This window comes from Parabacteroides sp. CAG:2 (assembly GCF_000436315.1).
Lineage (GTDB): Bacteria > Bacteroidota > Bacteroidia > Bacteroidales > Tannerellaceae > Parabacteroides > Parabacteroides distasonis.
The window spans coordinates 1-50939 of the sequence record NZ_FR885276.1; the positions used below are offsets into that span (position 1 = coordinate 1).

At 46.8% G+C, this 50939-nt stretch carries 42 protein-coding genes and 1 pseudogene; 27 read left to right on the plus strand and 16 right to left on the minus strand.

Going from position 1 to position 50939, the window contains the following annotated elements:
- On the plus strand, positions 1-256 hold a 256-nt coding region (locus QVP94_RS05805; RefSeq protein ID WP_288213184.1), incomplete at its 5' end, for a DUF6261 family protein.
- A 108-nt stretch (positions 257-364) separates the two neighbouring features.
- Here QVP94_RS05805 and QVP94_RS05810 read toward each other — a convergent pair.
- The 5 genes from QVP94_RS05810 to QVP94_RS05830 all read right to left on the minus strand — a co-directional run bounded on the left by QVP94_RS05810 (position 365) and on the right by QVP94_RS05830 (position 6271).
- A complete protein-coding gene (locus QVP94_RS05810) occupies positions 365-1003 on the minus strand; it encodes a hypothetical protein (RefSeq protein ID WP_022192189.1) in 639 nt (212 codons plus the stop codon).
- A gap of 22 nt (positions 1004-1025) precedes the next feature.
- The gene (gene xylE, locus QVP94_RS05815; protein ID WP_022192190.1) at positions 1026-2573 is read right to left on the minus strand and encodes a D-xylose transporter XylE; all 1548 of its coding nucleotides are present in this window, start codon (positions 2571-2573) and stop codon (positions 1026-1028) included.
- A 96-nt stretch (positions 2574-2669) separates the two neighbouring features.
- Positions 2670-3998, minus strand: coding sequence for a xylose isomerase (xylA, locus tag QVP94_RS05820; protein WP_005862810.1), 1329 nt, complete (start codon positions 3996-3998; stop codon positions 2670-2672).
- Positions 3999-4033: 35 nt separating this feature from the next.
- Positions 4034-5518, minus strand: a complete 1485-nt coding sequence (locus tag QVP94_RS05825) for a xylulokinase (RefSeq protein WP_005862812.1) — start codon at positions 5516-5518, stop codon at positions 4034-4036.
- A 12-nt stretch (positions 5519-5530) separates the two neighbouring features.
- Positions 5531-6271, minus strand: a complete 741-nt coding sequence (locus tag QVP94_RS05830; protein ID WP_008779752.1) for an NUDIX hydrolase — start codon at positions 6269-6271, stop codon at positions 5531-5533.
- Between the two features lie 240 nt (positions 6272-6511).
- Here QVP94_RS05830 and QVP94_RS05835 point away from each other — a divergent pair, with 240 nt between their 5' ends.
- Together QVP94_RS05835 and QVP94_RS05840 are read left to right on the plus strand one after the other, a co-directional pair.
- Complete coding sequence (locus tag QVP94_RS05835; RefSeq protein ID WP_005857461.1) at positions 6512-8332, plus strand: TrkH family potassium uptake protein; 1821 nt, start codon at positions 6512-6514, stop codon at positions 8330-8332.
- 12 nt (positions 8333-8344) lie between these two features.
- Complete coding sequence (locus QVP94_RS05840) at positions 8345-9031, plus strand: potassium channel family protein (RefSeq protein WP_008772362.1); 687 nt, start codon at positions 8345-8347, stop codon at positions 9029-9031.
- Between the two features lie 69 nt (positions 9032-9100).
- Here QVP94_RS05840 and QVP94_RS05845 read toward each other — a convergent pair whose 3' ends face one another.
- The gene (locus QVP94_RS05845) at positions 9101-9982 is read right to left on the minus strand and encodes an aldose 1-epimerase family protein (protein ID WP_022192191.1); all 882 of its coding nucleotides are present in this window, start codon (positions 9980-9982) and stop codon (positions 9101-9103) included.
- A 3-nt stretch (positions 9983-9985) separates the two neighbouring features.
- A complete protein-coding gene (locus tag QVP94_RS05850; RefSeq protein ID WP_022192192.1) occupies positions 9986-10765 on the minus strand; it encodes a hypothetical protein in 780 nt (259 codons plus the stop codon).
- Positions 10766-11002: 237 nt separating this feature from the next.
- Here QVP94_RS05850 and QVP94_RS05855 point away from each other — a divergent pair, with 237 nt between their 5' ends.
- From QVP94_RS05855 to QVP94_RS05870, 4 genes are read left to right on the plus strand one after another with little or no spacing between them, the layout of a single operon-like run.
- A complete protein-coding gene (locus QVP94_RS05855) occupies positions 11003-11935 on the plus strand; it encodes a DUF362 domain-containing protein (protein WP_005862822.1) in 933 nt (310 codons plus the stop codon).
- Positions 11936-11941: 6 nt separating this feature from the next.
- The gene (locus QVP94_RS05860) at positions 11942-13579 is read left to right on the plus strand and encodes a 4Fe-4S dicluster domain-containing protein (RefSeq protein WP_022192193.1); all 1638 of its coding nucleotides are present in this window, start codon (positions 11942-11944) and stop codon (positions 13577-13579) included.
- A 36-nt stretch (positions 13580-13615) separates the two neighbouring features.
- Complete coding sequence (tgt, locus tag QVP94_RS05865) at positions 13616-14746, plus strand: tRNA guanosine(34) transglycosylase Tgt (protein WP_005862826.1); 1131 nt, start codon at positions 13616-13618, stop codon at positions 14744-14746.
- 12 nt (positions 14747-14758) lie between these two features.
- Positions 14759-15844: an LptF/LptG family permease gene (locus QVP94_RS05870; RefSeq protein WP_022192194.1), complete on the plus strand. Its 1086-nt coding sequence runs from the start codon at positions 14759-14761 to the stop codon at positions 15842-15844.
- 91 nt (positions 15845-15935) lie between these two features.
- On the opposite strand, the gene QVP94_RS05875 is transcribed toward QVP94_RS05870, so the two are convergent.
- Positions 15936-16940 (minus strand): DUF4925 domain-containing protein, encoded by a 1005-nt coding sequence (locus tag QVP94_RS05875; protein WP_022192195.1) that lies wholly within the window; start codon positions 16938-16940, stop codon positions 15936-15938.
- A gap of 163 nt (positions 16941-17103) precedes the next feature.
- On the opposite strand from QVP94_RS05875, the gene QVP94_RS05880 reads away from it, so the two are divergent.
- Complete coding sequence (locus QVP94_RS05880) at positions 17104-17493, plus strand: putative quinol monooxygenase (RefSeq protein ID WP_005857478.1); 390 nt, start codon at positions 17104-17106, stop codon at positions 17491-17493.
- A 74-nt stretch (positions 17494-17567) separates the two neighbouring features.
- Here the strand turns inward: QVP94_RS05880 and QVP94_RS05885 are convergent, their stop codons facing one another.
- On the minus strand, positions 17568-18893 hold the full coding sequence (locus tag QVP94_RS05885; RefSeq protein ID WP_005857480.1) for a PhoH family protein: 1326 nt from the start codon (positions 18891-18893) through the stop codon (positions 17568-17570).
- A gap of 168 nt (positions 18894-19061) precedes the next feature.
- Here QVP94_RS05885 and QVP94_RS05890 point away from each other — a divergent pair, with 168 nt between their 5' ends.
- On the plus strand, positions 19062-19673 hold the full coding sequence (locus QVP94_RS05890) for a MarC family protein (RefSeq protein WP_005862832.1): 612 nt from the start codon (positions 19062-19064) through the stop codon (positions 19671-19673).
- A 76-nt stretch (positions 19674-19749) separates the two neighbouring features.
- Here the strand turns inward: QVP94_RS05890 and QVP94_RS05895 are convergent, their stop codons facing one another.
- Complete coding sequence (locus QVP94_RS05895; protein WP_022192196.1) at positions 19750-22116, minus strand: outer membrane beta-barrel family protein; 2367 nt, start codon at positions 22114-22116, stop codon at positions 19750-19752.
- 183 nt (positions 22117-22299) lie between these two features.
- Here QVP94_RS05895 and QVP94_RS19305 point away from each other — a divergent pair.
- The 6 genes and pseudogenes from QVP94_RS19305 to QVP94_RS05920 form a co-directional block, all read left to right on the plus strand.
- Positions 22300-22380, plus strand: a pseudogene (locus QVP94_RS19305) (cysteine hydrolase); the annotation flags it as partial.
- An 84-nt stretch (positions 22381-22464) separates the two neighbouring features.
- The gene (locus QVP94_RS05900) at positions 22465-23451 is read left to right on the plus strand and encodes a linear amide C-N hydrolase (protein WP_005857563.1); all 987 of its coding nucleotides are present in this window, start codon (positions 22465-22467) and stop codon (positions 23449-23451) included.
- 99 nt (positions 23452-23550) lie between these two features.
- A complete protein-coding gene (locus QVP94_RS05905; RefSeq protein ID WP_005857566.1) occupies positions 23551-24432 on the plus strand; it encodes a helix-turn-helix domain-containing protein in 882 nt (293 codons plus the stop codon).
- Positions 24433-24527: 95 nt separating this feature from the next.
- Positions 24528-26909, plus strand: a complete 2382-nt coding sequence (locus QVP94_RS05910; protein WP_005857568.1) for a hybrid sensor histidine kinase/response regulator — start codon at positions 24528-24530, stop codon at positions 26907-26909.
- 83 nt (positions 26910-26992) lie between these two features.
- Positions 26993-28513 (plus strand): sensor histidine kinase, encoded by a 1521-nt coding sequence (locus QVP94_RS05915; protein ID WP_008779740.1) that lies wholly within the window; start codon positions 26993-26995, stop codon positions 28511-28513.
- 24 nt (positions 28514-28537) lie between these two features.
- Entirely contained in the window at positions 28538-29221 is a 684-nt protein-coding gene (locus QVP94_RS05920) for a response regulator transcription factor (protein ID WP_022192197.1), read from the plus strand.
- On the opposite strand, the gene QVP94_RS05925 is transcribed toward QVP94_RS05920, so the two are convergent.
- On the minus strand, positions 29211-29468 hold the full coding sequence (locus tag QVP94_RS05925) for a TIGR03905 family TSCPD domain-containing protein (protein WP_005857574.1): 258 nt from the start codon (positions 29466-29468) through the stop codon (positions 29211-29213). The genes QVP94_RS05920 and QVP94_RS05925 overlap by 11 nt on opposite strands.
- Positions 29469-29551: 83 nt before the next feature.
- Between QVP94_RS05925 and QVP94_RS05930 the strand changes: the two genes are divergently transcribed.
- Positions 29552-30871, plus strand: coding sequence for a bifunctional folylpolyglutamate synthase/dihydrofolate synthase (locus QVP94_RS05930; RefSeq protein ID WP_005857576.1), 1320 nt, complete (start codon positions 29552-29554; stop codon positions 30869-30871).
- Positions 30872-30894: 23 nt separating this feature from the next.
- Positions 30895-32310 carry an MFS transporter gene (locus QVP94_RS05935; protein ID WP_005857578.1) on the plus strand — a complete coding sequence of 472 codons (1416 nt, stop codon included), beginning with the start codon at positions 30895-30897 and terminating at the stop codon, positions 32308-32310.
- 410 nt (positions 32311-32720) lie between these two features.
- On the opposite strand, the gene QVP94_RS05940 is transcribed toward QVP94_RS05935, so the two are convergent.
- Positions 32721-33038, minus strand: coding sequence for a hypothetical protein (locus QVP94_RS05940; protein ID WP_172606882.1), 318 nt, complete (start codon positions 33036-33038; stop codon positions 32721-32723).
- A 127-nt stretch (positions 33039-33165) separates the two neighbouring features.
- Between QVP94_RS05940 and QVP94_RS05945 the strand changes: the two genes are divergently transcribed.
- From QVP94_RS05945 to QVP94_RS05970, 6 genes are all read left to right on the plus strand, one after another.
- On the plus strand, positions 33166-33552 hold the full coding sequence (locus QVP94_RS05945; protein WP_005857583.1) for a helix-turn-helix domain-containing protein: 387 nt from the start codon (positions 33166-33168) through the stop codon (positions 33550-33552).
- A gap of 633 nt (positions 33553-34185) precedes the next feature.
- Complete coding sequence (locus QVP94_RS19310) at positions 34186-35439, plus strand: DIP1984 family protein (protein WP_022192199.1); 1254 nt, start codon at positions 34186-34188, stop codon at positions 35437-35439.
- Between the two features lie 388 nt (positions 35440-35827).
- Positions 35828-36643, plus strand: coding sequence for a 4-(cytidine 5'-diphospho)-2-C-methyl-D-erythritol kinase (gene ispE / locus QVP94_RS05955; protein ID WP_005857585.1), 816 nt, complete (start codon positions 35828-35830; stop codon positions 36641-36643).
- Entirely contained in the window at positions 36640-37221 is a 582-nt protein-coding gene (locus tag QVP94_RS05960) for a class I SAM-dependent methyltransferase (RefSeq protein WP_005857587.1), read from the plus strand. Before ispE ends, QVP94_RS05960 begins: the two co-directional genes overlap by 4 nt.
- Before the next feature lie 11 nt (positions 37222-37232).
- Positions 37233-39725: a S9 family peptidase gene (locus QVP94_RS05965; RefSeq protein ID WP_009017272.1), complete on the plus strand. Its 2493-nt coding sequence runs from the start codon at positions 37233-37235 to the stop codon at positions 39723-39725.
- Between the two features lie 198 nt (positions 39726-39923).
- The gene (locus tag QVP94_RS05970; protein WP_022192200.1) at positions 39924-41078 is read left to right on the plus strand and encodes a carboxymuconolactone decarboxylase family protein; all 1155 of its coding nucleotides are present in this window, start codon (positions 39924-39926) and stop codon (positions 41076-41078) included.
- Positions 41079-41162: 84 nt separating this feature from the next.
- Here QVP94_RS05970 and QVP94_RS05975 read toward each other — a convergent pair whose 3' ends face one another.
- Positions 41163-42164, minus strand: a complete 1002-nt coding sequence (locus tag QVP94_RS05975; protein WP_005857595.1) for a malate dehydrogenase — start codon at positions 42162-42164, stop codon at positions 41163-41165.
- A 154-nt stretch (positions 42165-42318) separates the two neighbouring features.
- On the opposite strand from QVP94_RS05975, the gene QVP94_RS05980 reads away from it, so the two are divergent.
- Entirely contained in the window at positions 42319-44169 is a 1851-nt protein-coding gene (locus QVP94_RS05980) for a YgiQ family radical SAM protein (RefSeq protein ID WP_009017270.1), read from the plus strand.
- Between the two features lie 126 nt (positions 44170-44295).
- Here QVP94_RS05980 and QVP94_RS05985 read toward each other — a convergent pair whose 3' ends face one another.
- The 3 genes from QVP94_RS05985 to QVP94_RS05995 are packed head-to-tail and all read right to left on the minus strand — an operon-like array spanning position 44296 to position 46090.
- Positions 44296-44676 carry a RidA family protein gene (locus QVP94_RS05985; RefSeq protein WP_005862903.1) on the minus strand — a complete coding sequence of 127 codons (381 nt, stop codon included), beginning with the start codon at positions 44674-44676 and terminating at the stop codon, positions 44296-44298.
- Between the two features lie 27 nt (positions 44677-44703).
- On the minus strand, positions 44704-45450 hold the full coding sequence (gene rlmB / locus QVP94_RS05990) for a 23S rRNA (guanosine(2251)-2'-O)-methyltransferase RlmB (protein WP_008779732.1): 747 nt from the start codon (positions 45448-45450) through the stop codon (positions 44704-44706).
- 49 nt (positions 45451-45499) lie between these two features.
- A complete protein-coding gene (locus QVP94_RS05995) occupies positions 45500-46090 on the minus strand; it encodes a thymidine kinase (protein WP_009275066.1) in 591 nt (196 codons plus the stop codon).
- 326 nt (positions 46091-46416) lie between these two features.
- Between QVP94_RS05995 and QVP94_RS06000 the strand changes: the two genes are divergently transcribed.
- The 3 genes from QVP94_RS06000 to QVP94_RS06010 form a co-directional block, all read left to right on the plus strand.
- Positions 46417-47457: an efflux RND transporter periplasmic adaptor subunit gene (locus QVP94_RS06000; RefSeq protein WP_009017268.1), complete on the plus strand. Its 1041-nt coding sequence runs from the start codon at positions 46417-46419 to the stop codon at positions 47455-47457.
- Between the two features lie 5 nt (positions 47458-47462).
- Complete coding sequence (locus tag QVP94_RS06005; RefSeq protein ID WP_009017267.1) at positions 47463-50504, plus strand: efflux RND transporter permease subunit; 3042 nt, start codon at positions 47463-47465, stop codon at positions 50502-50504.
- Between the two features lie 9 nt (positions 50505-50513).
- On the plus strand, positions 50514-50939 hold a 426-nt coding region (locus tag QVP94_RS06010), incomplete at its 3' end, for a TolC family protein (protein ID WP_288213185.1).

The following is a 50939-nucleotide window of genomic DNA, read 5'->3' on the forward strand; positions in this document are numbered from 1 at the left end:
CGAGCGTAACGCGCAAAACGCCACGATAGTGACCGGCGCCACCAAGGCCGCCCGCCTAGCCGCCGACAACGCGTACCGTGCCGCCGTGAAACGCCTCAACGCGCTCGCCGAGGTAAATGGCGACACCGATTACATCGACGTGATCAACGCCATGAATACCCTCATCGACCGGCAGACTGCCATCCTCAAGGCACGTGCCACGAAGAGCGCCAACAAGCGGAAGGAAGAGGAGACGAACGGGCAACCGGAGGCGTAACCACTTACAAGATATTTTTTTTTCACAAGCATATTATTTGTAATAAAAGAGGGGAGGCTGTCGCGAGACACCCTCCCCTCATCTTTATCATTCCCCCTATCCTCTCATCTAGGAGATATTGATCTGGAAGTTATCGCCAGGCGGCTCTCCCCGCCGCTTACGCTCGCGGTTCGCGCACTTGAGGCAAATCTCATGATACGCGGTCTCGAAGCGGAGGAAATCATGCCGGACAGCCACGGAATCGATCGGCACGGCTTTCATGGTCCGCAAGTCTACATCCAAGATATTCCGTCGCATCTCTTGCCAGTCGATGTCGCCCATCGCGAAAGTCAAGAAAGCTTCCAAGGCAATCCGCAGACGGGTGGCATGGGTTACATCCACGTGAAGATTATGATGCAGATACCGATTGAAGCCATCGTGGATCGGCCGCATCGTATCGCCCAATTGCTTGTCGCACATCTGCTCCAGCTCCGTGTAATGATCCAGCAGCTTGTTCGCGTCCTCGTTCTCGTCGCGGATGAACTTCTCGGGAGCGACCTTGATGCCCATGTGACGTTCTAACGTGTCGGCCAAACGCTCAGCCTCCTCGTAGGTGAATTTCCGGGTCTTCATCGATCGCTTGAGCATATCGATCGAGACGAAATGCTCGTAACCTAGCATCAACAAGTGCATCAATAACGCCCGGCGACAAATCTCACGCTCCATGAGGGCGAGAACCAGTTTGGGGTCTATATTTTCCTTTTCCATAATCACTATCAATTATACCGAATTAACGCCGCCAATAGTCTTCCATTTCCTCCAGCGTCCTCCCTTTCGTCTCCGGTACGAACTTCCAGATGAACAACGCCGCCAATATACCCATCACGCCATAGATCCAATAGGCCATACCGTGATTGAACGTATCGGTCAAGTATTGATTCTTATCCAGCATTGGGAATGTCCATGATACCAAGAAGTTGGCAATCCACTGCGCCGCTACGGCGATACTCATCACCGTGGAGCGGATCGAGTTCGGGAAGATCTCGGCCAGCAGCACCCAGCAGACCGGGCCCCACGACATAGCGAATCCCGCCGTATAAACCAGCATGCAGACCAATGATCCCATACCCACCGAACGCGTATAGAAAGTAGTTCCCAAGATCAACATAGATACCGCCATGACGAGCGCCCCGATAATCATCAACGGACGGCGTCCGAACTTATCCACCGTGAAAATAGCCAATACGGTAAACGACAGGTTCACCGCCCCTACCACGATCTGTTGCAAAAGGGCGGCGTCCGTGGCCGCTCCCATCGTCTTGAAGATCTCCGGGGCATAGTAAAGCACCACGTTGATCCCCACGAATTGCTGGAAACCGGAGAGCAACACGCCCACCAAGATGATCAGCACGCCAAACGACCGGATCGGGAACAGCAAGGCGATACAGAAACTAGCCAACAAGGCGATCTCCAACGCATTCGTATTACCTGCCCACGACAACAACCCGTAGCCGGCCAAGAACAGCGCCAGCCAAGTCCCCATAAACCGGAAGTAAGGCTTCATCGACGGAGCTTTCTCCTTGAAACTATTCCGTATATCCTCCAGCTCACGGCCAGCGTCCGCCTGATCCATCAAATGGCTCAAGACGCCCAACGCCTTCTCCGTACGCCCACGCATCACGAGATAACGAGGCGTCTCCGGCACGAACATCAAGAACGAGAGGAACAATACCGCCGGAATAATCTCGGAAGCGAACATCCAACGCCAGCCGATCGTATTCAGCCAAGCGGCATCTCCTTGAAGGGCGATCGTATAATTCACGAAATATACCACCAGCATACCAAAGATAATGGCAAACTGGTTCCATGCCACCAGATTCCCCCGGCGATCGGCCGGAGCCACCTCGGCGATATACATCGGCGATACCATGGAGGCCAGCCCCACACCGATACCTCCCAGAATACGATAAGCCACGAACGCATACATAAACGTATGATCGCCACTTCCGGGCATGCCGATAAACAGCTCCGGCCAAGCCGAGCCGATAGCGGAAAGCAAGAAAAGGATAGCGGCCAGTATCAACGTAGGCTTCCTGCCGTAACGCTGGCTGATCCACCCGGCGAACGAGGCGCCGAGGATACATCCGATCAACGCACTACTTACCACGAAGCCCTCCAAAGCGTTCGCCTGATCCAACGGAAATCCTTGCGGCTCGATGAAAAACTTACGCAAAGATTCCACCGTACCGGAGATCACCGCCGTGTCATACCCGAACAGTAAACCTCCCAAGGTAGCAACCAAGGTTAGAGCGAAAATATAAGTGTTGTTATTTTTCATGGAATAGATTTATAAGTGAAAAACCGAGAATTGAGAGCTGAAAACTAGGGCTTACGCACGATAATTTTCAATTTTCAATTCTCAATTTTCAATTATTTAGATGTGCAGATTTACAATCATCTCGTATAACTCCTGCTTACCGCTGATCTGTTTCGGCTCGCCGTCACGCAAAGCGATCGTACGAAGATCTTCCAGCGTAAGCTTGCCATCCTCGAATGCCTTGCCCTCACCGGCATCGAAACTAGCGTAGCGCTCGGCACGCATCTTGCGGTAATCTGAGTGCTCAAGGATATCGGCGGCGATCATCAAGGCACGGGCGAAAGCGTCCATACCACCGATATGAGCGATGAAGATATCCTCCAAGTCCGTAGAATTACGGCGGGTCTTGGCGTCGAAGTTCGTACCTCCGGTAGTCAAGCCACCTCCCTCAAGGATGACCAGCCAAGCCTGTGCCAGCTCATAGATATCCATCGGGAATTGATCCGTATCCCAACCATTCTGGTAATCGCCACGGTTCGCGTCAATACTGCACAACATGCCGGCATCGGCGGCGGCTTGCAACTCATGCTCGAATGTATGTCCGGCCAAGGTAGCGTGGTTTACCTCGATATTCAAGGCGAAATCCTTGTCCAATCCATAATGGCGAAGGAAACCGATCACGGTCTCCGAATCCACGTCATATTGATGTTTCGTCGGTTCCATCGGTTTCGGCTCGATCAGGAACGTACCCTTGAAACCGTTCTTACGGCCATAATCACGGGCCATCGTCAACATCATGGCTAAATGATCCTTCTCTCGTTTCATGTTCGTGTTCAATAGGCTCATATAACCCTCACGGCCGCCCCAGAACACGTAGTTCTCGCCCCCTAAAGCGATACAAGCGTCGATAGCGTTCTTGATCTGCGTGCCGGCGCATGCCACGGTCGGGAAATAAGGGTTCGTAGCGGCGCCGTTCATATAACGCTTATTGCTGAAGACGTTTGCGGTAGACCATAGAAGCTTCTTTCCGGTAGCGGCTTGATGCTCCTTGGCATGTTCCACCATCGTCTGCAAACGTTTCTCGAACTCGCCCAGCGTAGGAGCCTCGTCCACTACGTCCACGTCGTGGAAGCAATAGTAAGGAATATTACATTTGGTCATAAACTCGAAAGCGGCGTCCATCTTGTACTTCGCACGGGTGATAGCGTCCGCACTGTCATTCCAAGGGAATGATTTTGTTCCACCACCAAACTGATCACCTCCCTCAGCACATAAGGTATGCCAATAAGCCATAGCGAAGCGCAAATGATCCTTTAGTGTTTTACCCATAACTACCTTATCCGCGTCATAATAATGAAATGCCAACGGATTTTTTGACTCACGTCCCTCAAACTGAATCTGTCCGATTCCCGGGAAAAATTCTTTCTCTCCTTTAAAGTAACTCATAATAATATATATTAAAAATGTAAATAATTCAGCCGTTAAATAGATTGTTCCAAGCGTTCTTTCCACGTCTCGAACGCCCCGCAATAAGCATTCGCCTTGAAACCGTCCGGCTCGATCACGTTGATCTTCTTCAAGGAAGCGAACGCTTCTTCTGCGTTCTTGTAGATACCGGCGCCAATACCGGCCCCCTTGGCCGCGCCTACCGCACCATTCGTATCATACAGTTCGATCACCGTACCCGTCACGCCCGCCAAGGCATCCCGGAAGATCGGGCTTAAGAACAAGTTCGCGTTCCCCGCACGGATTACCTGAATATCGATCCCCATCTCATTCATGATATCCATACCGTATTTAAAGGCGAACACGATACCTTCTTGCGCCGCCCTAGCCATATGGGCCTTGGTATGTATGTTGAAGTTCAATCCATGAACCGAGCAATCGATCTGCTTATTCTGCAACATACGCTCCGCCCCGTTTCCGAACGGCAAGATCGAAAGGCCGTCGCAGCCGATAGGAACCGTAGCCGCCAAATCATTCAACTCATTATAGTTGATACCTTCCGGCGCTATATTCCGTTTGATCCAAGAATTAAGGATACCGACCCCGTTGATGCACAACAAGACACCCAAGCGGGTCTGCTCCGTCGTATGGTTCACGTGGGCGAACGTATTCACACGGGAAAGCGTATCGTAATTCACCTTGCCGTTCACACCATACACCACTCCGGAAGTCCCGCCGGTAGCCGCTATCTCGCCCGGATTCAATACATTCAATGATAATGCGTTATTCGGTTGGTCGCCCGCACGATAGGTAACCGGCGTACCTTTCTTCAGTCCCAACTCGGCCGCGACCGAGGCGGTAACCTCGCCCTGCAAACCGAACGTCGGACGGATATCGGCAATCAGATCCTTACTGAATCCATAATAATTCATCAAATCCTCCGATAAGGCATTATTCTTGAAGTCCCAGAAAATCCCCTCCGACAAACCGGAAACCGTAGTCACGATATCCCCCGTCAGGCGCATAGCTATGAAATCTCCCGGCAACATGATCTTATGAATACGGTCGTAAATATCCGGCTCGTACTCCTTGATCCAAGCCAGCTTGGAAGCGGTAAAATTACCCGGCGAGTTCAATAGGTGGGAAAGGCATCGCTTCTCGCCTATATTCTTAAACGCACGCTCGCCATAAGGAACGGCACGGCTATCGCACCAGATAATAGATGGACGAAGCACCTCCATCTTCTTGTCCACCACCACCAAGCCATGCATCTGGTACGAGATACCGATCGCCTTGATATCCTCGCCTTTCACCTTCGCCTTGCTCATGGCACCTTTCATGGCGATCTTCACGTACGACCACCAATCCTCCGGATTTTGCTCCGCCCACCCCGGGCGCAACGCCTTGATCGGGGCCTCTTCTTTGGGATAAAAATCCGCACCTATTGTTAACCCGGTCTCCTCATCGACGATAGAGACCTTGATGGAAGAACTTCCAATGTCACATCCTAACAGACACATAATCGTATGGTTTTATATCTTATTAAACTTCGAACGTTGTTGATTATATTTCACCTTATCAAACCGATAATACCGGGCGGCACGATGGGCGACCCCATCTTGCATATCCTCCGTGGGTACCACGTAATCCAAGGAATTCATCTTCTTATGAAAATTGCGCACGTCCATCTCACGGTTATAGATCACCTCGTACGTGCGCCTAAGCTGGAACGCCGTGAACTTCATCGGCATATAGTCGAAAATGATGGCGGGCTCCTTCTCTACCCAATTACGGATCTCCTGTATGGCAGCCTCGATAATCTCTTTATGATCGAATGGCAAGCGAGGAAGCTCGTCGATAGGGCACCAACGGATCGACTCGGATTTATCGGCCGGACACGTCTTCCTGCTATTCTTGCACAAGGCGAGATAAGCGACCGTGATCAACCGTCCGATCTTCACCTTGGAAGTCGCCTCCAGCCACATCACGTCCAACCGGTTCGAGGTACGGGCGGGGGAACCGAAACAACGGAATTGTTTCAATTGGACACGCTTCAAGCCGGTCGAATCATTCAGTATCCGATAGGCGGCGTCATCTAAATCCTCGTTCTCATAGATCAAGCTGCCGGGTAATTTATAGCCAATCAACTCGCCTTCCTCACTTTTTCGCTCCGCCAACAGCACGGTGAGCTTGTCATCATTGATGCCGAGAAGAACACAGTCTACGGAAACATAAGGGGACAGCATCTCTCTATTCTCGTTTTGTGTATCCATGATATCAGTAATTAGATTTGCACAAATATAAGTATTTTTCTAAACAAAGCAATTACAAAAGGTCTTTTTTGCATCTCCTAATTGATTATTTTTCTGATATTTCAGTATCGTACATCATACAATATGTTATACAACACATAATGTAAGTAAAACAATTAGTATGAGAACAAATAATGAAGGCGCTTTCACGTACCTCTAACTTTTATTTCCTACATTTGTTATATTTATAAAACATCGGACATGAATCTAAAAAACATATACTTCTCTTGGCTGATTTATTGGGGTAAAATGAAGGGATTATTGAACGGGATAGCGGAAGCGATTATCCTACTCGCCTCCTTAGCCTCTTTCTTCGTATTGATCTACCAATTCGGCTTTGTACAGACACCCGATTCCGTCCATATCCTAGAGCGCTCCCGCCCATTCATCCTGCTAGCTTTTTTCACGGGCATAACACTCCGGTACGTGGTGAGGTTCCAAGAAATCATACAGGAGAAAATGTTGTATCTCGATATCAGCATCTATTTCCTTTTATTCGCCGTATTATCCAGCAAGATATTTTTCAAGGATGCCATAGCGCACTCTTTGCCTTATTTGTCTTTCCTTACGAAACCTCTCTTCGTATATGTCTTATTATTGCTGCTTAGCACGATTCACTTATCCCGGCAGACGTTCACGCTGATGCAGACACGGATCAAGCCCTCGTTGCTTTTCTTGCTCAGTTTCGTGTTCGTGATATTGGTCGGGGCCGGGTTGCTATCGTTGCCGAACGCCACTACGCACCGGATTCCGTTTATCGACGCTTTGTTTATCTCCACGACCTCGGTATGCGTAACCGGACTAACCACCGTCGACGTAGCCACTAGTTTCACGCATATCGGGCATATTATCATCATGATTTTAATACAGATCGGCGGTATCGGGGTCATGACATTTACCTCTTTCTTCGCCCTCTCCTTCATGGGAAAATCCTCTTTTACGAGCAAGATGATGCTGAAAGATATGTTGAACGAGGATCGGACGGGAGGGTTGTTCCGGGTCATCTTAAACATTCTTTTCGTGACCTTGTTTATCGAGGGGATCGGCGCCTATTTTATTTATATGGACGTACGGGGAAGCCTGCCGGGAGGTACGCAGCAGGAATTATTCTACGCAATGTTTCATGCCGTGTCCGCTTTTTGTAACGCAGGGATCTCTACCTTGAGCGGCAATATGTACGATCCGTTAGTGGCGGATAAGTACAACCTCCATTTCTGGATAGCCATGCTGATTATATTCGGAGGCTTGGGCTTCCCGATCGTCTTCAATTACCTGAAACTCTTGCATCACTTGCTGATGAATGGTATCAAGATATTGATCGGTAAGCAAAAGCATTATATCCATACGCCCCGTATTATTAATGTACATACGTACATTGTTGTTATATCTACCTTGATCCTGTTAATTACCGGAACGGCTTTCTACCTCTTTTTCGAGTATGACAATACCTTGGGCGACCTTCCCCTGCGGGGGAAACTGGCAAATGCGTTCTTAGGCGCCGTCACGCCTAGAACGGCAGGATTCAACGTAGCGGATATGGCTACATTGGCCCCTCCGACCTTAATGCTGACGTTGATCCTTATGGTAATCGGAGCCGCCCCTATGTCCACCGGCGGCGGATTGAAAGTGACCACCGTTTTCGTAGCTCTGGTTACGACCTTGAACGCCGCACGTGAGAAAGATAAAGTGGAAGTGAGAAAACGGGAGATCGCCCCATTCGCCATCCGCCGGGCATTCGCTATCATCATGATGTACTTCATGTGGGTGGCGATCGCTACGTGGGTATTATCCTATACGGAAAAAGGGGCGCCGCTGTTCTCCCTATTGTTCGAGGTTGTTTCCGCCTTGAGTACCGTAGGCTTGAGTATCGATTATACCCCTCACCTCACCCCTATCGGGAAAATCATCATTATCAGCACGATGCTGGTCGGACGTATCGGGGTATTGGCCTTCCTCGTAAGTTTCTGCAAGGAATACACGAAAAAGGACTATACATATCCACAAGAAAATATATTAATGTAAAAATAAGATAGCATGAAATATTTAGTAATCGGATTAGGGAATTTAGGACGTGCGATAGCGAAGGACTTGACACGTGTCGGCAATGAGGTGATCGGCGTAGACATGGATCTGCATCGTGTCGATATGCTAAAGAACGACATAGCGGGGGCGATCGCCTTGGACTCCACGGACAAAGAGGCATTGAGCACCCTGCCATTGAGCGAGATGGATGCCATTATCGTAACATTCGGTAAGGATTTCGGGACTTCCGTTCAGACCGTCGCTTTATTGAAGAGTCTGGATGCGGGCAAACTGATCGTGCGGGCGATCTCATCGATCCATGAGACTGTGATCCGTGCGATCGGGGTAAGCGAGATTATCACACCGGAAGAGGATTTCTCTACGATGTATACCTCCCAAGCGTCTTTAGGCGGCCTGTTCCGGCATTGGTATAAAGTAACCGATACGGAACATCTCTATAAGATCAAGACACCGGCCACTCTTGTCGGGCAAACCATCAAGAACATCGATTTCGAGGAGAATTTCGGTATCCATCTGATAGCGATCGAACGCCCTTACGAGAAAAAGAACCTGATCGGGCTCACACAGACAGAATACAAGGTTATCAGCCGCATCACCGAGGAATTGGTGATCGAGGCGGATGATCTACTGATCTTATTCGGGAAGATGGAGCTATTAAATAAAATAGCCAACATCTAAAACAAAACATAGGCAGACGATCACGATATAATCAGCGTCGTCTGCCTACGGCAAATATCAACGAAGCGATCAAGCCCCCGCTATCTCTATCGTATAGGAGGCATCGAAGACCTCTCCCGGTTCCAAATGCCATACCCAATCCCGGTCTTTATACTCACCCGTATAATCCACCCGGTCGCAACGCCCATACCAAGGTTCGATACAGACAAACGGAGCGTTTCTCGTAGGCGGAGACCATAAGCCTACCACCGGAGCCGTAAAGGTGAGCGAAAGGTACGGACGTTTCTCCACATCCAATAAGTCCACCCGCTTAATCTGGCTGTCCTCCAAGATAAACGTATCGATATCGAACGTATGGATATTCAACGGTAGCAAGCCGTCCACATCCAAAGGTACCGGACGAACCACGTCCCCTACGCACCCTTTTTCCACCAGCGCACGGTATACGAGATCTTTTTTCACATCGAAAGCAAAATACCCCCGATCCGGTTGATCCACCTCATAATTCGGGTACAGGAAAGCCGGATGAGCGCCAATCTGGAAATGCATCGTCTGATCTCCCGTATTCTTCACACGCCAAAGCACCTCCACCTTATTGCCCTCCAAACGATACCCGATCTCCAAAAGGAAAGGGAACGGATAGGCTCTCAGCGTGTCCGGGGTACTTTCCAGCGCGAAACGCAACTCGTTCTCCGCCTCATCGATCAACGTAAAATCCATATCCCGTGCAAAGCCGTGCTGCGACAGCGGATACACGGTTCCCTCGTTCCGATACTCGGCCTTCCATACGCTCCCGACGATCGGGAACAATACTGGGGAATGACGTTTCCAGAAAGCGGGGTCCGCTTGCCAAAGATACTCCTTTCCCGTAGCGTTCGCTACGATACTACTCAACTCCGCTCCATGTTCGGAGACACGGATCGTTAGTTCTTGATTTGATACTGTCTTCATTCCTTATGATAAGTTTAGTAATTGTTCGGCGGGAAGTCCCTTGCTTTTCAAGAAACCGTTCAAAGTCCCGAATAATAAGGGCTCTCGCCGGAAATCTTCCAGATAAACCCGTTTCAGGCAGTCTACCGGCATCGATATCGGAACGTATGGGATCAAGTTTCCATGCTCATAACGATAGAGCACCTCATCCGTAGCTTGCAGCGAGGCCAACCGCCATTCCTTATCCCCCACCGAGGAAGGCTGCTTCACCTCCAGACAGGCGTTACACAGCATCGAGAAAAAGCGGGAATCAGGCGTAAAGCCCGTGTGCTCCTCATCAAAAAAGAAGGTATCGTATTCCTTTTCCAATTGTGCCGTAAAATGGTTCAAGATAGGCTCCCTCTCATATTTACAAGACAACAGGGAATAATTCTCGAACAGGCAAAGCTCGCCCAACGACTGATAGTCCAGCTCAAGGAGCAGAGAAGGCTCGGCAGACCGGGCCGGCTCACCGGGTTTCTCATACAAAGGGATCACGTACATGCCTATCTCCGGCCCCACCAGCATCCGGCTGTCCTGTCTGAAAAAGGGCATCGCTTTCTTGCTCTTTTCCACAGGTATCCCTTTGCGTTCCTCATACAAGCCGATAGACTCCCTAAGCAAGGAAAGCCCATACTCGATCTCCTCTTGCGGCACGATATGCATCAACCCCTTCGCCGGAAGCGTGAAAAAGGAATCAGGCCCCGAGGTAGTCCGAAAGCTTTCGACAAAAGCGTTCAATGATACTCTACAATATAAAACCATACAATCTGTTTTTTGCCTCGCAAGGTAGAAAAATATTATCAGAACCGATATGCCTTCCGACAAGAATTTATCTTATTACGCAAGATCACTGCAACCCGGGTTGCAGTAAAAAGCAGTTCTACTTTGTAAAAGGAGTTGACTCGCATATCAAAATAATCATTATCTTTGTTCGGAATAACAAGCGAGTAAAAAAAGACCGTACCGTAAATCAAGTATAAACCAATATAGTATACAATTATGAAACGTCGTGATTTTTTAAAGACCAGTGTCATCGCTAGCGCGGCTCTATCCTTAAATTTTGAAGGTCTGCAAGCGGCCCTTTCCACGAACACCGTAGCCGTAGAGAAGGCTCCCGATATGGTAGCCGTTATGGGTGGAGAGCCGGAGGTGATGCTAGATAAAGCCTTGGAAGCCCTTGGCGGTATCGGAAACTTCGTAAAGAAAGGACAAAAGATCGTGATCAAGCCGAATATCGGTTGGGACCGCTCTCCTGAATTGGCCGGTAATACGAACCCCAAATTAGTGAAAGCCTTGGTCAAGAAATGCTTGGAGGCCGGCGCCTCTAAAGTGACCGTATTCGACCACACCTGCGATAACTGGCAGAAATGCTATGAGACGAGCGGGATCGCAGAGGCCGTAAAAGAGGCCGGAGGTATCATCATGCCTGCCAACGATGAGAAATATTTCAAGGAAGTATCCATCCCGGGTGGCGTGAACCTGAAAAGCGCTAAGATCCATGAGGCCCTGATCGAGGCTGACGCATGGATCAACGTCCCCGTATTGAAGAACCATGGTGGGGCGAAGATGACTTGCGCCATGAAGAACTATATGGGAATCGTATGGGATCGCCGTTTCTTCCATCAAAATGATTTGCAACAATGCATCGCCGATATTTGCACTTGGCAAAAGAAACCGGTATTGAACATCGTGGACGCTTATCGTATCATGCACCAAAACGGCCCGCAAGGAAAGAGCGCAGCCGATGTGGCTACCTTGAAATCCTTGATCGCCTCCACCAATATCGTCGCTATCGACACCGCTGCCCTTCGCCTGTTCAACCAAGTGAAGAAGCTGGATATGGCCGCCGTAGGTCATATCGGTAAAGGCGAGGCTTTAAAGCTGGGTACGACGAATCTGGATAATGTCACGATCAAACGTATTAAGATATAATCGAGGATGAAGAAGCCTAATTACCTAAAAGGATTGCGGGTCGTACTCGCGATCCTCATTTTCGCACCCATACTTTTATTCTTCGTTGATTTCGCCGATGTATTGCCGGACAACCTGCACACGTTGTTGCATCTCCAGATCATGCCCGCTATTTTAGGGGGAATGGCGGGGTTGGTGGTCTTCCAATTCGTATTGGCTTTATTGTTCGGCCGGATCTATTGCTCGGTCATTTGCCCGGCGGGCGTATTGCAAGATATTATCAACCGGGTTTTCTGTATCGGAAAGAAGAAAAAGAAAGGAGTACGCAGGTTCAGCTATCATAAGCCTATGAATATCTTACGGTACTCTATTCTCGGGCTTACATTCGTATTGGCTGTTTTCGGGATGATCGAATTATGTACGTTGCTAGATCCGTACAGTAACTTCGGCCGTATCGCGAGCAACTTGTTCCGTCCGGCCGTCATGTGGGTCAATAACCTGCTGGCCGACGGATTGGCACAGATGGATAACTATACGCTTTATCACGTCACGATCAGCAACGTGACGGTATTCGGCGTGATATCTGCTTTGGTTGCGCTACTCGTATTCATCCTCATGGTCGTATTCCGGGGAAGGTTGTTCTGCAATACGCTTTGCCCGGTAGGAACGCTGTTGAGCCTGATCTCCCGGTATTCGTTTTTCCGGATCTCCTTTGACAAAGAAGCTTGTACGCATTGTGGTAATTGCGAGCATACTTGTAAGGCGGAGGCAATCGACAGCAAGAACCTCACCGTAGATACCTCCCGTTGCGTAGATTGCTTCAACTGCGTATCCTCGTGCGCTAAAGGAGGATTGCAATACCGTTTCAAGCCTTCCTTCAAGAAAGAAGCCGAAACAGCTCGCGTACAAACAGACGTGATCCAACAGGCTACCGCTCCGAACAGCCGCCGTACGTTCCTCACGGCAGGAGCTACCGTAGCGGTCTCCCTCCCGATCGTATCCACCATTGCCCAAGGAATTGAAAAAGGGCATGGCAAAGGGCAACATTCATGCGAGGGGCAAGACGGACACTGTAAAGGACAGCACGGGCAAGATAAGCACGGCAAGAAATGGCTCCCTATCATACCGCCGGGAGCGATCAGCATAGAGCGTTTCAAGGATGTATGTACCGGATGCCAGATTTGCGTGACCCAATGCCCGAGTCATGTACTACGTCCCACGGGATTAGAGTATGGCTTTGATTATATGTTGAAACCCCGTATCGCTTACATCGACAGTTATTGCAATTACGAATGCACGGTCTGCTCGGAGGTTTGCCCCACGCACGCTATAAAGCCGCTTACCAAGGAAGAGAAAGCTACTACGCAAGTGGGCATCGCCACCTTCTTCATCAACCGCTGTATCGTAAAGACGGAGGGGACGGACTGCGGGGCCTGCTCGGAGCACTGCCCTACCCAAGCCGTGCATATGGTTCCTTACGAGGGCACGCTTACCATCCCGCAAGTAAACCCCGATCTTTGCATCGGTTGTGGCGGCTGCGAATCGATCTGTCCCGTACGCCCGATGAGAGCGATCATCATCAAGGCAAACGAAGTACACAAGTTCGTGGAGAAGCCTAAAGAGGAAGAGGTGAAAAAGGTAGAAATAGATGACTTCGGATTCTAAGAGAAAAATGCTACCTTTGTCACAAATTTTTGATACATGACATTTGAATTACAGTATAACGATACGAAATCGAACGCTAGGGCGGGCTTGATTACCACCGATCACGGGGTAATCGAGACGCCTATTTTTATGCCCGTGGGTACGCAAGGTACGGTAAAGGGTGTACATATGACCGAGCTAAAGGAAGATACCAAAGCACAAATCATCTTGGGGAATACGTACCATCTGTATCTTCGTCCCGGTATCCAGATCTTGGAGCAGGCCGGAGGCTTGCATAAGTTTAATACATGGGATCGCCCGATATTGACCGATAGCGGGGGGTTTCAGGTATTCTCCCTTTCCGACAATCGTAAGCTGCATGAAGAGGGAGCCGAGTTCCGCTCGCATCTCGACGGCTCCAAGCATATGTTCACGCCGGAGAAGGTGATGGATATCGAACGCTCTATCGGTGCGGATATCATCATGGCCTTCGATGAGTGTTGCCCGGGAGATGCCGACTACAATTACGCCAAGCAATCACTGGGCCTGACCGAGCGTTGGCTGGATCGTTGTTTCGCCCGCTTCAACAGCACGGAGCCGAAATACGGCTACCGGCAAAGTCTCTTCCCGATCGTACAGGGATGCGTCTATACGGACTTGCGGCAGAGGGCGGCGGAGAACGTGGCCCGAAAAGGCGCCGATGGAAACGCTATCGGGGGACTGGCCGTTGGCGAGCCTACCGATAAGATGTATGAGATGATCGAGGTCGTAAACGAGATCTTGCCGAAAGATAAGCCTCGTTACTTGATGGGCGTAGGTACCCCGATCAATTTACTGGAAGGGATCGAACGAGGCATCGATATGTTCGACTGTATCATGCCGACCCGTAACGGACGCAACGGCCAACTCTTCACCCGCTTCGGTACTATCAATATGCGTAACAAGAAATGGGAGAACGATTTCTCGCCAGTCGATCCGGACGGACATTCCTACGTGGATACCTTATATAGCAAGGCTTATCTGCACCACTTGATCAAGGCGAAAGAAATGCTTGGCTTACAGATCGCTTCTATCCATAACCTCGCTTTCTACCTATGGTTGGTGAAAGAAGCGAGGGCACATATCATCGCTGGCGATTTTACTACATGGAAAAGTGGTATGGTCCGTCAATTAGCGAACCGGTTATAAAAAACGAGACAGATGAAATTTAAACTAAAACGGATCGATTGGTATATCATCAAGCAGTTTCTGGGCACGTACGTGTTCGCTATCGCCTTGATTATCTCTATCTCCGTCGTTTTCGATATAAACGAGAAGATCGATAAGTTCTTGAATCCGGATGTCCCCTTAAAAGCGATCATCGTGGATTATTACTTGAACTTTATCCCCTACTTCGCCAATTTGTTCAGTCCGTTGTTCACATTTATCGCCGTGATCTTCTTCACGTCGAAGCTAGCGGATCGTTCGGAGATCATAGCGATGCTTGCCAGCGGTATGAGTTTCCGTAGGTTAATGCTTCCTTACGCAGTCTCGGCTACGATTATCGCTATCGTGACGTTTATCCTAAACGCTTACATCATTCCCCCGGCGAATGAGACTCGTATCGATTTCCAGAACAAGTATATCCGCAACAAGAAGGTGGACTACGTAAAGAACGCCCAATTGGAGATCGAGCCGGGTATTATCGCTTATTTCGATAGCTATGACGCTCGCTCGAACATGGGATACCGTTTCTCTCTGGAGCATTTCGAGGATAAGAAATTGATCTCCCGTCTGACCGCCAAGTCAATCAAATACGACTCGCTTTATCAATGGACCGTTATCGATTATATGATCCGTGATTTCGATGGCATGCGGGAACATATTTCCCAAGGCTCCCGTAAGGATACGACCTTGACCATCGTGCCCTCGGACTTCCTGATTTCCGTGAATGATTGCGAGACGATGACAACGCCCGAGCTAAATACGTATATCAACCGACAGAAAAAAAGAGGTATCGGGAATATACAGACCTTCCAGATCGAGTATCATAAGCGCTTCGCCACGATCATGGCGGCGTTTATCTTGACTTCTATCGGAGCGTCGTTGTCTTCCCGGAAAATAAAGGGAGGTATGGGTATGAATATTGGTATCGGATTGGCGTTGAGTTTTTCTTACATCCTGTTTATGACGGTTACTTCCACCTTCGCTATTAATGGTTATGTGAGTCCTGCCGTAGCGGCCTGGATACCGAATATAGTTTATACATTTATAGCGATATTCTTATATCAGAAAGCACCAAGGTAATTGATTAACTCCTATATTGGTATAACTCTGCCAAATTTCATCCAGTTGTAGAGACGGGGTGTGCCCCGTCTCTACAACCTAGGATTTTCAATTATTTCGTGAAATTAAGTCCAAACTCTAACGTTTTTGCGTTCGGAAGTAGTTGCAATACCATATCTACCATTTGCTGATAATTCTCCGGAACCATCGGTTTCAAGATAGGAGCTATCATGGTCAAAACCGGTACGATTAAATCCTTATCCGCATAAAAAGTAGCCTCACTTCCATCCACCTTCATGTTAAGAGGTAGACCATAATAACCTCCTAAATCAACCAAAAGCTTCATGATCTCGTCAATAGAGATACCAGCGGCCTCCAATTTGTCACCAGCAGCCTGTTGTAATAAAGTAGTCAAGACTGTCACATAATTTTTATCCACAGCCACCATAAATTTCCCGTCTACCACACAATATTGGATACTTGCCATTTTCGTGATCTCACCGATTCCTTTATCCTCAGAAGCCCCTATAGGTCTCCAAGAAACATCGAAGATTCCATCTTCCGGTAAGTTAACATTTACAACGCTTACTTTGCCCCAAATCAAGTTACCGATAGCAGGTTTTATCATAGGCACGAGATTATCGATCGTAGAATTCCCGGTAACTATATTCGCATAAATAGCTCCCGCACCCGCTTTCAAGCTCCAATTACCTACGATAGAAGAAGTTAATTTACGAGTATAAACAACAGAAGCTACGCCCCCTTTCACCGTACCATTTACCGATACCACGCAATCGCCAACCGTACTCTCGCCGGTAAACGTATAAGTGCCGTCCGCTTCCTTCAACGCAGCATCGATAGCGACCGACTTATTTTCGGGGATGATATTGTTCAAGGTTACGGATGCCTTCTCCGCAGAGGAAGCGGCAATCACGACCGATTTACCGTCAACAGGGATTGTCACTTCACCCATTACCAGATTAACGCTCTTACCCTCGTACGTTTTCGACAGATCTTGCCAGTTACCGGAAGAACTTGAATCGTCATCATCACCACATGCCGTAAAAAAACCCATCGTGCAAATCACGGCAAATACATACAACAAACTCTTTCTCATGACTCTTGTTTTAAATTTAACATAAATAGCTATTAATATTATCACAAATATATCCATTCCAACTTCCACTAACAACAATAATTTAATATCAGATGTTCGATTCCTGTGTTTAGATCAAAAATTCACTACTTTTGTCGTATCAAATACTTAAAAACAATCTATCATGAAGAAAGTGTTTATCTCAATGGCCTGCGTATTAATCGCTCTATCCGGTTGCACGAATGGAGGAAGCAATAAAGAATCCATGGAAGTCGTACTGAATATCAAACGGAAAGTAAAACCCGAATGTGTCTCCGCCTTAAAGGAATCATTCTTGAAATGCAAGGAAAGCACGTTGCTAGAACCGGGATGTATCGACTACGGCATGTACCAGTCCCTCACCGATAGCACCGAATTCTTTATCGCCGAAACTTGGAAAAACGACGGGGAATTACAAAAGCACGGCGAAACCGCCCATCTTAAACAACATCTGAATGAGATCAAAGATATGGGAGACCCTTCCTATAAAGGTAGTTTCCGGAAGATTTATGTCTGCCCGAGTGTAAATGACTAATCATTAAGAATTGAAGATTAAAAATCAAGCTTCACATAAGCGTTTATTTTCAATCTTCAATTCCCTATATTTAATTACAAAAGATCTGACGCTAACTCAGATAACTCGCTTCGCTCGCCTTTTATCAAGTTGATATGGGCGAACAAGTCCTGTCCTTTCATCTTGTCGATCATATAGGCCAAGCCATTACTTTGGGCGTCTAGATATGGGGAGTCAATCTGTTGGATATCTCCCGTGAAGACCATCTTCGTTCCCTCTCCCGCACGGGTGATAATCGTCTTGATCTCATGCGGCGTGAGGTTCTGGGCCTCATCGATGATACAATAAGTCTCGGACAAGCTACGACCCCGGATAAAGGCCAACGCCTCGATCACCAACTGGTTGTTCTTCTGCATATCGTCGATCTTACGGACATCGGGATTACCCGGGGCAAACTGAGTCTTGATCACGTTCAGGTTATCGAATAGAGGTTGCATATAAGGAGCGACCTTTTGCTTCTCGTCACCCGGAAGGAAACCGAGATCCTTATTCGCCAAAGCGACGATCGGACGGGCCAAAAGTATCTGTTTATACGTGCCGGCTTGTTTCAAGGCAGAGGCCAACGCCAACAACGTCTTTCCGGTACCGGCCTTTCCGGTCAGCCCCACCAGCTTGATATTCGGATCGTTCAACACCTCGAAAGCGAAACTCTGCTCGGCATTACGGGGCTGGATACCAAAGTTCGTGCCTTTATCCACCTTCTTGATCTTATCCGTAAACGGATTGTAGCGAGCCAATACACTATTACGTACGCTTTTCAAGATAAAGCATTCGTTCGGGTCGAGCTTAGACTTGATATCCAACGAATCTGCGTCCACGCCTTCCGGAGAGCTGTAGATCTTGTCGATCAAATCGGGGTCTATATTCTCATAGGTCTCTTGCGCACGCTCGAAAATATCTACATTCACGACCTTATCCGTGATATAATCCTCAACGGGAATACCCAAAGAACGAGCCTTCATACGAAGGTTCACATCCTTGCTGACCAAGGTTGTCTTGATCTTCGGATTCTTCTCGGCAATCGTCAACGCACAAGACAAGATACGGTGATCTGGCGTTTTATCCGGAAAAGAATGCGCTATTTTCTCCTGGTACTTATCACCGGTCACGATATAAAGTGTACCTTTTCCCGGTCCTAGTGAGGCGCCTTTCAAGAACAGGTCATTACTGGTCAATAAGTCTAGCTCCCGAACAAACTCACGGGCATTATAATTGATCTGCTCACTCCCCTTCTTGAACTTGTCCAACTCTTCTAATACCACGATGGGTAGATAGATATCATTTTCCTGAAAGTTCTCGATGCACTTATAGTCATGTAATATGACATTCGTGTCCAACACAAAATTCTTCTTTGCTCCCATGGCCTTTCGATTTAATGATTATTGCTTCTAATATAAGAACAATTCTGACACGTTGATAGTTCAGGCCTGCTAAAATTAGTTACACACACCAATAATTTCGTCATATTGACCAATTCAAGGAAAAATATGTATCTTTACGAGGATTAAAAAATAGAGGAGGATAACGTCATGTTCACAAATTTCAATTTCCAACAAATACTTAGCGCATTCATCGTATTATTCGCTGTTATCGATATAATCGGAGCTATTCCCATCATCATAGACCTAAAGGATAAAGGCAAGGATGTCAATGCGTTGAAGGCAACCCTAATCTCCTTTCTATTGTTATTAGGGTTCTTCTACGCCGGGGATATATTACTCAGGCTTTTCCATGTGGACATCGAGTCGTTTGCCGTGGCCGGCGCTTTTGTGATCTTCCTCCTATCTTTAGAGATGATTCTCGACATAGAGATTTTCAAGAATCAAGGGCCAATCAAGGAGGCTACGTTGGTGCCGCTGGTATTCCCGTTGCTAGCCGGAGCAGGATCATTCACCACTTTGTTGTCGCTCCGTGCGGAATATGCCAGCGTGAATATTATCGTAGCCTTGGTACTGAATATGCTATGGGTCTACTTTGTTGTCCGCATGACACGCAAGGTAGAGAAAGTCTTGGGGAAAGGCGGCATATACCTGATCCGTAAATTCTTCGGTATCATCCTGCTGGCGATCTCCGTCAAGCTATTCATGAGCAATATCACCCTGCTAATGGAACAGATAGAAGCGAGTACGAAAGCAATATAGGATTTCCTTTAGAAGAGCATCCAGTTTCATCCTATTGAAACAAAGAGTTCATTAGGATGAAACTACAAGGCATCTATTATTTTCCGAAACGGGATGTGTCTATCGAATCATGTTCCCTCTCCTTGTAACCACCAAACTTCCAGACAAAAGATAATTTCAGACATCTCTCATCATTCAATTTCCTCATCCGGCTCCATTGATTGCCTTGGTTTATCTTGATGGTACGTGGAATGCTGCTGGCGAAAATATCGTCTCCTTTAAGTGTCAAGCTGGCACGGTCATTCAAGAAAGTCCATTTTAATCCAGCGGATATCTCATACATGGAACCCAAGTCGTATATACCTTGGATGGCACCGGGAGTCACGTATTGGCCGTCTATCGTCATTTTTAAATTCGGTTTATCACATAGGTTAAATGTGTTACTCATATGCGCTAATCCTAGATAAGCCTCACGGTTATATGAGATGCCGTGGAAGTTATCATTCTTTTCTTGCATCCTCCAACCTCGCAGTGTGATGCGGCTATTCCAAAAACGACCCACATTAAAAGGAATGATCACCGCCAATCCCGTTTCCAGACTATAATCCATATTCTCGAAACGAAAAACGGTCTTCAGTTCCGTATCGCTTTGATAAGGAAGTTGGGCGAAATAATCCGGCGTGTATTCACAGAACGCTACCAGCATATACTTTTGGCGGAAGATATAGACCATCTGCCCCTCATACGTGCGATAAGGTTTCAACAAGGGATTTCCCGCCACCTCCGAGTAAGAGTTTAGAGGCGTTACTTGCGGGGAGACTTGCCAATAACCGGGGTAGGTCTTATCGCTACTTATATCGAACTGTAAAATATGGCGGGGAGAAAACGTATAGCTCAGGGATACGGTAGGAAACAACGCCCCCTCATTCCATAGGTTCATATTTTCCCGGCTAGAGGTGTAGTCAGACTTAAAATACTCCCCTTTCAGCCCAACCGTAGCAGAGAAACGCTCTCCGAAGCTTTTCGATACCTCTGCGAAAATATCAGCGATGTATTCCTTTTGTGTATTATCCTCCAACGCTTCCTCGTCCATCTCATAGCCAGCACCTTGCTCATATAAATACTCCGAATAGTTTTTCGACGAGGCGTAACCTCCATGCACGCCGTAATTCAATCCCCACCCGGAAGCGAAACTATGTGTCTTATTTAGGAATACGGACCAGCGGGATACATCCTGTCTCGTATTATTTATCATATCAGTCCGGGAACCATTCGTATTCGTATCATGGTAATCAAGTACCGAGGGCGAATGATAACGAGTAAAATCCGCTCCTGCCGATATCCCGGCATGTCCGTCATACTGTAAACGTATATTATGGATAGCGGAGTGCCCGTCGTCACGGACCAAGCTCGTACTCTCACTTTTATTTTCCGGCTTCGACAGATCCAGATATGAGGTAAAGGCATCACGGTCCGATAAGACTTTATCTCCCTTCAGATAATATGCCAAAGAGAGTTTATCCTCATTCGCGAACGTATAATCCATTCCCAGACGAACCGTTCCTCTATTTACATGGACAAGGGCCCGATTATGTTGGCTTATTTCCGTCATACCACTATTTAATGTATGGCGGGCCAACATATCCTCCCCCATCACATCCCGTCTCTTATTACCATTCAACAGGAAATCTAAGCTAAAGCCCTTATTCGTATAAAGTAAATTCACATGCGCATCTCCCCCCGCATGGCGATATTGGGTGTAATCCACACCCGTTTCACCTTGCCAAGAAGGAGTCTCGGACTCATTCTTACTTAATACGACATTGAGTAACGCCCCCTTGACATTATATTTAGCTGGAGCGTTATACATCACCTCAGCCTTTTCGACCCTTGAGGCTGGCATAGTTTTCAGTAACTGGATTAATTGATCTGCCGACATTGTCGTCAACTGCCCATTCAAGATTATATTCAAACGACTGGCCCCTACCAGTTCCAGATTATCATTCCGCTCGATAAGCCCCGGTAAGTCCTTGATGATCTCAAAAGCGTTCGTGGCAGTCTTATCCTTCATCAGTTGAGGGATATCATAGGTCAGCTTGCCTCCCTCCAGTTTCACTTGCGGGCGTTCTCCCTTTACGGTAATCTCGGCTAACTGATAATCTTTCTCCTCCAGCACCACCGTACCTACGTTGGCGGTAGTTATCTTTTTCCCTATCGTATTATATAAGATGTGCTGGAAAATAAGTCGATACGACTGGTCTAGCGGATGATTCAATCGAAAATCCCCAAGCGTATCGGTAACCACGGCATCCACATATACAGAGTCAAGGGTCTGTAAAATCACCGCCACTCCATCTATCGGTTGTTCCTTGCCATCCATCACTTTTCCGGAAATACCTTGTGCCATAATCTCACCGAGACTCATCAGCAAGCATAAAATCATGTAGTAAATAGTACGTTTCATATCGGTTTGTTTTTATCATTTTTCGTTCATACAAAAGAAACGTATTCTTAAAAGAAACTATGTTACCACTCACTTACGAAGTCTTACCTTGTCTTATCAGGAATGTTATTTAGTCTTATCGCCAATTATCAAACCCAACAAAGAGGAACAAGATAATCTGGAAAACACCTTCAGAAAAGTAGTATGAATGGTATCCTTTGTGCTAAATCTCACCTAAGGGAATTGCAGGAAAAAGGTTTCGAGGCCGCCGTACTCTTTGATGCGAAAACGTAAACTGAACATTAAGAGGTTCTAACTGTTGATATATCAATCAAATATTTGAAGATAACCTATTAAAAGTTGAAAATCATGTGTACAAGAGTAGTTTATTCGGGAACAAACGGGATGGTAGCGACTGGTCGCACGATGGACTGGAAGACCGATATGCATAGTAACCTATGGGTGTTTCCTAGGGGGATGGAGAGAAACGGGGAGACAGGAAAGGATTCTTTAAAGTGGAAATCCAAATACGGCAGCATCATCACCTCCGCTTTCGAGATAGCCAGTACGGACGGAATGAACGAGAAAGGTTTGGTAGCTAATTTGCTCTGGTTACCCGAAGCCCAATATCCGGCCAGAGATAAGAATAAGCCGGGCCTTGCCATAACGATATGGGTACAATATATGTTGGATAATTTCGCTACGGTGGAAGAAGCGGTCTCTTTTATCAACGAAGATACGTTTCAAGTAGTATCGGATAAGATGCCGGACGGTTCCCGCTTGGCGACCTTACATTTATCGATTTCCGACGCAACCGGTGATTGCGCTATCTTCGAATACATAGGAGGTAAACTGACCGTTTATCACAGTAAGGAATACAAGGTGATGACTAACTCCCCTACTTATAATAAACAGTTGGCTCTTTGTGAATATTGGAAATCGATCGGAGGGCTGAGTTTCCTTCCGGGTACCAACCGTGCATCCGACCGTTTTGCCAGAGCTAGTTTTTATATAGATGCCGTACTTAAGACGGACGATGAGAAGATAGCTATCGCCTGTGTATTCAGCGTGATCCGTAACGCCTCTGTCCCTTATGGCATATCGACTCCCGAGAGTCCGGAGATATCCACCACGCAATGGAGAACGGTATCCGAAAGCAAGAACCTGATTTATTTCTTTGAGTCGAGCCTGACCCCGAACACTTTCTGGGTACGACTGAGAGACATGGACTTATCGGAGGGTGCGCCGGTACTTAAACTATCCATCGCCAACGGTGAGACCTATCATGGCAACACTTCAAAAGACTTTAAGCCGGCGCAACCATTCAAGTTTATGGGTGTAAAGGATCTTATTTAGTCTTGGCTAACTATTTTTTGGGATAATATGTTCCATATTTCCTTTTACAACATTTGAGTTTCAATTAATATTTATATTTGACGTCAAAAATCTTACAATATGGATAAACAGTTCCTCTGCCTTGATTCACCTACAGACTTTATGGTTGGTAAATACATATCCGCCGATGAACTCAAGGAGTTTATAAATATTCCTTGTAAGATAAAAGCCGGGGTCTTTATCCTTTGCATGGAAGGGCAAATACGCTCAACTATCAATATGTCAGAATTGACCACCTCGAAACTCAATGTTGTAACGCTATTGCCCAATAGTCGCATACAAATACATGAGATATCCCCCGACATCTTGATCTATTTCATAGCGTTCTCTTTCGATTTTATGTGTTACGCAAATTTTATCAAGAGCACGATGGGTTATCTACTTATGATTTACAGGTATCCGATTATAAAAATATCCCAAAACAGGGCCAACCTGATCACGAACTTCTACGAGCTTCTCTATCAATATGCCGTATATCCCGATATCTTGAACAATAAAGAGATGATAAAGGCCATTTTCATGATGTGTAGTCAAGGTATCGCAGAAATATACAGTAAAAATTACCCATTAGAGAAACAGGAACTTACACGTCCGTTACAAATCTATCAAGAGTTCCTAAATATGGTATTAAGATACTATACAAAAGAGCATAACGTATCGTTTTATGCCGAGAAGTTGGGCCTCACGTTCTCCTATTTCTCGACATCCATCAAAAAAGCGATCGGCGAGACTCCCCAAGAGATCCTCACGCAAACAATAATCATAGACGCTAAGACACAGTTAAAAGGGACTAACCAAGAAATCAAAAACATAGCGATGGACCTCGGCTTTAATAATCTATCGTTCTTTAATAAGTTCTTCCGTCGAAATGTAGGCATGACTCCACAAGAATACAGGGGTAAATCGTATACCTATTCTTGTTACCAGAAAACATCCGACTAGCCGAAAGCAAAAACGGAACATATTATCAAAAAGAAGAATTTCAAGGGTACCTTTTATAATTTTTACTTTTGTAGAATAATATAAAAAGACATACGATGGAAGGGCGAGAGACGGATCTAGAATACAACTTATTGATGGGGCTTACGGGAGCTAGCGTCAGCAAACATTTATTGGATGAGCATTTCACACTTTTATGGGCAAATGACTTCTATTACGATATGATAGGTTACCCCAAAGAAGAATATGAAGCTCTTTTCCACAATAAACCCGATTTGTATTTTAAAGGTTATGATGAAGCTTGGAATATATTATCCAAGAATGTTTACGAGACGATAGCTAATAAAGCCAGCGGTTACGAAACCGTTATCCAGATGCCAACGAGAAAAGGGAAAAGATGGACTAAAATCACCTCAACGTTTACCGACCAACTACAAGACGGCATCCCTATCTCCTATACGGTAATGACCGATGTAGAGGACGTAATGCGAAGGCGGATCGAGCAAACGATCACTTATGATAATATCCCCGGCTTCATATCCAAGCATAAGGTACATAAAGACGGCAGTTTTACATTGCTGGAGGCAAATGATAAATATATGGACTTCTCTGGTATCGATAAAAATTCTTTTTTATCTTTCAGTCCTTTCTCCCGTTTAGATGAAACAAGCCGTAATACGATGAACGCACATATCCCCTGTATGCTAAAAGGGGAACCTGTACATTTCGTTATCCAGTCGAAAGACAAAAACGGCAACGGCGCTTGGCTACAGTTGAACGGGGAATGTATCGGCTGGGAAGGTGACGAGCCTATCTATCTTATCGTTTACATCAATATCACCGACATTACCGAACAGAGGGAGTTGCAAAAGAAACTGGAGAAACAGTCAAAGCAACTTAAAGAAGCACTAAAGTCGGCGGAACAAGCCAACCAAGCCAAATCTGATTTTCTCGCCCGCATGAGCCACGATATCCGTACACCCATGAACGCCATCATGGGAATGGCGACTATAGCCAAAGCCCATGTAGATGAACGTGAAAGAATATTAGATTGTATGGAAAAAATCAATGGAGCCTCTAAATTATTATTGAGTCTGATTAATGAGGTTCTCGATATGTCCAAGATCGAAAGTGGCAGGTTAATTCTTTCGGAGGATGAGTTCAATGTGGGTGAGCTCTTGCAAGACTTGGTCGTTATGATGCAACCGGAGATCAAAAACAAACAACAAACTTTAAATATACACGTCAAGAACCTTAGGCATGAGAATGTAAAAGGCGATACGCAGCGTATCAAACAGGTATTGATGAATATCCTCTCGAACGCAATTAAGTATACGCCGGAGAATGGGCGAATCACGATAGAAATCTACGAGAAGGACCCTCATAACGGCATCGGAAATTATCAATTCGTGTTTGAGGATAACGGAAGAGGTATGAAACCGGAGTTTCTGGATAAGATTTTCGAGCCTTTCGAGCGTGCGAGCGATGATGAGATCAAGAGGATACAAGGCACTGGCCTCGGGATGTCGATCAGCCATAAGATCATTCAGATGATGGGAGGAGATATCAAGGTGGAGAGTGAATATGGCAAAGGTTCCCGCTTCACCATTGACATGCCATTGGTTTGTCGGGATCAGAAGCCCGATGATAAGATAGAGGTAGAAGGTTTAGAGGTTCTTGTGGTAGATGATGATAAGATCGCTTGTCTAAACACGTCTAGCTGTTTGCGAGAGATCGGGATAAACAGTGAATGCGTATATTCAGGTAGCGAAGCTATAGAAAAAGTACGACAGCATCATTTAGCGGAGAAAGAGTATTTCGCCGTGATCATTGACTTGAAGATGCCTCAAATGAACGGCATTGAAACAACCCGGCAAATCAGACGTTTCGTGGGAGCGGACGTACCGATCATCATTCTCTCCGCATACGATCTTGAGGAATATGAGGCAGAGGCTAAGGAGGTTAAGGCCAATGGATTCATCACCAAGCCTCTCTATAAGTCCAAGCTACTCCAAGTATTGAGATCTTTCCTTGACGAAGGAGACCAGCCGGAACCGATCCGCCCATTCAAGTTATCAAACGTCGATTATTCCGGCAAGCGCATCTTGCTGGTGGAGGATAACGAGTTAAATCGTGAGATCGCCGTAGAGATCATCGGCAGCACCGGTATCACTATCGATACGGCGATAAATGGGCTCGACGCCGTACATAAAGTCGCCCAATCGGAAGAAGGATTTTACCAGATAATACTGATGGATATCCAGATGCCTATCATGGACGGTTATGAGGCGACCCGGCAGATTCGTTCCCTCCAACGAAGGGATATCGCACATATGCCAATTATAGCCATGACCGCCAACGCTTTTTCCGAAGACGTGACAAACGCTATCAAAGCGGGCATGAATTATCATTTGGCTAAACCGATTGATATTGGGGCGTTGATGGGCATCCTTAGTAAATATTTACAAGCGCCCGCATAAAGTTTATCTTGCGTATTAAAAGTTCATGTAATAAAATTGTCTATTTTTAGCGATCAATTCGATTATAAGCATAAAGAGACTTCATGAACATCAGACTTCGTTTTAAGTTAATCGCTTTGTTGATCGTCCTATCGCTGGCCGGGCTTTTGGTTTTCCAAGGATACTGGCTGAAAGGTTTATATGATACATTATATAAACAGATGGAGATCAATATAGAGGAAGCGATGAAGATCGCCGACTATAAGGAGTTGTTCCTGCGCATCCGATCTATCAAAAAAGAACAGGGAGCGCTGGGACCTCAAACCCAAGATGTGTACTTCAGCTCAGAGCTAGATCCGTCTAATAAGCAGAAGATGGACGCAAAAGCTTCGATCCATCCGCAGAAAGAAGATCCTGACCTTAACCGGGAAGATATCTTCAAGACGGCAAATCCCGACTCACACATGAAACTACATATCGATTACGGGGATGAGGAAGACTTTAGCTCGATAGACTCTACCCTAACGGATTACCTATATGTAATCGGCGAGGTGGAGGACATGGTGCAGCAAGCGATGCATGCGAATATAGATTCTATAAAACCAATTGATTTCAAGACCTACAACAAATTATTAACCTCGGAACTGGAGGCAAGAAATATCGTAACGGAACATGAGCTGGTAACGATTTATAAACCAAACAACGGGGACGAGAAGGGTTGGATGCATCTGGACAAGCCGGAACGATTCACTACGTGGAAAAACCCCGTGCATTTCGATTACCCGCTCCATAACGAGAGCACGTTACAATATCGCCTGTTCCTCAAATCGCCGGCCAGCGTGATACTCACCCAGATGAAAGGCATCCTGATCTCCTCCTTCCTATTACTTTTGCTGATCATTTGCGCTTTCATATACTTACTCCGCACCATCTTAAAGCAAAAGACCGTGGAAGAATTGAAGACCGATTTCACCAACAATATGACGCATGAGCTGAAAACCCCGATCAGCGTCAGCTATGCCGCCGTAGACGCATTATTGAACTTTAGCGATCCCGTCAACGAGAAACAGAAGAAATACCTGACGATCGTTAAAGACCAACTTATCCATCTTACCGGATTGGTGGAACAAATTTTGACACTCGCCGTAGAGAACCGCAGTACCTTCCGCTTGCGCCCCGAAACCATCTCATTAAACGAGTTGGTGAACTCCCTCATCGAGCAATACAAACTGAAAGCGAGCAAACCCGTGGAGTTTACTTGCTCCATCCCCGAGGATATAGAATTGGTGGCCGATCGTACCCACCTATATAATATGTTGAGCAACCTTATCGATAACGCGATCAAATACGCCGACAAGGAACCTTGCCGCATCGAAGCGACAGCCCGGCAAGACGATCACGAAACGACAATCTCCATAACCGATAACGGCCCGGGTATCAGCGAAGCCAACCAGCGGCAGATATTCGACAAGTTCTTCCGGGTTCCCAGCGGGAATATCCACAACGTGAAAGGTTATGGCCTAGGATTATATTACGTAAAAGACATGATGGGTAAACATGGAGGAACAGCCCGTGTGGAAAGCGTCCCCGGCAAAGGCTCCACCTTTACCCTGCATTTTAAATAATAATCCGAAAATCAAGTATCAAATATGGAAAAGATAAAAGTACTACTAGTAGAAGACGAGCCTACATTGGCCATGATCATCAAGGATACGCTGGATGGGAACGAGTTCGATATCACCCTAGCTGCGAATGGCGAGGAGGGCCTCTCCCGTTACGCGGAGATCAAGCCGGATATTATCGTAGCGGATATCATGATGCCTAAGATGGATGGTTTCACGATGGTCAAGTTGATCCGTAAGACGGATACGCATACCCCTGTCCTATTCCTATCGGCCCGTTCCGCGGCCAACGACGTGGTAGAGGGCTTCGAGCTGGGCGGCAACGATTACTTGAAAAAGCCTTTCGGCATGGCGGAATTGATCGTGCGCATCAAGGCGTTACTGCATAAGGTGTCCGTCCAAAGACCGGAAGCCACCTCTTTCCGTATCGGGCTTTATACGTTCGATTCCATCACGCAGACATTGGTCTACCGGGGAGAGAAACAACTCCTCAGTAACCGGGAATCCGAGATATTGAAGCGCCTTTGCGACAATAAGGACCAAGTATTACCGATGAAAGAGATCTTGATAGACCTTTGGGGGGATGATTCTTTCTTCAACGCACGCAGCCTGCATGTCTTTATCACCAAGCTACGTCATAAGTTATCGAAAGACGAGTCTATCAAGATTTTGAATATCCGGGGAATCGGATATAAGCTGATCATTGATTGAATTGCTTCAATGCCTGTGCCATCTGGTCCGGGCATGAAGTTCCCCTTCCATGACAATCGATGCCAGACAAACGGCCGATAGCGTCTTCGATGCGCATACCTTTCAATAAGGCGCACATGCCTTGCCCGTTACCGTGGCAACCTCCTACAATCTGCACATTCTCGATCACGCCATCCTTCGCGTCGATCACCATCAACTTAGAACAAACACCTCCTTGAGGCGTATAGGTTATACGTCGTGTTTCCATTTTCTTTTTCTCTCCTTTTTATAAACGAGTCGCAAAGGTATAAATAAAATTAACTACATTTGTAGCATCTAATTTACAAAAACATGACATACGAGGAAACGCTACACTATCTATATACCAGCATCCCGGTCTTCCAACATAGCGGAGCTTCCGCTTACAAACCCGGTCTTGGTACAAGTATCGCCCTAGATGATTATCTGGGAAATCCGCATAAAGCCTATAAGACCATCCATGTAGCCGGGACAAACGGCAAAGGCTCGGTCAGCCATCTATTGGCGGCCATTCTCCGGCAATCCGGTTTCAAGGTCGGGCTTTATACCTCTCCCCACTTAGTGGACTTCCGGGAACGCATCCGGGTGAACGGGAAAAAGATCTCCCAAGATTACGTGGTCGATTTCGTCGAGCGTCATCGTTCTTTCTTCGAGCCTCTCCATCCTTCTTTCTTCGAGCTGACGTCCAGTATGGCTTTTGAGTATTTCCGCGACCAGCAGGTAGATTACGCAGTTATCGAGGTCGGGCTTGGCGGTCGTTTGGACAGTACGAACATTATCACTCCGATCTTGAGTATTATCACGAATATCAGTCTGGATCATACGCAATTCTTGGGAGATACGGAGGAGAAGATAGCGGCGGAGAAAGCCGGCATTATCAAGAAAGGCGTACCGGCACTTCTTGGGGAAGCCGAGAAACAATCGGTTTACGACGTTTTCAAAAACAAGGCGGAAGAAGTTGGCGCACCTTTCTACTACGCCCAACGAATGGACATGGTAAAAGACGAGTGCAGGCTGACGGTCGGTGGCAAATGGTTCTTCCCTTCCGTTGAATATGGAGAAATCCAAGGAGAACTTGGCGGTGAGGTGCAGGTAAGAAATACTGTCACCGTATTATCCGCCATCCATATATTACGAACGGAATTGGGTGTAGATATCATCCCGGAAGCGGTACACGAGGGTTTCGCCCACGTAACGAAACTGACGGGATTGATGGGACGTTGGCAAACCTTGCGATCCAAACCGACCGTCATTTGCGACACGGGGCATAATGTAGGAGGCTGGGAGCATCTAGCGGAGCATCTGAAAGTCTTGCGTCAATATTGCGGGCAAATCTATATGATCGTCGGCATGGTAAACGACAAGGATATCGATGGCGTATTATCCTTGATGCCGCAAGACGCTTTTTATTTCTTCACGCAAGCCTCCGTGGAGAGAGCGATGCCCGTAGAGGATTTCGCCGTGAAAGCCATGCGTCACGGACTGTCCGGTACCCTTTGCGATACGGTGCAAGACGCTGTCGAGAAAGCGTTAAGAAGGGCTCGTGAGAACGACCTGATCTTTATCGGAGGCAGTACGTTTATCGTAGCGGACGCTCTCCCCTTGTTCATGAAAGAAGACGAATACAAATAATATAACTCTATAAAACAAATATCATGATAGAAAAAATTCATCAGAAACTAAGCGACTCGAAAGTCGCACGCTGGAGTGTACTCGCTTTGGCGGCATTCACGATGCTTTGCGGATACTTCCTTACGGATGTAATGGCTCCGCTTAAACCGATGTTGGAAGAACAGCTAAGCTGGACGAGTACGGAATATGGTTGGTTCACCAGCGCTTACGGCTGGTTCAACGTATTTCTCTTCATGTTGATCATTGGTGGTATCGTTCTGGATAAGATGGGTGTCCGTTTCACGGGTGTCGCTTCCTGTATCTTGATGATTATCGGTTGTTCCATTAAATATTACGCCATCTCGGATGCGTTTACGATGGAAGGAGAGCTTTTCGGATGGAAAGCGCAAGTGATGGTGGCCGCCCTCGGATACGCGATCTTCGGTGTCGGCGTGGAGACCGCCGGTATCACGGTATCTAAGATTATCGTACGGTGGTTCAAGGGAAAAGAGATGGCGTTGGCTATGGGCTTGGAGATGGCTACGGCTCGTTTGGGTACGGCCTTGGCTTTATCTATCACGGTTCCCGCCGCCAAGTACTTCGGTAGCATCTCCGCTCCTATCTTGCTTTGTCTTTGTATGTTGTGTATCGGTTTGATCGCCTTCCTCGTATTTTGCGTGATGGATCGCAAGCTGGACGCTTCGATGGACGCTATCGAGCAAGCCGAGGAGGAAGAGCCTTTCCGTTTGAAAGATATCTTATTGATCGTTACTAATAAGGGTTTCTGGTTGATCGCTCTGCTTTGCGTATTATTCTATTCGGCCGTATTCCCCTTCTTGAAATACGCTACGGACTTGATGGTCAATAAATATAACGTAGATCCGGAGTTGGCGGGAAACATTCCGGCTATCTTACCTTTCGGCACGATTCTTCTGACTCCGTTCTTCGGTAACTTATACGACCGCAAGGGTAAAGGGGCGACGATCATGATCTTTGGCGCCTTGATGTTGATCGGCGTGCATTTATTATTCACGCTTCCGATCTTGAATCAGTGGTGGTTCGCCACGATCGTGATGATCGTATTGGGTATCGCTTTCTCCTTGGTCCCATCGGCGATGTGGCCATCTGTTCCGAAGATTATCCCGGAGAAGCAATTAGGCACGGCTTATGCCTTGATTTTCTGGGTACAGAATATCGGTCTGAGTATGGTTCCCTTATTAATCGGCTGGATATTGGATACGTATTGCAAGATCGACAATGGTACGGGCAAACCGGCTTACGACTATACGATACCGATGGCAGTCTTCACCTGCTTCGGTGTACTCGCCCTCTTCATCGCCTTGATGTTGAAACGTGAGGACCGGATCAAAGGCTACGGCCTTGAATTGCCGAACATCCAAAAGGACGCCGATAAAGCCGAGGCCGAGATAATCGCTAAAGAGATGATCGCGGAGCCTTAATAAAGCTCATAACCCTAAATAAATGGAAGGCGCTGTAAACCAAGTTTACAGCGTCTTTCTTTTTGATGACTGAAAACCATCGTCATTGGAACACACAAAAAGTTCGTTTGAAAAAGAGAAGTAGCGAAACAACTACAATATGCCTTATTCATAAAATCTTTTTTAGCGGTAATATTAATAAAAAACACCCTTGATTTTCGGAACGGCATATTGAAATGTGGCATTTATCCGTGGTCCAGCCATCCAAAAGGAAATCATATGTATAGGTCTTAACGCAGTGGCTCATATATTTCATTAGATCCTTATTATCAGTTAAGAATAGATATACAGCTTCACAAATATCGTTTTGATTAAAAAAGCAAGTGAGCGTGGAGGTTTTGAACACGACTTCCAATGTAATCTGGCTTACGTCATTCCACGTATAAGTGATCATACATAAATCCAGATCCTTCAATAACATCTGCGCTTTCCTTACCGGCAAACCAATTACTTGATGGGATAAGCTTATTATCTCGGAATAATCCTTTTGAGGATATTGATTTTGAGTTTCCATTGATTTCTGTGTTTATCATTCGCAGACAAAATAAGCTTACCGCCTGCTGATATACCATCAATCCCCCTGATAAAATATCAATGTCACGACTAATATTATCAGATGACAGGGATAAATGATATATCTGACTACGTATTGTCGGTAATGCAGGATCATCATGATAGACACCTAACAAATTACGATGAATTTATGTTTCTCTGGCTATGAATAAAATTGGGTGCGGTTACCCCGGATATCTGACATGATAGTAAGATAACTCAGATTTAATACTTATTTTTGTGACAGGATCAATAAAAACTGACATGGAAACAACATTTACCAAAAGAAATAGTCATGGAGCCAACTTAAAACGTTGGAGAGAATGGAGAGGCATCAAACAAGAAGTGCTCGCCGACAAAATTGGGGTATCACAAGCCACCTTATCCGGCTACGAGAAAAAAGACGAATTGGAACCTGAGGTATTGGAAAAGGTCACGAAAGCTTTGGATATTCCGATAGAGGCGATCACGGAATTGAATGAAGGGACATCTATCAATATTTTTTCCGGCACGTGGCAAGATAACGCAAGCGGAAATGTTCAAAATCAAACATTCAATCCCATCGATAAAATAGTCGAGCTTTACGAACGATTACTAAAGGCCGAGCAAGAAAAGGTTGCCATGCTCCATGAAATCATAAAGGATAAATAAGTATCGATTATAGAGACCGTAAGCGAAAATGAGATAATCTTGACATTATGATCGAAATAACAGAATAACGATGTCAAGACCTTTTTACAAATAGAGAAAAAGAGGGAGAGACCTATGATGAAATCATACGTTTTCCCTCATTTTCTTGCCTAAACACCCCTGTTTGGACTCAAAAGTAATAGAGTTAGGTAACACAAAAGGCTGTATTAGGCAACACGACCGTATGTATTAGGTAACGCAACCGTATGTATTAGGCGATACATACGGAAGAAACAGCCCTCGCATCCTATAGAATTGATCGATACACCCGTATAAAATGGCTATTTTCACCTAAAAATATGAGATACGATGAATTAATCTCGCTAGAATAAAAAGGCCTATTTCCATAAAACACTACAAGACAACCAGATGCTATTATTCTATGCCATTTTCGGAAGCAAGGCGTACCTTGGCCCGGAAAAAACGCTTCTCCGGGAGTTTAGATTACAGAATGTCAAAACGTCAAACCTACTCTTTTATGCGTGATGCCTACAGCTATGCCCGCAAGAAGAAAACTAAAATTAAACTCAAAAAATATACTTACAACATTATTATGTACAATAAAATATTTATTTTTACACAAAATCTGTTGTTATGACAAAAGAACAATTCCTAAACGATCAGTATGTATCTGGATTTATCCAGTGGCTTCGTGATAAACTATCTAATTTCACCCATTCATATTACAATCAGAAAGAGAAGGAGGAATGGCAATGTACCTCTTTTTATGATGCTTGCCACAAATATAAATGGGGAGGTCTAAATTGGGAGGAAAACAATGCCTTATTGGAAAGTTATGCCAAACGACTTAAAGCGAGTATCCGAAATAATGACAACGAAGCTTGCCAAGATGCTTGCCTCGATATATTAAAATGGGGAGGCGTTATACGGGAAAATCAAGAAAGGATCAAGGCACAAACCAACCTTGTGAATTATCTAATGAAGGCAGAAGAGGTCTTAACCCGTGACTCTTTAGATATAAAGGATGAGATAATTATTATGAACTCAGGATTCACCAAGATTTATTCTTTATATATAAATGATTTTATCATCTACGATAGACGTGTAGGAGCCGCTTTATGCTATTTGGTGAAACTATATTGTATAGAGCAGAAACAAGGCGGTGTCCCTTCTTCATTAAAATTCGCCTATGGTGATGCCCGAAATCCGGAGGTTAATCGGAATCCTAACAGCGACATTTACAAATTTTCTAAACTTGATCGAGGAAAAATCCATATTGAATGCAACCTTAAAGCCAATTGGCTATTAAAAGAAGTATTAAACTTCCCAGAATGCCAATTTAAAGACATGCGTTCTCTGGAAGCAGCCCTCTTCATGATCGGGTATGCAATTCCAAAAGAGCAAGAACAGCAAACATTAAAAACATACCGAATTATGAAATTAGCAGAAGCTCTCAGCTTACGAGCTGATTTACAAAAAAGAATATCACAACTGGAAGTCCGGCTAAAAAACAATGCCCGGATTCAAGAAGGTGAAGAGCCCGCAGAAGATCCACGGGGGCTTATGGATGAGTTGAATAATAATCTGAATGATTTGGAAACACTGATTTTCAGAATCAACCGAACCAACATGGCTACCCTTGCAGAAGGTACAAGCCTTACGGAAATGATCGCAAAGAAAGATATCTTAGCATTGCGCATCTCCGTCCTTCGTTCCGTCACGCAATCGGCAACGGGCAGTTTAGAACGTTATTCGGCAAATGAAATCCGTTATGTCCGCACAATAAATGTGGCAGATTTACAAAAAGAAATAGATTCATATTCCAAGCAATTACGTGAATTGGACGTGAAGATCCAACAGCTAAATTGGTTGACGGAACTGATATAAAGCATAATTCAGGTAGTTCTTTTTAAATAGGGCGAGTATATCTCTGGCAATTGAGAATGAATTGTCGAACCTACTGCGAATGGAAGCGAGAGCGGAGCATAGCGCAAAAAGAATCGTAATGCTCAGTATTGTTACAAGCTCAAGCCACAGGTTGCATTGTTACTACCGCATACTGACTATAAAGAGAATGAGGGCGGGTCGGAGGGATTTTCTTTTAAGCAGGCATTTAATTATGGGCATCCTAATGGATATGGAGAAACAGGTCGCTGGCGGTATGACACTTATAGGGAAATTTTGGTGTGATTATCCTATTTGCCCATCAAATCTAAGGTAATTCTAATCGGTAAACATTATCTTTGCGTATCACATAAAACAAACATTAAATACTATGATCTGTTTCCCGAACGCAAAGATAAACCTAGGTCTGAACGTGGTAAGCAAACGTCCGGACGGTTATCATAATATAGAGACCATCTTCTATCCGATCCCCGTGAAGGATGCCCTCGAGATCGTCGCCTCGGATCGGACCTGTTTCACGCAAACCGGAATTCCGGTAGACGCTCCCCAAGAGAAGAACCTCGTCATAAAAGCACTGAACGCCCTAAAGACGAGATACGAGATTCCCCCGCTAGAGATCCATTTGTTGAAAGCGATACCTTTTGGCGCCGGGCTTGGAGGAGGTTCCGCCGATGCCGCTTTTATGTTGAAGCTGGTCAATGATTTCTGCGGTTTGGATATTCACCCGGATGAGTTGGAGGCGATAGCGTCCACCATCGGAGCCGATTGCCCGTTCTTTATCCGTAACACGCCGGTATTCGCGACCGGCACGGGAAACCAATTCGAGCCCGTGGACTTGTCCTTGAAGGATTATTATCTATGCTTGGTAAAACCGGATGTAGCCGTCTCCACCCCCGAAGCCTATTCGATGGTAACACCCGCCGCGCCCGAGACCTCCTTGAAAGAGATCATCCGGCTACCGGTATCCGAATGGAAAGAGCGGATGGTGAACGATTTCGAGCGAAGCGTATTCCCGAGACATCCCGTGATCGAGCGGATCAAGGATACCTTATACGAGGGAGGCGCCTTATATGCCGCCATGTCCGGCTCCGGATCGTCCGTGTTCGGTTTGTTCGAAAAACCAACCCATTTCAAGGAACAATCCCTGTTCAGCGATTGTTTTCTATGGGAAGGACAATTATCATGAATCAAATAGAGACTTTTTTTGATACGATGGCGGAACGCTGGGACGCTGTCTGCGTACATGATCCGGGAAAGATCCGGACGATATTGGATCGTACCAACCTGCGGCAGAACGCCCGCATCCTCGATGTCGGTTGCGGCACGGGGATATTGGAAAGTTACCTGCTGCCGTACGAACCCCGCCAAATCGTAGCTATCGATATAGCGGGCCAAATGATCGAGAAAGCACGCATGAAATATCCGGATCATCCGCTCATCGAGTTCCTCCAAGAGGACGCTATGAGCTACGAGGGGAAAGGATTCGACTATATTATCCTATATAGCGCTTACCCGCATTTCATGCGGCCGGAACGGTTGATCGAGCATATGAGCGGCTTGCTCGCGCCCGGCGGTAAATTGGTTATCTGCCACAGCGAGAGCAAGGAAAAGATCAATACGCACCACCATCGGCACGCCGATCGATTATCGCTGCCCTTGCCCCCGGCCCGAGAGGTGGCGGCATTGATGGAGCCTTATCTTCTTCCGCTCGTCGTAGAGGATACCGAACAGCTTTACATCGTTTGCGGAAAACGTTTATCCTAAACTAATTATATATGGACAGAAAAACTAACTTAATTCCGGCATTGCTTCTTTCCGCCCTTTCGCTTTACGCCATGGAAGACGTGAAAGTAACGCAATTCCAGCACGCAGGCCCGTTCACGGTCAACAAGCCGATCCTAGCGGACAGCCTCAACGTAAATGGCAAGCCTTTCGAGGCGAAGAATCTATTAAAAGCGACCTTACCGTTCGAGCAAACGCTTGCGAACGCCACGGTACTCGACGCTGACACGGCAGGCGCAATCACCTTCGCTGCCCCGCGAAAAGGATATGCCCTGCATCTATTCTCTTTCTTCTTGAACAGCGACCGGTACGTAAAAGGCACGCTCGATATATCGGGTCCCGGGGCGTTCGAAGTATTCGTCAATGATAAACCGGTCGGAGCCTCCTCCGAGTTGGTGATGGAACCCCGCCGCTATCAAGTAGTCGTTAAATACCTGACAGCGGAAACAGACACTTGTCCTCCCAGCCTAAAGGCTACCTTCAAGAGCGAGGCGGAAGCGAAAGTCGTAGCTTCCTTGAACCCGGAGAAACGCTACACCCTTCTGAATATCCTAGAAGGAAAGGATTTCCAAGGCGTAAGTGTCTCCCCGAACGGAAAGTATGCCTTGGTAAAATACGTCAACCGGTTCCCGGAGAGCAAGAGCGAATCGTACGGGCAATTGATGGATGCCGCTACGGGACGGGTCTTATTGCAAGACGGAGGTTTCTTGACAACCGCCAAATGGATGCCTAAAAGCAATCGATTGTATTACACCCGCACCGGTCTGGACGGTACGGAGTTGGTAACCGTAGATCCGTCTACCTACCAACAAACGGTATTAGTCCCGAACCTTCCGAAAGGGCGGTTCGTATTCACCCCCGATGAGTCCACGCTTCTCTATACCGTAGAAGAGGAAGGTCCCAAGGAAGGGACGGACTTGATCCGTGTATTAGAGCCGGCAGACCGTATCCCGGGTTTCCGTGACCGCTCCTTTATCTGGCGGTATGACTTAAAAACAGGTTTGTACGAGCAACTTACTTTCGGGCATACGGACACTTATATCAATGATATCAGCGCTGATAGCCGCTATCTATTGTTCAGCACCAGCGACCGGGTGTACACCTCCTTGCCGCACTCCCGCAACTCCCTTTATAAATTGGATTTGCAGACCATGGCGATCGATACGATCTGGGAGAAAGCCCCGTACGTAAACCAAGCCGCCTTCTCGCCCGACGGTAAACAGTTATTGGTAGCTGGGGCAGGCGACGCTTTCGACGGGATCGGACGAAATATCAAGCAAGGACAGATCTCCAACTCGTACGACGGGCAGTTATTCCTATACGATCTGGCAAGCCGTAAAGCCTCCCCTCTCACCAAGGACTTCAATCCGAACGTGATCGATGCCGTATGGAACCGCTTCAACGGGCAAATCTATATCCTCTGCGAGGATGAGGATTATCAACGGATCTATACGTGCGACCCAGCAAACGGGAAGATCAAGCAAGTAGCCGCCTCCGAGGATATTATCATGTCGTATGCGTTGGCCGACAACGCTCCGGTTCTCTTCTATTACGGACAGAGCGCGTCCAACGCCAACCGCCTTTACGCTTACGACCTGAAAGGAGGAAAGAACCGCTTGGTGTATGATCTCTCGCAAGATAAATTAAAAGATATCGCCTTAGGCGAGGTACACGACTGGAACTTCAAGTCGGATGACGGTACGACTATCCAAGGCCGTTATTACCTGCCGCCTCATTTCGATCCGAATAAGAAATATCCGATGATCGTTTATTACTATGGCGGTACTTCCCCGACGAACCGTGCGCTGGAGATGCGTTATTCCATGCATATGTACGCCGCTCTCGGATACGTGGTCTACACCTTGAATCCGAGTGGAACAACGGGCTTCGGACAGGAATTCGCCGCCCGCCATGTGAACGCATGGGGCCTGAAGACCGCCGATGAGATCATCCAAGGTACCAAGCTGTTCTGTAAGGAGCATTCGTTCGTGAACGAGAAGAAAATCGGTTGCATCGGTGCCAGCTACGGCGGATTCATGACACAATACCTACAAACCCGTACGGACATTTTCGCCGCCGCTATCAGCCATGCCGGTATCAGCGCGTTGAGTAGCTATTGGGGAGAAGGTTATTGGGGATATGGCTATTGCTCCGTAGCGAACGCCGGGACTTATCCTTGGAACGCCCCGGAGTTCTTTACCAAGCAAAGCCCGTTGTTCAACGCCGATAAGATCAATACCCCGCTCCTATTGCTTCACGGCAACGCCGATACGAACGTACCCATCGGGGAAAGTATCCAGATGTTCGCCGCCTTGAAGATCCTAGGAAAGACCGTGGAATTCGTGCAGGTGGATGGCGAGAATCATGGTATCGTAGGTTATCAGAAGCGTATAGGCTGGCAAAATACCATCTACGCATGGTTCGCCAAATGGCTGAAAGACGAGCCGGAATGGTGGAAAGCCTTATATCCGGATCGTACTTTATAAGAATATTTATTTGAACGAAAGCGCCTGTGTCTCCCGCGAGGGAATCGCAGGCGCTTTATTCGTTTGCCCAACCCCGGCTGTCATCCGGATCAGCTCCGTTTACGAACGGTAATTTTGATACAAAGATCCGTAATATGTATACATGCGCCTGAGATAAATCCGAATATCTTTGTAATGTTAAACAATAATGATATCCTTATGAAAACAAAAGCAATCGCACTCTTCCTGCTAGGCTTCATACCAGCCTTCGCACAAGATATCCCAACTTCTAAAACAGAACAAAATATGGACAGAATCGAACGCTGTAAAAAGAATTACACCGAGCTATTCGGAGGCGAGGCATTGACCGGACAAGGAACAGATCCGGAAATGATGGACATTCTCCAGAAATTCATCTTCGGGGAGGTATTCCGCACAGGAGATCTTGATAAAAAGACCCGGGAGCTTATCACTTGCACCGTATTAGCCACGATGCAAACCTTGCCCCAACTGAACGCCCACGCCAAAGCGGCGCTAAACGTAGGCGTCACTCCCATCGAGCTACGGGAGGCGATATACCTATGCGCTCCGTTTATCGGTTTCCCGAAGACATTGAATGCCTTAAATACCATCAACGAAGTCTTTAAGCAACAAGGCATCGCTTCGCCTCTGGAGAGACAAGCTACCGTTACGGAAGAAGATCGCCACGAGAAAGGACAAGCCATACAAAGCCGGCTTTACGGCGAGGGAATCAAAGAGGCCATGAGGAACGTCCCGGGAAATATGGGTCCGGAAGTAGAGCGATTCCTCACCGAATTCTGCTTCGGAGATATCTATACTCGCAACGGGCTAGACCTGAAAACCCGGGAGTTACTGGCTTATTGCATACTAACGACCCTTGAAGCCGAAAGCCAACTACACTCGCATCTCGAAGGGAACTTACTGGCCGGCAATAGCAAGGAGACCTTAACGGCGGCGGTTATACAATGTCTTCCTTATATCGGCTTCCCTTCCGCTATCAAAGCGTTGAAAATCATTAAGGAATCCTCTCAGCCCGCCCCAAAGAAGAACTTAGTCCGCCTATCCAAGATCACGGTCGATCCCGCCCAGTTGGAGCGTTATAACGCCTTTCTGGAAGAAGAGATCGAGGCTTCCATGCGTCTAGAGCCGGGTGTTCTTACACTGTATGCCGTATCGGAGAAAGAACATCCAAATAAAGTAACCATCCTAGAGATTTACGCAGATCAAGACGCTTATAAAAGCCATATCCAAACGCCCCATTTCCAGAAATACAAACAAGGAACATTACAGATGGTGCAAGAGTTGGAGCTGGTAGATAGCACGCCCCTGATCCCCGGACTAAAGATAAAATAAAACAAGAATCCCCGCTTTCCGGCACGAAGCCATCTAAGCGGGGATTTCATATATCCGTGAAAATCTAAATGACTTGTTATTCGATCATTTGATATTCGGATTCAATTTATGCCATTCGGAAATAGCGGGAAGCACGCCCATAGCGATCACCTCGTCACGTAAAGCGCAAAGGTGCTTGTAGCTCTTCTCCAAGGCAGCCTCTTCTTCCGGTGTACCGTGCACCTCTTTCAACGCTACGCCGTCTTTCGTAATTGAGGTCTCCCAAGCCATCATGATATGATCGAACTTACCGTTTGATACATAAGCGCCAGCCGGCCAACGGAACGGTTTACCACCCATCGCAGCTGCGATCATCTCGATAGATACATATGACGGGCTTTGGAAGGAAGAACGGCCCCGCAAAGCGATAATGTTAGCGCCACCCTTCGTAACCTTGGTTTGTATCTCCGCCCATTGATCTTTCGTCAAGGCATCCGTACCGATAAGTTCCGTCAAAGGCTTGCCATCCACCTTAGCGGTAGAGGCGAAAACAGCCATTTGCTCGCCATGACCGCCATACGTACGACAATTCTCAACCTGATCCATAGAGATACCGAAATGTTTTGCCAACTCACTGCGTAAACGAGTTGAATCCAATGCGGCCAACGTCGTAACCTGAGAAGGTTTCAAGCCGGAATACAATAAGGTAATCAAACCGGTAATATCCGCCGGGTTAAAAATAACCACGATATGCTTTACGTCCGGGCAATAAGCCTTTACGTTCTTGCCGAACTCCTCGGCGATAGCGGCGTTTCCTTTTAGGAGATCCTCACGGGTCATACCTGCCTTTCTTGCGGCACCACCGGAGTTAACGATATATTTAGCGCCAGTCAAAGCCTCCTTGATGTCTGAGGTAAAAGTGATGTTTACACCCTCGAAACCACAATGGAATAATTCCTCGGCGACTCCCTCCAAACCCGGTGCGTAAGGGTCGTACAAACAAATGTTAGAAGTTAGTCCCATCATAATAGCGGTCTGTGCCATATTAGAACCGATCATACCTGCTGCGCCGACAATCGTCAGCTTCTCGTCTGTGAGTGTTTTCATAAGAAACCTTGTTTTTAAATGTTTATTTTTCTTTTCGACACAAAGATACGAGATTGAGAACTCTTGTCCTAATCATAAAAACGAATCCCCCATAAATAAAAGTTATGAATAGCGTCTCTATGATTATTCCAAGATTATCACGTACCTTTGTAGTATGAAAACATTTAAACTAGACAATTGGTTGCCCACAACGAAGAAAGAAGTCGAGGCACGGGGATGGGATTACCTCGACGTGATCCTTTTCTCGGGAGACGCCTATGTGGATCACCCCTCTTTCGGGGCGGCCGTGATCGGTCGTGTATTGGAAGCGGAAGGATTACGGGTAGCGATCGTACCGCAACCGGATTGGCGGGGAGATTACCGGGATTTCAAGAAGCTCGGCGTTCCCCGGCTTTTCTTCGGTGTATCCGCCGGTGCCATGGATTCAATGATCAACCATTATACTGCCAATAAGCGATTACGCAGCGACGACGCCTATACGCCGGACCAACGTCCGGGAATGCGTCCGGACTATCCGAGCATCGTCTATACTAAAATACTGAAAGAATTGTATCCGGATGTCCCCGTCGTATTGGGTAGCATCGAGGCCTCATTACGCCGGCTTACGCATTACGATTATTGGCAAGATAAGCTATTACCGGGAATCCTTGCTAGTAGCCCGGCCGATTTATTAATTTACGGCATGGGCGAGAAGCCGATCAAGGAATTGGTGCGCCGCCTAAAGTCCGGCATTCCTTTCAACGAGATCAAAGACATCCGCCAAACGGTTTATCTGACAGACAAAGAGGATGCGAAAGACGACGATATCGTGCTCTTCTCACATGAGGAATGCCTAAAAGATAAATTGAAACAAGCGAAGAATTTCCGGCATATCGAAGAGGAATCCAACAAATACAATGCCTCACGTATCTTGCAAAAGGTAGGAAAACAGATGATCGTAGTGAATCCTCCCTTCCCGCCAATGACGGAAGCGGAGATAGATGCTTCCTACGACCTTCCCTATACCCGCTTGCCGCATCCCAAATACAAAGGGAAAGTGATACCGGCTTTCGAGATGATCAAGTTCTCGGTGAATATCCACCGGGGTTGTTTCGGAGGATGCGCGTTCTGTACCATATCGGCGCATCAAGGGAAGTTCATCGCCTCCCGAAGCAAGGAATCGATCTTGAAGGAAGTGAAAGCGATTACCGAAATGCCCGATTTCAAAGGATATCTAAGCGATTTGGGAGGCCCTTCCGCCAATATGTACCGTATGAAGGGGAAAGATGAGCGAATTTGCGCCAAATGCAAGAAACCGTCTTGTATCTCCCCCGTCGTTTGCAAGAACTTGAACGCGGACCATACGCCGCTACTGGATATCTACAAAGCGGTAGATAGACTTCCCGAGATCAAGAAGTCGTTTATCGGAAGCGGCGTACGCTATGACCTGTTATTGCACCGTTATGCGGATGAGTCTTTAAACAAGGCAGCTCAAACCTATACCGAGGAATTAATCGCCCGCCACGTATCCGGCCGTTTGAAAGTGGCCCCGGAGCATACGCAAGACGAGGTGTTGAAACAAATGCGTAAACCGTCTTTCTCGCAATTCGGACAGTTCAAGAAGATATTCGATAAGGTAAACCGGCAATACGGGTTGAACCAGCAACTCATCCCCTATTTCATTTCCAGCCATCCGGGATGTACCGAGGCGGATATGGCGGAGCTGGCGGTGATCACCAAGAGCTTGCATTTCCAGTTGGAGCAAGTACAAGACTTCACGCCTACGCCGATGACATTGGCTACGGAGATGTATTATACCGGATATCATCCTTATACGTTGGAGAAAGTATATACGGCCCGCTCAAAAGAACAAAAGTTGGCACAACGCCAGTTCTTCTTCTGGTATAAACCCGAGTCACGCCGTCAGATCATGCAAGTATTGCAAAAGATGGGACGAAAGGATTTGATTGAGAAATTATTCGGACAGAGGGGTGACATGAATCCCGCTCCCAGAAAAAGAAGATAATAGGCTTTTGAGATTAGCTGTATCGATGAATTACGAGAGTAGTCGCATCGTATCACGGGAGTAGTCTTGATGGATAACGAGAGTAGTCTCGACAAGCGATGAGACTACTCTCGTTATTCCTTATGATTATTCTTTCACGGCGATCACCTCGATCTCTACCAAACCATTCTTCGGCAGTGTCTTAACGGCTACCGCCGAACGTGCGGGAAACGCACCTTCGAACTGAGAGGCGTATACCTCGTTCATAACGGCGAAGTCGCCCATATCCGCTAAAAATACGGTTGTTTTTACGACATCATTGATGCTATAACCTGCCTCTGCCAAGATAGCGTGAACATTCTTGAACGCTTGGGCGGTTTGTTCCTTTACGGATCCCTCAACGAAAAGTCCCGTAGCAGGATCGATACCCAGTTGTCCGGAAGCGAACAGCATATTACCTACTTGCACCGCTTGGCTATACGGACCGATAGCGGCGGGAGCGTTTTTTGTAGCGATAACTTTCTTCATTTTCTTCTTTAGTTTATATACATATTATTATTGTTGCTCGTTCATACGTTGGCGAACCACCTCGTACACCAGAATGGAAGTGGCTACAGATACATTCAAGGAGCCGATCGTTCCGAATTGCGGAATCTTTACCATATTATCGCAGATGCGCAAGTTCTCCGGAGACACACCCGTATCCTCCGCTCCCATCACGATCGCTACCGGTCCTTCATACTTCACCGCCGTATAATTCTCCGCCGCTTTCTCGCTGGCGGCAAATACCTTCACCCCGCTTTGCTGCAAGAAACGGATCGCTTGGTTGATACTCTTCTCCTTACAAACCGGCAATACATGCAAGGCACCGGCAGAGGTCTTGATCGCGTCGGCGTTTACCGAAACGCTTCCTTTTGCCGGAATCACGATCGTATCGACTCCCGCACACTCGCAGGTACGGGCAATAGCGCCGAAATTACGCACGTCCGTAACCCCATCCAGCAATACGATGAAAGGATCTTTTCCTTGCTCATACACAAAAGGTATGATATCTTCCAAGCTCTGGTAGGTAACCGCCGACATAAAAGCGATCACCCCCTGATGATTCTTTCGAGTCAAACGATCCAAGCGTTCAGCCGGAACACGTTGTACCGGTATCTCACGGCCTCTCAGTACCTCAAATAACTCTTTGGATAGATCCCCTTGTAAATCCCTTTTCACAAGGATCTTATCTACCTCCTTATCAGCCTGTATAGCCTCAATCACGGCACGAATGCCGAACACCATTTCGTTTTCTTTCATACTTTATATAACGCAAAACTATTAATTTCACAAATGTAGGGATAAATAATCAATTCTTCAAACCTTCAGCCTTCGCATAACATTCCCGGCATAAAGGCTCGTATTCGGATTGTTCCCCTAAGAAGACCCGTTTATCATTTCCCACGATACGATGGGATACGTAAGCCAAACGTCCGCATTTCACGCAGATGGCATGCACTTTCGTCACCTCATCGGCGATAGCGCATAACTCCGGCATAGGACCGAAAGGAACTCCCTTATAGTCCATGTCCAACCCGGCCACGATCACCCGGATACCGTTAGCGGCCAATTGATTGCATACGTTTACCAATCCCTCGTCGAAAAACTGGGCCTCGTCTATCCCCACCACATCGATCTCGGAAGTGAACAATAGGATACTGGAGGAAGAATCCACCGGAGTAGAAGGAATCGAATTACTATCGTGCGAGACCACGTTATCCTGCGAATAGCGGGTATCGATCGCAGGCTTGAAAATCTCCACCCGCTGCTTGGCGAATTCAGCCCGCTTCAAACGGCGGATAAGCTCCTCCGTCTTACCGGAAAACATGGAACCGCAAATCACCTCGATCCGCCCTTGTCCCGGATACTGGAATATATGCTCTTCTGAAGGCAATGTCATCACTTTCTCTTTTTGTCCGCAAAAGTACATAAAAAAAGCGGAACCATGGAAGCTTATTCACCCCATCCCCGGTTTGTCTTTCACTGCAACCCGGGTTGCAGTACTACTGCACACGTCTTGCAGTGTCACTGCACGTGGGTTGCAGTAAATATTACGACTACAATCCATCGGTGTAAGGCATCGATCGCACGCCTCGTTATAAATTAAAGTTGGGCCGGTCTATTTTCCAGTTGAGCGACGGTATCTTCCGGTTCAGTAAAAATCCGCCTTATTCCCTCACCTATTGCCTCTATTTTTGCCCGGTAACAAATAACTAGGTATATCTTATGAGAAGAATTTCATACATCCTGCTTCTGGGCATCCTTTTATCGGCATGCCAAAAGAACACAAAGTCCGAAGGCACGAACTTACCTGTCGAGGTTATCTCTCCAATAAAAAAGACAGAGACCGACAGAAGTCGTGAATACACCTTTTTATCAAGGCCCTATAATGAGACAGTCCTATCTTTCCGCATCAATGGCCCCGTCTTGAATTTCGACTTACGGCCCGGACAAGCGTTCTCCAAAGGCAGTACGATCCTCTCGATCGATAACCGTGACTTCTTGATTCGCAAGCAGCAAACAGAGGCGCTCTACTCGCAAACCAACCAAGAGTATAAACGGATCGAGGCCCTTTACAAAAAGAATAACATCTCCGGAAGTAATTATGAGAAGGCGAAAGCGGATTTCCTTGTCGCCAAATCCAATTACGAGACCGCCGTCAACGCCCTAAGCGATACCCATCTGAGCGCCCCTTACGACGGGTATATCCAAAATATCCATATCGAACCTTTCCAAGACGTGAAAGCGACCGAGCCAATCCTTACCTTCATAGAACTGGACAGGCTGAAGATCGAGACCTATATACCAGAGGAAGTCGCCTTACACTTATATGATAAAGAAAAACAGAAGCTATGTCAAATAGGAATCCATTTCGATACGGCTCCCGAACGGACAATCACCCCTTCCGATTTATATGTGTCTAAAAGTACGACAAACAATAACCTCTCTTATCTACTGACCGCCATTATCCCCAACCCCGATATGGAATGGCTGGGCGGAATGAGTGGAATCCTCTCGATCGACCTACCCAAAGAAGAGCGGTCTCAAAATCTATGGCTTCCCTTAACGGCTATCTGTCATCGCCCCCAAAAAGGAGATTATGTATGGGTGGTTAAAGGAGACAAGGTTAACTCCGTTCCCGTCAAACTCGGTGAGCAAAGAAATAACCAGATAGAGATCGTGGAAGGAATCACGGAAAATGACCTTGTCGTATTGACAAGGCAACGTTTCCTTTCCGAAAATAGTACCGTAACCATCCAAAAATAAGTAAGATGCAAAAATTCATCAAATATTTCCTGAAAAACAAAGCGGTTACATGGCTCCTGCTAGTCCTGATCTTGGCAGGGGGGCTGTTCTCTTACGCAAAGATGGGAAAACTGGAAGATGCCCCGTTTACGATCAAGCAAGCCTTGGTACTTACCCCTTATCCCGGCGCCTCCCCCTCGGAAGTTCAGTCCCAAGTGACGGATGTGCTGGAAGAAGCCATTCAATCCTTAGGCGAGTTATACTATCTGAAGACAGAGAACCGGGCTGGACTTTCCAAAATCACGGTCTACGTGAAAAAGGAAATCCGGGCTGATGAGATGCAGCAGTTATGGGATAAACTACGCCGAAAGGTAAACGACGTACAAGGCAAATTACCTTCCGGAGCGGGAACCTCCATCGTCAATGATGATTTTGGCGATGTATTGGGTGTTTTCTACGGATTGACCGGAGAATCTTATACCTACCGGGAACTGGAAGATCAAGCCAAACTGATCAAAGACGATTTACTGAAAGTAAAAGACGTGGCAAAGGTAGAGATCTACGGCATACAAACTCCCGTAATCGATATCCGGATAAACCCCACGATCTTATCCAATCGGGGTATTACGACAGCTGATATCAAACGGGCGTTCGACGGACAGAATAAAGTGGTAGACGCCGGGAGTATTCGCAACGGGGAGACTCGCATACGTATCGAATCCACCGGTAATTTTTACTCCTTGGATGATATCCGTAACCTTACGATCGTATCTCATTCCGGCGAGCATTTCCGGCTAGGCGATATCGCCCGTATCGAAGAGGGTTACCAGACTCCGCCCCAAAACTTCATGCGCATCAATAACAAGCAAGCGGTCGGTATCGCTATCTCTACCATACCGACCGGGAACGTGGTCGATATGGCCAAGGCCGTGAAAAAGCGTATTCAATCATTTTCGGAGACCATGCCCAAGGGTTTTGAGCTCACCTCCATATACGACCAAGGATATGAGTCCGCCGTGGCCAACCAAGGATTTATCTTGAACTTGATCATCTCCGTCGTGACCGTAGTAGCGATCTTATTGTTCTTTATCGGTTTCAAAAACGGCCTTTTGATCGGTAGCGGATTGGTTTTCTCTATCTTCGCCACTTTAATTGTCATGTTCGCCAACGGGATCGCCTTGCAACGAATGTCTCTTGCCGCTATCATCATCGCGATGGGTATGTTGGTAGATAACGCCATCGTAGTATCGGACTCTGCCTTGGTAAATATGCAACGAGGCATGCGCAAACGTATCGCGATCATGAGGGCTTGCTCATCCACCGCCCTGCCTCTACTGGCGGCTACGGCTATCGCGATCCTCACGTTCTTGCCCATTTACTATTCACCGCATATCACGGGCGAATTACTTTCATCCTTAGTGATCGTGATCGGAGTATCCTTGATGTTCAGCTGGGTGTTCGCACTTACGCAAACCCCATTCTTCATCCAAGAGTTTGTACGGCGCCCCAGACCGGACGAGTTAACAGGGGAATTATTCTCTGGAAAATACTATGATTATTTTCGGTCTTCCCTACGCCTTGTCATCAAATACCGATACGCTACAGTAGGTAGCTTATCCGTTCTATTGGTTATCTCCGCATGGAGTTTCCAGTTTATCCCGAAAGTGTTCGTGCCTTCGCTCGATAAGCAGTATTTCACTTTAGATATGTGGCTACCGGAAGGTACAGCCATCGAGGAAACCGATCGATACGCTACCGATATGGCCGAATCCATCCAAGAATATTCGCAGACGGAAATGGTTTCCTCTTATATCGGACGGACACCGCCCCGTTATTATCTATCGAACGTTAGCTTCGGTCCCCAACCAAACTATGCCCAATTATTGGTAAAATGCAAGACATCCGGAGAGGCCCGGGAATTGCATGCCTTGCTACAAGACTCAATTCGCTTAAAATATCCGGAACCGCTCATCAATGTGAACAAGTTTGAGTTAAGCCCGCTTACGGAAGCCTTGATAGAAGCCCGTTTCCTCGGACCGGACCCGGCGGTATTGGACTCTTTGACCGGAGTAGCTATCGACATTATGCGAAGGAACCCGAAAGTAACCGATGCCCGGAATGAATGGGGTAATATGACCTATATGATACGCCCGGTATATGATCCGGTAAAAGCCGGTTTCTTAGGTATCACCAAGGCTAATTTGATGGAATCCGTCAAATCCATCGAGGAAGGTACGGTTATCGGGATTTACCGGGATGAGGAAAAGAAAGTCCCGGTCTTATTGAAATCGGAGAAGAGCGGAATCGACGATCCCCGTTCATTAGGTGATTTCTCGGTGTGGAACGGAGAGAAATCCGCACCCTTGTCACAAGTAACCCGACAGGTAACCTCCGCATGGGAATATCCGCAGATCAAGACCTACAACCGGCAATTGTCTATGGCAGCGATGTGTGGCGTGAAAAACGGTTACACCATGTCTGAGGTACACGGTGAGATTCGGGAAGAGATCGAGAAAATGAACCTGCCCCAAGGATATAGCTTCTTCTGGGATTCACAATATAAAGACCAGACAGAGGGATTGCAAGCCCTTGTCAAATTCTTCCCGCTGGCTTTCTTGATGTTGGTTGTTATATTGGTCGCTTTATTCTCCAATTTCCGTCAACCGATAATCATCCTTTGCGTGCTCCCTCTCTCCTTAATCGGGGTAGCGATCGGTATGTTACTTACCGGGTTCGATTTCGGCTTTTTCCCGATCGCCGGATGGTTGGGGCTCTTGGGTATGATTATCAAAAACGTAATCGTATTATTAGACGAGATTAACACGCAACGTCGTAACGGTATCTCTCCATACGACTCGATCATAGAGGCAACCATCTCAAGGACTCGCCCGGTCTTGATGGCGGCTACCACGACTATTTTAGGAATGGTGCCTTTACTTTTCGACGTAGCGTTCGGTGGAATGGCGGCGACTATTATCTTCGGACTCACCTTCGCCACCTTACTTACGTTATTCGTAACCCCGACGTTATACGCATTGTTTTACCGGATTCATTCACCTCACAAATAAACGATAAAAATGGACAAAGTATATATTATCAGCGGTCTCTTATCCTTCCTATCCTTCCCGTTAATCGCACAAAACAGCGATTATCAAGCGCAATATAGGGAAAAAGTCTTGGAATACAACCAAGACTTGAAAGCAGCGGGATACAACGAGGCCATGAAACAGGAAATGATCAAATCGGCCCGTGCGGATTTCAAACCGAAACTCTCGGCGGAAGGTAATTTCAATTATACCGGTAATCCGCTAGAATTATCGATTGATTTGCCATCTATGAATTCCCCCCTTTATTTTCAAGGTAAAGATCTGAAATATGGGGCGACTCTCTCCCTCTCGCAACCGATTTATACCGGAGGCGGCATTCGTGCCAACTACCAAAAAGCACGGCAAGAAAAAGAGTTGGCATCCAATGAATCCGATCGTATAAAAAGCAATACCCTA

What these genes read in the sequence shown, in the direction of transcription:
- QVP94_RS05810 (WP_022192189.1), bottom strand. Translation starts at nt 1,003, where the DNA reads ATGGAAAAGGAAAATATAGACCCCAAACTGGTTCTCGCCCTCATGGAG.
- xylE (WP_022192190.1), bottom strand. Translation starts at nt 2,573, where the DNA reads ATGAAAAATAACAACACTTATATTTTCGCTCTAACCTTGGTTGCTACC.
- xylA (WP_005862810.1), bottom strand. Translation starts at nt 3,998, where the DNA reads ATGAGTTACTTTAAAGGAGAGAAAGAATTTTTCCCGGGAATCGGACAG.
- QVP94_RS05825 (WP_005862812.1), bottom strand. Translation starts at nt 5,518, where the DNA reads ATGTGTCTGTTAGGATGTGACATTGGAAGTTCTTCCATCAAGGTCTCT.
- QVP94_RS05830 (WP_008779752.1), bottom strand. Translation starts at nt 6,271, where the DNA reads ATGGATACACAAAACGAGAATAGAGAGATGCTGTCCCCTTATGTTTCC.
- QVP94_RS05835 (WP_005857461.1), top strand. Translation starts at nt 6,512, where the DNA reads ATGAATCTAAAAAACATATACTTCTCTTGGCTGATTTATTGGGGTAAA.
- QVP94_RS05840 (WP_008772362.1), top strand. Translation starts at nt 8,345, where the DNA reads ATGAAATATTTAGTAATCGGATTAGGGAATTTAGGACGTGCGATAGCG.
- QVP94_RS05845 (WP_022192191.1), bottom strand. Translation starts at nt 9,982, where the DNA reads ATGAAGACAGTATCAAATCAAGAACTAACGATCCGTGTCTCCGAACAT.
- QVP94_RS05850 (WP_022192192.1), bottom strand. Translation starts at nt 10,765, where the DNA reads ATGGTTTTATATTGTAGAGTATCATTGAACGCTTTTGTCGAAAGCTTT.
- QVP94_RS05855 (WP_005862822.1), top strand. Translation starts at nt 11,003, where the DNA reads ATGAAACGTCGTGATTTTTTAAAGACCAGTGTCATCGCTAGCGCGGCT.
- QVP94_RS05860 (WP_022192193.1), top strand. Translation starts at nt 11,942, where the DNA reads ATGAAGAAGCCTAATTACCTAAAAGGATTGCGGGTCGTACTCGCGATC.
- tgt (WP_005862826.1), top strand. Translation starts at nt 13,616, where the DNA reads ATGACATTTGAATTACAGTATAACGATACGAAATCGAACGCTAGGGCG.
- QVP94_RS05870 (WP_022192194.1), top strand. Translation starts at nt 14,759, where the DNA reads ATGAAATTTAAACTAAAACGGATCGATTGGTATATCATCAAGCAGTTT.
- QVP94_RS05875 (WP_022192195.1), bottom strand. Translation starts at nt 16,940, where the DNA reads ATGAGAAAGAGTTTGTTGTATGTATTTGCCGTGATTTGCACGATGGGT.
- QVP94_RS05880 (WP_005857478.1), top strand. Translation starts at nt 17,104, where the DNA reads ATGAAGAAAGTGTTTATCTCAATGGCCTGCGTATTAATCGCTCTATCC.
- QVP94_RS05885 (WP_005857480.1), bottom strand. Translation starts at nt 18,893, where the DNA reads ATGGGAGCAAAGAAGAATTTTGTGTTGGACACGAATGTCATATTACAT.
- QVP94_RS05890 (WP_005862832.1), top strand. Translation starts at nt 19,062, where the DNA reads ATGTTCACAAATTTCAATTTCCAACAAATACTTAGCGCATTCATCGTA.
- QVP94_RS05895 (WP_022192196.1), bottom strand. Translation starts at nt 22,116, where the DNA reads ATGAAACGTACTATTTACTACATGATTTTATGCTTGCTGATGAGTCTC.
- QVP94_RS05900 (WP_005857563.1), top strand. Translation starts at nt 22,465, where the DNA reads ATGTGTACAAGAGTAGTTTATTCGGGAACAAACGGGATGGTAGCGACT.
- QVP94_RS05905 (WP_005857566.1), top strand. Translation starts at nt 23,551, where the DNA reads ATGGATAAACAGTTCCTCTGCCTTGATTCACCTACAGACTTTATGGTT.
- QVP94_RS05910 (WP_005857568.1), top strand. Translation starts at nt 24,528, where the DNA reads ATGGAAGGGCGAGAGACGGATCTAGAATACAACTTATTGATGGGGCTT.
- QVP94_RS05915 (WP_008779740.1), top strand. Translation starts at nt 26,993, where the DNA reads ATGAACATCAGACTTCGTTTTAAGTTAATCGCTTTGTTGATCGTCCTA.
- QVP94_RS05920 (WP_022192197.1), top strand. Translation starts at nt 28,538, where the DNA reads ATGGAAAAGATAAAAGTACTACTAGTAGAAGACGAGCCTACATTGGCC.
- QVP94_RS05925 (WP_005857574.1), bottom strand. Translation starts at nt 29,468, where the DNA reads ATGGAAACACGACGTATAACCTATACGCCTCAAGGAGGTGTTTGTTCT.
- QVP94_RS05930 (WP_005857576.1), top strand. Translation starts at nt 29,552, where the DNA reads ATGACATACGAGGAAACGCTACACTATCTATATACCAGCATCCCGGTC.
- QVP94_RS05935 (WP_005857578.1), top strand. Translation starts at nt 30,895, where the DNA reads ATGATAGAAAAAATTCATCAGAAACTAAGCGACTCGAAAGTCGCACGC.
- QVP94_RS05945 (WP_005857583.1), top strand. Translation starts at nt 33,166, where the DNA reads ATGGAAACAACATTTACCAAAAGAAATAGTCATGGAGCCAACTTAAAA.
- QVP94_RS19310 (WP_022192199.1), top strand. Translation starts at nt 34,186, where the DNA reads ATGACAAAAGAACAATTCCTAAACGATCAGTATGTATCTGGATTTATC.
- ispE (WP_005857585.1), top strand. Translation starts at nt 35,828, where the DNA reads ATGATCTGTTTCCCGAACGCAAAGATAAACCTAGGTCTGAACGTGGTA.
- QVP94_RS05960 (WP_005857587.1), top strand. Translation starts at nt 36,640, where the DNA reads ATGAATCAAATAGAGACTTTTTTTGATACGATGGCGGAACGCTGGGAC.
- QVP94_RS05965 (WP_009017272.1), top strand. Translation starts at nt 37,233, where the DNA reads ATGGACAGAAAAACTAACTTAATTCCGGCATTGCTTCTTTCCGCCCTT.
- QVP94_RS05970 (WP_022192200.1), top strand. Translation starts at nt 39,924, where the DNA reads ATGAAAACAAAAGCAATCGCACTCTTCCTGCTAGGCTTCATACCAGCC.
- QVP94_RS05975 (WP_005857595.1), bottom strand. Translation starts at nt 42,164, where the DNA reads ATGAAAACACTCACAGACGAGAAGCTGACGATTGTCGGCGCAGCAGGT.
- QVP94_RS05980 (WP_009017270.1), top strand. Translation starts at nt 42,319, where the DNA reads ATGAAAACATTTAAACTAGACAATTGGTTGCCCACAACGAAGAAAGAA.
- QVP94_RS05985 (WP_005862903.1), bottom strand. Translation starts at nt 44,676, where the DNA reads ATGAAGAAAGTTATCGCTACAAAAAACGCTCCCGCCGCTATCGGTCCG.
- rlmB (WP_008779732.1), bottom strand. Translation starts at nt 45,450, where the DNA reads ATGAAAGAAAACGAAATGGTGTTCGGCATTCGTGCCGTGATTGAGGCT.
- QVP94_RS05995 (WP_009275066.1), bottom strand. Translation starts at nt 46,090, where the DNA reads ATGACATTGCCTTCAGAAGAGCATATATTCCAGTATCCGGGACAAGGG.
- QVP94_RS06000 (WP_009017268.1), top strand. Translation starts at nt 46,417, where the DNA reads ATGAGAAGAATTTCATACATCCTGCTTCTGGGCATCCTTTTATCGGCA.
- QVP94_RS06005 (WP_009017267.1), top strand. Translation starts at nt 47,463, where the DNA reads ATGCAAAAATTCATCAAATATTTCCTGAAAAACAAAGCGGTTACATGG.